Annotated in this window: 51 protein-coding genes; 19 read left to right on the forward strand and 32 right to left on the reverse strand. The window is 66.2% G+C overall.

Going from position 1 to position 56,714, the window contains the following annotated elements:
* The first annotated feature begins 198 nt into the window (after positions 1 to 198).
* Positions 199 to 531, forward strand: a complete 333-nt coding sequence (locus ASF61_RS01140) for a hypothetical protein (protein ID WP_156369418.1) — start codon at positions 199 to 201, stop codon at positions 529 to 531.
* Between the two features lie 52 nt (positions 532 to 583).
* Here the strand turns inward: ASF61_RS01140 and ASF61_RS01145 are convergent, their stop codons facing one another.
* Positions 584 to 2,134, reverse strand: a complete 1,551-nt coding sequence (locus ASF61_RS01145; protein ID WP_056150307.1) for a sensor histidine kinase — start codon at positions 2,132 to 2,134, stop codon at positions 584 to 586.
* 198 nt (positions 2,135 to 2,332) lie between these two features.
* Between ASF61_RS01145 and ASF61_RS01150 the strand changes: the two genes are divergently transcribed.
* On the forward strand, positions 2,333 to 2,677 hold the full coding sequence (locus tag ASF61_RS01150; protein WP_056150309.1) for a hypothetical protein: 345 nt from the start codon (positions 2,333 to 2,335) through the stop codon (positions 2,675 to 2,677).
* Positions 2,670 to 3,557 (forward strand): HDOD domain-containing protein, encoded by an 888-nt coding sequence (locus ASF61_RS01155; protein ID WP_056150312.1) that lies wholly within the window; start codon positions 2,670 to 2,672, stop codon positions 3,555 to 3,557. Before ASF61_RS01150 ends, ASF61_RS01155 begins: the two co-directional genes overlap by 8 nt.
* A 75-nt stretch (positions 3,558 to 3,632) precedes the next feature.
* Here ASF61_RS01155 and ASF61_RS01160 read toward each other — a convergent pair whose 3' ends face one another.
* Entirely contained in the window at positions 3,633 to 3,971 is a 339-nt protein-coding gene (locus ASF61_RS01160) for a hypothetical protein (RefSeq protein WP_056150314.1), read from the reverse strand.
* 327 nt (positions 3,972 to 4,298) lie between these two features.
* On the opposite strand from ASF61_RS01160, the gene ASF61_RS01165 reads away from it, so the two are divergent.
* From ASF61_RS01165 to ASF61_RS01210, 10 genes are all read left to right on the forward strand, one after another.
* Entirely contained in the window at positions 4,299 to 5,399 is a 1,101-nt protein-coding gene (locus tag ASF61_RS01165; RefSeq protein ID WP_056150316.1) for a PhoH family protein, read from the forward strand.
* Positions 5,383 to 5,889 (forward strand): rRNA maturation RNase YbeY, encoded by a 507-nt coding sequence (gene ybeY, locus ASF61_RS01170; protein ID WP_056150319.1) that lies wholly within the window; start codon positions 5,383 to 5,385, stop codon positions 5,887 to 5,889. The genes ASF61_RS01165 and ybeY overlap by 17 nt, the downstream gene beginning before the upstream one ends.
* A gap of 94 nt (positions 5,890 to 5,983) precedes the next feature.
* Entirely contained in the window at positions 5,984 to 6,868 is an 885-nt protein-coding gene (locus ASF61_RS01175; protein WP_056150322.1) for an HlyC/CorC family transporter, read from the forward strand.
* On the forward strand, positions 6,868 to 8,463 hold the full coding sequence (gene lnt / locus ASF61_RS01180) for an apolipoprotein N-acyltransferase (protein WP_056150325.1): 1,596 nt from the start codon (positions 6,868 to 6,870) through the stop codon (positions 8,461 to 8,463). The genes ASF61_RS01175 and lnt overlap by 1 nt, the downstream gene beginning before the upstream one ends.
* Positions 8,464 to 8,559: 96 nt before the next feature.
* Positions 8,560 to 9,510, forward strand: a complete 951-nt coding sequence (glyQ, locus tag ASF61_RS01185) for a glycine--tRNA ligase subunit alpha (protein ID WP_056150327.1) — start codon at positions 8,560 to 8,562, stop codon at positions 9,508 to 9,510.
* Positions 9,511 to 9,526: 16 nt separating this feature from the next.
* On the forward strand, positions 9,527 to 11,641 hold the full coding sequence (gene glyS / locus ASF61_RS01190; RefSeq protein ID WP_056151181.1) for a glycine--tRNA ligase subunit beta: 2,115 nt from the start codon (positions 9,527 to 9,529) through the stop codon (positions 11,639 to 11,641).
* Positions 11,642 to 12,238, forward strand: coding sequence for a D-glycero-beta-D-manno-heptose 1,7-bisphosphate 7-phosphatase (gmhB, locus tag ASF61_RS01195; protein ID WP_082491144.1), 597 nt, complete (start codon positions 11,642 to 11,644; stop codon positions 12,236 to 12,238).
* 69 nt (positions 12,239 to 12,307) lie between these two features.
* On the forward strand, positions 12,308 to 13,009 hold the full coding sequence (locus ASF61_RS01200; RefSeq protein WP_373994519.1) for a lysophospholipid acyltransferase family protein: 702 nt from the start codon (positions 12,308 to 12,310) through the stop codon (positions 13,007 to 13,009).
* Positions 12,946 to 14,106 (forward strand): M48 family metallopeptidase, encoded by a 1,161-nt coding sequence (locus tag ASF61_RS01205; protein ID WP_307155847.1) that lies wholly within the window; start codon positions 12,946 to 12,948, stop codon positions 14,104 to 14,106. The genes ASF61_RS01200 and ASF61_RS01205 overlap by 64 nt, the downstream gene beginning before the upstream one ends.
* 96 nt (positions 14,107 to 14,202) lie before the next feature.
* Positions 14,203 to 14,382, forward strand: a complete 180-nt coding sequence (locus tag ASF61_RS01210; protein WP_056150330.1) for a hypothetical protein — start codon at positions 14,203 to 14,205, stop codon at positions 14,380 to 14,382.
* 11 nt (positions 14,383 to 14,393) lie between these two features.
* Here ASF61_RS01210 and waaA read toward each other — a convergent pair whose 3' ends face one another.
* The 8 genes from waaA to rfbB form a co-directional block, all read right to left on the reverse strand.
* Positions 14,394 to 15,680, reverse strand: a complete 1,287-nt coding sequence (waaA, locus tag ASF61_RS01215) for a lipid IV(A) 3-deoxy-D-manno-octulosonic acid transferase (protein ID WP_056150332.1) — start codon at positions 15,678 to 15,680, stop codon at positions 14,394 to 14,396.
* A gap of 1 nt (position 15,681) precedes the next feature.
* Complete coding sequence (gene waaC, locus ASF61_RS01220) at positions 15,682 to 16,716, reverse strand: lipopolysaccharide heptosyltransferase I (protein WP_056150334.1); 1,035 nt, start codon at positions 16,714 to 16,716, stop codon at positions 15,682 to 15,684.
* A 4-nt stretch (positions 16,717 to 16,720) separates the two neighbouring features.
* Entirely contained in the window at positions 16,721 to 18,103 is a 1,383-nt protein-coding gene (locus tag ASF61_RS01225) for a phosphomannomutase/phosphoglucomutase (protein ID WP_056150335.1), read from the reverse strand.
* 136 nt (positions 18,104 to 18,239) lie between these two features.
* Positions 18,240 to 19,328, reverse strand: a complete 1,089-nt coding sequence (locus ASF61_RS01230; RefSeq protein ID WP_056150337.1) for a glycosyltransferase — start codon at positions 19,326 to 19,328, stop codon at positions 18,240 to 18,242.
* A gap of 249 nt (positions 19,329 to 19,577) precedes the next feature.
* A complete protein-coding gene (gene rfbD, locus ASF61_RS01235) occupies positions 19,578 to 20,435 on the reverse strand; it encodes a dTDP-4-dehydrorhamnose reductase (protein WP_056150339.1) in 858 nt (285 codons plus the stop codon).
* Entirely contained in the window at positions 20,432 to 20,977 is a 546-nt protein-coding gene (gene rfbC / locus ASF61_RS01240; protein ID WP_056150341.1) for a dTDP-4-dehydrorhamnose 3,5-epimerase, read from the reverse strand. Before rfbC ends, rfbD begins: the two co-directional genes overlap by 4 nt.
* Positions 20,974 to 21,882 carry a glucose-1-phosphate thymidylyltransferase RfbA gene (rfbA, locus tag ASF61_RS01245; protein WP_056150343.1) on the reverse strand — a complete coding sequence of 303 codons (909 nt, stop codon included), beginning with the start codon at positions 21,880 to 21,882 and terminating at the stop codon, positions 20,974 to 20,976. Before rfbA ends, rfbC begins: the two co-directional genes overlap by 4 nt.
* Entirely contained in the window at positions 21,879 to 22,952 is a 1,074-nt protein-coding gene (rfbB, locus tag ASF61_RS01250; RefSeq protein ID WP_056150344.1) for a dTDP-glucose 4,6-dehydratase, read from the reverse strand. Before rfbB ends, rfbA begins: the two co-directional genes overlap by 4 nt.
* 140 nt (positions 22,953 to 23,092) lie before the next feature.
* On the opposite strand from rfbB, the gene ASF61_RS01255 reads away from it, so the two are divergent.
* Complete coding sequence (locus ASF61_RS01255; protein WP_056150347.1) at positions 23,093 to 23,971, forward strand: symmetrical bis(5'-nucleosyl)-tetraphosphatase; 879 nt, start codon at positions 23,093 to 23,095, stop codon at positions 23,969 to 23,971.
* A 12-nt stretch (positions 23,972 to 23,983) separates the two neighbouring features.
* On the opposite strand, the gene ASF61_RS01260 is transcribed toward ASF61_RS01255, so the two are convergent.
* From ASF61_RS01260 to ASF61_RS01285, 6 genes are read right to left on the reverse strand one after another with little or no spacing between them, the layout of a single operon-like run.
* Positions 23,984 to 24,751 (reverse strand): 1-acyl-sn-glycerol-3-phosphate acyltransferase, encoded by a 768-nt coding sequence (locus ASF61_RS01260; protein ID WP_056150349.1) that lies wholly within the window; start codon positions 24,749 to 24,751, stop codon positions 23,984 to 23,986.
* Positions 24,751 to 26,082, reverse strand: coding sequence for a dihydroorotase (locus ASF61_RS01265; RefSeq protein ID WP_056150351.1), 1,332 nt, complete (start codon positions 26,080 to 26,082; stop codon positions 24,751 to 24,753). Before ASF61_RS01265 ends, ASF61_RS01260 begins: the two co-directional genes overlap by 1 nt.
* The gene (locus tag ASF61_RS01270; RefSeq protein ID WP_056150353.1) at positions 26,079 to 27,044 is read right to left on the reverse strand and encodes an aspartate carbamoyltransferase catalytic subunit; all 966 of its coding nucleotides are present in this window, start codon (positions 27,042 to 27,044) and stop codon (positions 26,079 to 26,081) included. The genes ASF61_RS01265 and ASF61_RS01270 overlap by 4 nt, the downstream gene beginning before the upstream one ends.
* Positions 27,045 to 27,049: 5 nt before the next feature.
* Positions 27,050 to 27,565, reverse strand: a complete 516-nt coding sequence (pyrR, locus tag ASF61_RS01275) for a bifunctional pyr operon transcriptional regulator/uracil phosphoribosyltransferase PyrR (protein ID WP_056150355.1) — start codon at positions 27,563 to 27,565, stop codon at positions 27,050 to 27,052.
* A 2-nt stretch (positions 27,566 to 27,567) separates the two neighbouring features.
* On the reverse strand, positions 27,568 to 27,954 hold the full coding sequence (gene ruvX, locus ASF61_RS01280) for a Holliday junction resolvase RuvX (RefSeq protein ID WP_056150357.1): 387 nt from the start codon (positions 27,952 to 27,954) through the stop codon (positions 27,568 to 27,570).
* 35 nt (positions 27,955 to 27,989) lie between these two features.
* Positions 27,990 to 28,658, reverse strand: coding sequence for a YqgE/AlgH family protein (locus ASF61_RS01285; RefSeq protein ID WP_056150359.1), 669 nt, complete (start codon positions 28,656 to 28,658; stop codon positions 27,990 to 27,992).
* A gap of 136 nt (positions 28,659 to 28,794) precedes the next feature.
* On the opposite strand from ASF61_RS01285, the gene ASF61_RS01290 reads away from it, so the two are divergent.
* On the forward strand, positions 28,795 to 30,240 hold the full coding sequence (locus ASF61_RS01290) for a deoxyribodipyrimidine photo-lyase (protein WP_056150361.1): 1,446 nt from the start codon (positions 28,795 to 28,797) through the stop codon (positions 30,238 to 30,240).
* On the opposite strand, the gene ASF61_RS01295 is transcribed toward ASF61_RS01290, so the two are convergent.
* From ASF61_RS01295 to ASF61_RS01320, 6 genes are all read right to left on the reverse strand, one after another.
* A complete protein-coding gene (locus ASF61_RS01295; RefSeq protein WP_082491145.1) occupies positions 30,221 to 36,148 on the reverse strand; it encodes an Hpt domain-containing protein in 5,928 nt (1,975 codons plus the stop codon). The genes ASF61_RS01290 and ASF61_RS01295 overlap by 20 nt on opposite strands.
* A 31-nt stretch (positions 36,149 to 36,179) precedes the next feature.
* On the reverse strand, positions 36,180 to 38,423 hold the full coding sequence (locus ASF61_RS01300) for a methyl-accepting chemotaxis protein (RefSeq protein ID WP_056150364.1): 2,244 nt from the start codon (positions 38,421 to 38,423) through the stop codon (positions 36,180 to 36,182).
* A gap of 14 nt (positions 38,424 to 38,437) precedes the next feature.
* Positions 38,438 to 39,118, reverse strand: coding sequence for a chemotaxis protein CheW (locus tag ASF61_RS01305; protein WP_056150366.1), 681 nt, complete (start codon positions 39,116 to 39,118; stop codon positions 38,438 to 38,440).
* A gap of 3 nt (positions 39,119 to 39,121) precedes the next feature.
* The gene (locus ASF61_RS01310) at positions 39,122 to 39,487 is read right to left on the reverse strand and encodes a response regulator transcription factor (RefSeq protein WP_056150368.1); all 366 of its coding nucleotides are present in this window, start codon (positions 39,485 to 39,487) and stop codon (positions 39,122 to 39,124) included.
* A gap of 33 nt (positions 39,488 to 39,520) precedes the next feature.
* Positions 39,521 to 39,904 (reverse strand): response regulator, encoded by a 384-nt coding sequence (locus ASF61_RS01315; RefSeq protein WP_156369419.1) that lies wholly within the window; start codon positions 39,902 to 39,904, stop codon positions 39,521 to 39,523.
* A 66-nt stretch (positions 39,905 to 39,970) separates the two neighbouring features.
* A complete protein-coding gene (locus ASF61_RS01320; protein WP_020701174.1) occupies positions 39,971 to 40,123 on the reverse strand; it encodes a rubredoxin in 153 nt (50 codons plus the stop codon).
* Between the two features lie 96 nt (positions 40,124 to 40,219).
* Here ASF61_RS01320 and ASF61_RS01325 point away from each other — a divergent pair, with 96 nt between their 5' ends.
* Positions 40,220 to 41,089, forward strand: coding sequence for a bifunctional hydroxymethylpyrimidine kinase/phosphomethylpyrimidine kinase (locus ASF61_RS01325; RefSeq protein ID WP_056150372.1), 870 nt, complete (start codon positions 40,220 to 40,222; stop codon positions 41,087 to 41,089).
* A 45-nt stretch (positions 41,090 to 41,134) separates the two neighbouring features.
* On the forward strand, positions 41,135 to 42,427 hold the full coding sequence (gene hemL, locus ASF61_RS01330; protein ID WP_056150374.1) for a glutamate-1-semialdehyde 2,1-aminomutase: 1,293 nt from the start codon (positions 41,135 to 41,137) through the stop codon (positions 42,425 to 42,427).
* A gap of 35 nt (positions 42,428 to 42,462) precedes the next feature.
* On the opposite strand, the gene ASF61_RS01335 is transcribed toward hemL, so the two are convergent.
* Positions 42,463 to 43,764, reverse strand: a complete 1,302-nt coding sequence (locus ASF61_RS01335; protein WP_056150376.1) for a nitrate/sulfonate/bicarbonate ABC transporter ATP-binding protein — start codon at positions 43,762 to 43,764, stop codon at positions 42,463 to 42,465.
* 8 nt (positions 43,765 to 43,772) lie between these two features.
* The gene (locus tag ASF61_RS01340) at positions 43,773 to 45,503 is read right to left on the reverse strand and encodes an ABC transporter permease subunit (protein ID WP_056150378.1); all 1,731 of its coding nucleotides are present in this window, start codon (positions 45,501 to 45,503) and stop codon (positions 43,773 to 43,775) included.
* Between the two features lie 285 nt (positions 45,504 to 45,788).
* Between ASF61_RS01340 and ASF61_RS01345 the strand changes: the two genes are divergently transcribed.
* The gene (locus tag ASF61_RS01345) at positions 45,789 to 46,544 is read left to right on the forward strand and encodes a GAF domain-containing protein (protein WP_056150380.1); all 756 of its coding nucleotides are present in this window, start codon (positions 45,789 to 45,791) and stop codon (positions 46,542 to 46,544) included.
* Positions 46,545 to 46,747: 203 nt separating this feature from the next.
* Complete coding sequence (locus tag ASF61_RS01350; RefSeq protein WP_056150381.1) at positions 46,748 to 48,370, forward strand: methyl-accepting chemotaxis protein; 1,623 nt, start codon at positions 46,748 to 46,750, stop codon at positions 48,368 to 48,370.
* A gap of 4 nt (positions 48,371 to 48,374) precedes the next feature.
* Here the strand turns inward: ASF61_RS01350 and corA are convergent, their stop codons facing one another.
* The 8 genes from corA to mpl all read right to left on the reverse strand — a co-directional run bounded on the left by corA (position 48,375) and on the right by mpl (position 56,702).
* A complete protein-coding gene (gene corA / locus ASF61_RS01355) occupies positions 48,375 to 49,340 on the reverse strand; it encodes a magnesium/cobalt transporter CorA (protein ID WP_056150383.1) in 966 nt (321 codons plus the stop codon).
* A gap of 100 nt (positions 49,341 to 49,440) precedes the next feature.
* On the reverse strand, positions 49,441 to 50,178 hold the full coding sequence (mtgA, locus tag ASF61_RS01360) for a monofunctional biosynthetic peptidoglycan transglycosylase (protein WP_056150384.1): 738 nt from the start codon (positions 50,176 to 50,178) through the stop codon (positions 49,441 to 49,443).
* A complete protein-coding gene (gene aroE, locus ASF61_RS01365; RefSeq protein ID WP_056150386.1) occupies positions 50,175 to 51,014 on the reverse strand; it encodes a shikimate dehydrogenase in 840 nt (279 codons plus the stop codon). The genes mtgA and aroE overlap by 4 nt, the downstream gene beginning before the upstream one ends.
* 2 nt (positions 51,015 to 51,016) lie before the next feature.
* A complete protein-coding gene (locus ASF61_RS01370; RefSeq protein WP_056150388.1) occupies positions 51,017 to 51,904 on the reverse strand; it encodes an energy transducer TonB in 888 nt (295 codons plus the stop codon).
* A 127-nt stretch (positions 51,905 to 52,031) separates the two neighbouring features.
* Positions 52,032 to 54,167: a ribonuclease catalytic domain-containing protein gene (locus tag ASF61_RS01375; RefSeq protein WP_082491146.1), complete on the reverse strand. Its 2,136-nt coding sequence runs from the start codon at positions 54,165 to 54,167 to the stop codon at positions 52,032 to 52,034.
* Complete coding sequence (locus ASF61_RS01380; RefSeq protein WP_082491147.1) at positions 54,164 to 54,766, reverse strand: chorismate lyase; 603 nt, start codon at positions 54,764 to 54,766, stop codon at positions 54,164 to 54,166. The genes ASF61_RS01375 and ASF61_RS01380 overlap by 4 nt, the downstream gene beginning before the upstream one ends.
* Entirely contained in the window at positions 54,763 to 55,341 is a 579-nt protein-coding gene (locus ASF61_RS01385; RefSeq protein ID WP_056150390.1) for a YqiA/YcfP family alpha/beta fold hydrolase, read from the reverse strand. Before ASF61_RS01385 ends, ASF61_RS01380 begins: the two co-directional genes overlap by 4 nt.
* Positions 55,338 to 56,702, reverse strand: coding sequence for a UDP-N-acetylmuramate:L-alanyl-gamma-D-glutamyl-meso-diaminopimelate ligase (gene mpl / locus ASF61_RS01390; protein ID WP_082491148.1), 1,365 nt, complete (start codon positions 56,700 to 56,702; stop codon positions 55,338 to 55,340). Before mpl ends, ASF61_RS01385 begins: the two co-directional genes overlap by 4 nt.
* Positions 56,703 to 56,714 lie beyond the last annotated feature (12 nt).

The following is a 56,714-nucleotide window of genomic DNA, read 5'->3' on the forward strand; positions in this document are numbered from 1 at the left end:
TACTCTGCAGCTTATGTCACACTGTTGGTGCGCTGCAATAATAAATTTCTATTAAATAAACTAACATAGCAATATGTTATGAATTGTGGTTAAATAGCGGTTCGGTCAGTTACCAACCCGATCTGGCGCAAGAATTATAGAAATAGTTCATTAGAAGCTGGTTAAACCTTGCGCCCAGTACAGTTTCAGGAGTGTCATGTGAAAATTTTATCGTTGTTTGCCACCGCCATCGTTGCGCTGGGTCTGGCGGGCGCTGCCTCTGCCGAGGTCGCCGCTACGCCTGACGCGCTTGCAACATCGTCGTTCAGCCCTTGCGCGCCCGACACCGCCGACTGCGGCAGCCTCGCCCACAGCGACGCCGCCCCCACCGCCGCCCAGAGTGCGCCGTACCAACCAGCAGCCAAGGTCGCCAGGGTCGAGGAAGCACCGCTGCCCGTGCCCGAGCTCGAAACATCGCTGATGTTCATGCTGGGCCTGCTGGTGCTGGGTCTGACCTCGCGCCGCCGGTCGTCGGAGCGCTTCGACCGCTAGTCCGTCGCGACGCCCCGTTTTGCCCCATATCCCGCCCTGGTGCGGGATTTTTTTATGCTGCTGCGACCGGCGTGATGCAGGGCATGCGCAGCGTGAAACAGGCGCCCTGCCCCGGCACGCTGGCCACCGTCACGGCGCCGCCGAACTGCTTGGCCATCAGGTTGAACACGATGTTGAGTCCCAGGCCCGTACCGCCCTGGCCGCGCCGGGTGGTCACGAACGGGTCGAACACCTTGTCGATCATGTCGGGGGCGATGCCCTTGCCGTCGTCGCTGACCTGCATTTCCAGCCAGTCGCCCTGGCGCGCCACGCCGATCGTGATGCGTCCCTCCTGTTCCGGCTCGAACGCATGGTCCACGCAATTGAGCGTCAGGTTGGTCAGCACCTGGGCCAGCGCGCCGGGATAGCTGTCGAGCACCAGGTCGGGCGGACAGGCGATGCTGACCGTGATCCGGGTTTTCTTGAGCCTGGGCTGCAGGCTCGACACCACCTCGTTGATATAGTCGCGCAGCTCGAAGCGGCGCCGCGCCTCGCTCACCTGGTCCACCGCGATCTGCTTGAAACTGTGGATCAGGTGGGCCGCGCGGTAGGCGTTGTTCATGATCAGCCGCGTGCTTTCCGCCGCCGTGTCGAGGTAGGCGGTGATGTCCGACTTCTTGACGTGGCCCTGGGCCACCGCCGCCTGGACCTTCTCGGTCGCTTCCACCAGCACCGAGGCGCTGGTGAGCGCGATGCCGACCGGGGTATTGATTTCGTGGGCGACACCGGCCACCAGCCCGCCCAGCGACGCCAGCCGTTCGGCCTGGAGCAGCGATTCCTGCGCCAGCTGCAGCTCGTCGAGCGCGCGGGCCTTGGCCAGTGCCGCCTGGCGCGCCTGCTCCTCGGCGTCGCGGATGCGCTCGATGTTCGACTTGACCTTGCGCTGGATGGCGTTGAAGCCGCGGATCACATCGCCCAGCTCGTCGCGGCGGTTGTCGGCCAGTTCCTCGACCTCGTCGCTGTTGCGGGTGGCCAGATCCACCAGGCCGTCGCGCAGCCGCTTAAGCGGGTCGAACACGATGCGCAGCGACAGCGCCAGCGCTGCCACCAGGATCAGATCGAGCAGCAGGACCTCGATCACCTTGCGCCGCACTTCGGCCGCCAGCGTGGCCTCGATCTGGGCGCGGCTGAAATTGACCACCACCCGGCCCACGATCACCGGCTTGAGGTCGGCGCCGGCAGCGCCGCCATCGCTGTAGGACAGGTCGGCCACCACCGGCGTACCGCCCACGGCAGCGTCGGTGGTGATCGGCGCCAGCGTACCGTCCGCGCGCCGCAAGCGGCCCGAGAACAGGCCGACCGAGGTGTCGTACACGCGGATCGAGACCAGTTCGGGCGGCATCATCTCGGCAGTGACGATGTTATCGACCTTGGCCTTGTCCAGGTCCCACAAGGCCGACGGCAGACTGGTTTGCAGGCGCGCCAGCACGCCCTGGCGCAGCCGCTGGCTGGCCGCCTCGAGTTCCTGCGACAGGCTGTGCTGGGCATAAGTGCCCGAGATCCCGAGCACCAGGGTGACGATCACCACGAACAGCAGCGTCAGGCGGCCTTGGATCCCGAACATTGCACGCTCCCCCTTTACGCTGGATTGGATGGTCAGTATTGAATGTAAGGTAAGCAATGAAACTTGGCAAGAAACGATTGGCCGCCGCTTTCCCGGGCCGTTCGATGACGGTGGCAGACTTCGGACGTTCTCAATGGTAATATCGATCGCAGTGACGGATATGGCAAAAACGCATCGCGGCAACCTCGGGAGACGGCAATGACAGGCACTTATCATCAACTGGCGCTGGCCGACGTCAGGGCGGGCATGGTCCTGTCGGACGTGTTGCTCGACCCGCAGGGCCAGGTACTGCTGCCGCAGGGCACGGTGCTGACCGTCGCCATGCTGGCGCTGATGCCGCGCCACGGCATCGACATGCTGCCGGTGCTGGCCGGCGATACCTCGCCCGAGCAAGACGCGGCCAACCATGCCCACCATGCGGCGCGCCTGGTCCACCTGTTCCGCAAGACCGATCCCGACGCCGGCGACGACTGGGCCACCAGCCTGCTGCACCGCTTCGTGCACGACTTCCGCGTCGGCCGCCAGGAGTCCGACCATGCATAACACCGTCTACGACCCCCATGCCGGTGAAGCCGATGCCGGCCACATCATCAGCTACGCCGACGTGGTGCGCAACCTCGACGACCTGCCGTCGCTGCCTGCCGTGGTGATGGAACTGCTCAACAGCATCGACCAGGAAGACGTGGACATCGCGGTGCTGGCAAAAAAGGTGTCGCACGACCAGGCGCTAACCGCCAAGACGCTGCGGCTGGCCAATTCGTCGCTGTACGGCCTGCAGGTCAAGGTGACCACGATCCAGCAGGCGATTACCTACCTGGGCTTCCAGACCACGCGCAACCTGATCACCGCCGCTGCGCTCACCGGCTATTTCGCTGCGGGCCACTGCCCCGGTTTCGACGACAAGGCGTTCTGGCGCCATTCGATTGCCACGGCTGCCTGCGCCAGGGTGCTGGCGCGCCATATGCATTTCAACCAGGATTACGCGTTCACGGCCGGGCTGCTGCACGATATCGGCCGGCTGGTGCTGGTTTCCTGTTTTCCGAACCAGTATTCGCTGACGCTGGCCTGGCGCGCGCAGCACGACTGCTATCTGCTGGAAGCGGAGCGCCAGGTGCTCGGCGTCGATCACGTGCAGGCCGGCGTGGCGCTGGCCGGGCACTGGAACTTTTCCGACACCATGCGCCACGCGATTGCCTACCACCACGATCCGGAAGTACCCGGTGCGGGCTTTTTGGCCACCATCATCCACGTGGCGGACGCGGTCGTGCACGCACTGGACCTGGCGCAGGTGCAGGACGACCTGGTGCCGAAGGTGTCGAACGTGGCGTGGACAGCGCTGGGACTCGATGAGGAAATTTATTTGCAGATATTCCGCGAGACGGAATTGCAGTATGACGAGATTGCGATGGTATTACTGAACTAGCGCGCGGTCAGCGGCGATGGCACCCTGCCGTGCCGGTCGGAAGACCGGCGCGACAGGTGCGGAGCGCGGGGCGCATTAGTGATGTGCTACGTTTCCGGCCGTGGCCTTGTCGTTGGTGGTGCGATCTTCCGGCTTGGGTCGTCCCTGGGCGTCCGACAGGCGGTACTTGGTGCGGCGATCGCCCATCAGGTCACGCAGGTCACGGATGCTCATGCCCGTCACTTCGTGCATGCGGATCAACAGCGAGGCGCCGACCGGCAGGCGATGGTGGCGGATCTTGCTGATCACGGGCGGCGCCACTTCCAGCAGGCGCGAGAGCGCGGCGTCGTTTTTCAGTTGCATCTTGCCCAGCAGAATGTCGAGCAGGTGGTTGGGGTTGTAGCTTTCCTGCGATGCGAGTGCGTGGTGTGCCATGATGTTTCCTCGTTGGTTGGGTGAACAGATCTTGCTGGTCCGAACTTAAGGAAAACTTAGAGTTTTCAATAATTAACAAATGGACGTTCGGACACTTGTTTAATTGCATTTAAAGCAATGTTATTCTATGCGCAAAAGTGGGGCTGTCCGATTGGGCGGCAGAATCAAAGTTGTGCGACATCAATCGCCATGTAGAAAACATGGCAACCATGACATTCCAACACAGCGGGCAGCAGCGTGGCGCACGCAAGGCGGGCCGGCCCGGGATTTACGCTAAACTAGCGCCTGTGCGCACTGCCGCCCCACCCTTCGCGAGTTACCACGCCATTGAAAACCAAGACCCCCGTCCAGCCGCAGTATTTTGTCCCCGAGCCGCTCGATAACACGCGCCTGGCGCACCTGTGCGGCCCGCTCGACGAAAACCTGCGCCAGATCTCGGCCGCCCTGGACGTCACCATCTTCCGCCGCGGCGAGAAATTCATCGTCAGCGGTTATAACGCCGAGCGCGCGGTGCAGATCCTCGAAAAGTTCTATGCGGTCGCCAACAAGGTCGTGCCGATCGAGGAGGTGCAGCTGGCCCTGGTCGAGCAGCGCGCCGGCCTCAATGCCGCAGCAGCGGCGGCGGCAAGCGAAACCGGCGACGCGGCGGCGCCCGCCAGGGAGGCGGCGCGTGCCGTGGCGGCCGCACCGTTTGTCGAACCGGACATCAACAGCCCGGTCCTGAAAACCCGGCGCGCCGACCTGCGCGGCCGCACGCCGCACCAGATCCGCTACCTGCGCAATATCCTCGAGCACGACATCAGCTTCGGCGTCGGCCCGGCCGGCACCGGCAAAACCTATCTGGCCGTGGCCTGCGCGGTCGATGCGCTCGAACGCGACGCCGTCAAGCGCATCATCCTGACCCGGCCGGCCGTGGAAGCGGGGGAACGGCTCGGTTTTCTGCCGGGCGACCTGACCCAGAAGGTCGATCCCTATCTGCGCCCGCTGTACGACGCGCTGTACGACCTGCTCGGCTTCGACCGTACCCAGAAGATGTTCGAAAAACAGGTGATCGAGATCGCCCCGCTGGCCTATATGCGCGGGCGCACGCTCAACCACGCGTTCGTGATCCTCGACGAGGCGCAGAACACGACCGTCGAGCAGATGAAGATGTTCCTGACCCGCATCGGCTTCGGCAGCAAGGCCGTGGTCACCGGCGACGTCACCCAGGTCGACCTGCACAAGAGCCAGAAGAGCGGCCTGGTCGATGCGGTCCAGGTGCTGAAAGACGTGCGCGGCGTGGCCTTCAGCCATTTCACCAGCGAAGATGTGGTGCGCCACCCGCTGGTGGCGCGCATCGTCGATGCCTACGAGACCGCCCACAACCACGAGGCGGAAATCGCCCCCCTGCTGAAAACCACTGCCCTGAAAAATGTCCGAAAAAAATAGTCCGCCAGCCCACGCGCTGGCCTTGTCGGTGCAATACCCCGACCCGCGCCTGAAAACCCTGGTCACCCGCGCCAAGCTCAAGCGCTGGATCGGCGCTGCCCTGTTCGCGCCGGCCGAGCTGACCATCCGCTTCGTCGCTGCCGACGAAGGCCGCAGCCTGAACCGCGACTACCGCGGCAAGGACTACGCCACCAATGTGCTGACCTTCGCCTACAACGAAGGTGACGAGGCCGGCAATGGCGTGCCCGACGATGAACCGACCCGGGCCGACATCATCCTCTGCACCGACGTGCTCGAGCAGGAAGCGGCCGCGCAGCACAAGACCGTGGAAGAACATGTGGCGCACCTGGTCGTGCACGGGGTGCTGCACGCCCAGGGCTACGACCACGAGGACGACGACGAGGCGGCCGAGATGGAAGCGCTGGAAACCGAGCTGCTGGCCACGCTGGGCTTTGCCGATCCGTATGCGCAGGAGAAGGCGCACGCGTAACGTCCGCGAAACAGCTGGTTTTTTTGACAAAAACTTCTGCCTGCGGCCATTTGGTGTATCCTGTACCCCTTCATAACAATGGCTCACGCCTCCTATGCAAGAGCACTCTAGTGGCGTCAAGACTGACGCCAAACCCCACCGGTCGCTGTTCGAACGCCTGACCGCCTTTATTTCCCCCGAGCCCGAGAACCGCGCGGAACTGCTCGAGGTTCTCCATGACGCCCACGAACGCAAGCTGATCGACGCCGATGCGCTGTCGATGATCGAGGGCGTGTTCCAGGTCTCCGACCTGTCCGCGCGCGACATCATGGTGCCGCGCTCGCAAATGGACGTGATCGACATTTCGCGCCCGATCGAGGAATGGATGCCGATCGTGCTCGCCACCGCCCACTCGCGCTTTCCCGCCACCGAGGGCGAGCGCGACAAGGTAATCGGCATCCTGCTGGCCAAAGACCTGCTGCGCTACTATGCCGAGGAATCGTTCGACGTGCGCGCCATGCTGCGCCCGGCCGTGTTCATTCCCGAATCGAAACGCCTGAACGTGCTGCTGCGCGACTTTCGCGCCACCCACAACCACATGGCCATCGTGGTCGACGAATACAGCGGCGTATCCGGCCTGATCACGATCGAGGACGTGCTCGAACAGATCGTCGGCGACATCGAGGACGAGTACGACTTCGACGAGGAAGAAGACAACATCCTGTCGATCAAGGAAGGCCCGCGCGGTCCGCGCTGGCGCGTCAAGGCGCTGACCGAAATCGAGCAATTCAACGAAGAGCTCGACACCGACCTGACCGATGACGATGTCGACACCATCGGCGGCCTGGTCGCCAAGCACCTCTCGCGCATGCCGCACAAGGGCGACGTCTTCAACTACCAGGGCTTGCGCTTCGAAGTGCTGCGCGCCGACGCCCGCCAGATCCACGTGCTGCTGGTGGAAAAGCTGCCGGCCACGCCGATCCCGGACCCGGTCCCGTAATGCGCTTTCGCCGCGCCGACCCCAACGCCCCTCCAAAGCCCCAGCGCAGTACCCGCGGCCGCATGCTGATCACGGCAATCGCCGGCGCGCTGTGCGTGCTGGGCTTTGCGCCGTTCGGCTGGTGGCCGTTGGAAATCCTCGGTCTCGCCACCCTGTTCTACCAGGTCCTGCGCAGCAGCAGCGTCAAGGCGGCCGGCCTGATCGGATGGGCGTTCGGCTTCGGCTGGACCGGCGCCGGCGTCCACTGGCTGTACGTGTCGATGCACGACCATGGCGGCATGCCGGCGCCGCTGGCCGTGCTGGCGGTCGCCCTGCTGGCGTGGGCCATGGGCTTTTACGTGGCGCTGGCCATGGGCACGGCGGCCTGGCTGCGCAAGACCTGGGCGCTGCCGCTGCCAGCGGCCAACCTGCTGCTGTTGCCGGCCCTGTGGGCGCTGTCCGAATGGCTGCGCGGCTGGCTGTTTACCGGTTTTCCGTGGCTGTCGTCCGGCTACGCCCACAACCACAGTCCGCTGGCCGGCTTTGCGCCGATCGTCGGCGTGTACGGCCTGGGCTGGCTGGCGGCGCTGATCGCCGGCGCCCTGCTGCTGGTATTCCACCGCACGCGCCTGCGCGCGCTGGCGCTGGTGGTGGCGATCTCGGTGGCCGGCGTGGGCCTGCGCTTCATCGCATGGACCCACCCGGAAGGCGGGCCGATCTCGGTGCGCCTGATCCAGGGCAATGTGCCGCAGGAAGAAAAATTCGACGGCGCCCGCGTGGCTGCCGTGATGCGCCAGTACCAGGATGCCATCACTGCCGCGCCGGCCGACCTGATCGCCACGCCGGAGACGGCGATCGTCATGCTGCCGCAGCAGCTGCCGCCCGACTACCTGCCGGGCCTGGCGCAGTACATGCAGCAGACTGGCAGCAACCTGATGCTCGGCATCCCCACGGCCGACAGCCGCACCGCCTACTACAACAGCGTGCTCGGCATCGCATCGCATCCGGGCGCCGCGCAGGTCGCCGGCAGCTACTACCGTTACGACAAGCACCACCTGGTGCCGTACGGCGAATTCATCCCGTGGGGCTTCCGCTGGTTCGTCAACCTGATGGCGATCCCGCTCGGCGACCAGACCAGCGGGCCGGACCTCCAGCCCGCGTTTGCCATCAAGGACCAGCGCGTGCTGCCCAATATCTGCTACGAGGACCTGTTCGGCGAAGAGATCGCCGCGCAGCTGCACACGCCCGCGCAGGGCCAGCAGCCGGCCACCATGCTGCTCAATATTTCCAACCTGGCGTGGTTCGGCGACACCATCGCGATTCCCCAGCATTTGCAGATCTCGCAGATGCGCACGCTGGAAACGGGACGCCCGATGCTGCGCGCCACCAACACCGGCGCCACCGCCATCATCGATGGCCGCGGCACGCTGCGCGAACAGCTGCCGGTCAACACCACCGGCACGCTGGCGGCCCAGGTCCAGGGCATGGCCGGCACCACGCCGTACATCGCGCTGGGCAACAAGCTGTTCCTGGCGCTGGCGCTGTTCTCGGTCGGCGGCGCCTGGCTGTGGGCAAAACGGGCGCGGACGGCGAAAAACGCCGCCGCCCCCACATAGTTTGGCTCCAGCCCCCGTAAAACCCGCTAAAATTGCTCCTTTAGTGAAACTGCAACCCGCGCGCCTGCCCGGCCGGCGCGCCCCGGACTCCACACGATGCTGACATTCCAACAAATTATCCTGACCTTGCAAACCTACTGGGACCAGCAAGGTTGCGCCCTGCTGCAACCGTACGACATGGAAGTCGGCGCCGGCACCTTCCACACCGGCACCTTCCTGCGCGCGATCGGCCCCGAGCCGTGGCGCGCGGCCTACGTGCAGCCGTCGCGCCGCCCCAAGGATGGCCGCTACGGCGAAAACCCCAACCGCGGCCAGCACTACTACCAGTACCAGGTCGTGATGAAGCCGGCGCCGGACAACATCCTCGACCTGTATCTCGGTTCGCTCGAGGCGCTGGGCCTGGATTTGAAACAGAACGATGTGCGCTTCGTCGAAGACGACTGGGAGTCGCCGACGCTCGGCGCCTGGGGCCTGGGCTGGGAAGTCTGGCTGAACGGCATGGAAGTGACGCAGTTCACCTATTTCCAGCAGGTGGGCGGTCTCGACTGCAAGCCGGTGCTCGGCGAAATCACCTACGGCGTCGAACGCCTGGCGATGTACCTGCAGGGCGTGGAAAACATGTACGACCTGGTGTGGACCACCTGGGAAGAAAACGGCCCGGCCGGCGAGCCGGTGACCAAGACCCTCAAGTACGGCGACGTGTTCCACCAGAACGAGGTGGAGCAATCGGCCTATAACTTCGAACACTCGAACACCGAGCTGCTGTTTGCCCAGTTCAACAACCACGAGTCGGAAGCCAAGCGCCTGATCGAAGCGCAGCTGACCCTGCCCGCCTACGAGCAGATCATGAAGGCGTCGCACAGCTTCAACCTGCTCGACGCGCGCGGCGCCATTTCCGTGACCGAACGCGCCGCCTACATCGGCCGCGTGCGCGCCCTGTCGCGCCTGGTCGCGCAAGCGTATTACGAATCGCGCGAGCGCCTCGGCTTCCCGCTGGCGCCCGGTGCCGCCGCTGCCGACGTTCCTGCTGCTGCCGCTGCCAAATAATCAGACATTGAATAACATGACTCACACCCTGCTCATCGAACTGCTGACCGAAGAACTGCCACCCAAGGCGCTTGCCAAACTGGGCAAGGCGTTTGCCGACGGCATCGTCAACGGCCTGACCACGCGCGACTTCCTGCAAGCGGACAGCGTCGCCACTGCGTACGCCACGCCGCGCCGGCTGGCCGTGTCCATCACCGGCGTGCGCGCCACCTCGCCCGACAAGTCGATCCGTGAAAAAGTGCTGCCGGTGTCGGTGGCGCTGGACGCGGCCGGCAACCCGACCGCCCCGCTGGCCAAGAAACTGGCCGCGCTGGGCTTCCCGCACCTGACCGTGGCTGAACTCGAACGCGCCCAGGATGGCAAGGCCGAGAGCTTTTTCTACACCTACACGGCAGCCGGCAGCGCGCTGCAGGCAGGCTTGCAGGCGGCGCTCGAAGAGACGGTCGCCAGGCTGCCGATCCCGAAGGTGATGAGCTACCAGCGCCCGGACGGTGCCACCGTGCAGTTCGTGCGCCCGGCGCACCGCCTGGTGGCCCTGCACGGTGCGACCGTGGTGCCGTTGACGCTGCTGGGCCTGACCGCATCGAACGTCACCGAAGGCCACCGCTTCCTGACGGCGCCGGGCCAGCGCGACGTCACCATTGCCGACGCCGACAGCTACGCGGCCACGCTGGAAGCAGCGGGCCGGGTGTTGCCGGGCGTGGACCAGCGCAAGGAAAAAATCCGTGCCGAACTGCTGGCAGCGGCCGGCGCCGACCAGGTGCTGATGCCGGAAGCGCTGCTCGATGAAGTGACCGCGCTGGTCGAGTGGCCGGTCGTGTACGCCTGCCACTTCGAGGAAGCCTTCCTGGCGGTGCCGCAGGAATGCCTGATCCTGACCATGCAGACCAACCAGAAATACTTTGCGCTGACGGACGCCGACGGCAAGCTGCGCTCGCGCTTCCTGATCGTCTCCAACATCGCCACCGACACCCCGGCCGCCATCATCGGCGGCAACGAGCGCGTGGTGCGTCCGCGCCTGTCCGACGCCAAGTTCTTCTTCGAGCAGGACAAGAAAAAGACGCTCGAGTCGCGCCTGCCGCTGCTCAAGAACGTCGTGTACCACAACAAGCTGGGCACCCAGGCCGAGCGCAGCGAGCGCGTCTCCGGCCTGGCCGGCTTCATCGCCACCCAGATCGGCGGCGACACCGCGCTGGCCACGCGTGCGGCCAAGCTGTCCAAGGCCGACCTGCTGACCGACATGGTCGGCGAGTTCCCCGAGCTGCAAGGCATCATGGGCACCTATTACGCCCGCAACGACGGCGAACCGGAAGACGTGGCGCTGGCCGCTTCCGAACACTACCAGCCGCGCTTTGCCGGCGACGCGCTGCCATCGACCGTCACCGGCACCGCCGTGGCGCTGGCCGACAAGCTCGAGACGCTGGTCGGCATCTGGTCGATCGGCCTGCAGCCGACCGGCGACAAGGATCCGTTCGCGCTGCGCCGCCACGCGCTCGGCGTGCTGCGCATGCTGATCGAGAAACGCCTGATCCTGTCGATCAGCGGCCTGCTCGACGCTGCCGCCCAGCAGTTCACCGGCGTGGCCGGCTTCAGCGATCCGTCGCGCGAGGTGACCGCCTTCATGATGGACCGCCTGCGCGGCATCCTGCGCGAGCGCGGCTTCTCGCCCAACGAGATCGAAGCGGTGGTGGCACAGCAGCCGGACCGCCTCGACGACATCGTCCAGCGCCTGGACGCGGTCAAGGCGTTTGCCGCGCTGCCGGAAGCGGCCTCGCTGGCCGCCGCCAACAAGCGCATCACCAACATCCTCAAGAAAAACGAGGCAGCGCTGGCCGCTGCCGGCGCCAGCGCCACCGTGGTCGATCCGGCCCTGCTGCAGGACCAGGCCGAGAAGGACCTGGCCGCCGCAGTCATCCGCGTGCAGCCCGACATCGACGCCGCCTTCATCCGCGGCGACTTCGAGGACGCGCTGAAAACGCTGGCGCAGCTGCGCAACGAGGTCGATGCCTTCTTCAATGACGTGATGGTGATGGCCGACGATATCGCGCTGCGCAACAACCGCCTGGCCCTGCTGTCGTCGCTGCACGGCATGATGAACCGCGTGGCCGACATTTCCAAGCTGGCGGCGTAAATGGGTGCGCCCGCCATCAAGCTGATCATCCTCGACCGCGACGGCGTGATCAACCACGACTCGCCCGACTTCATCAAGTCGCCGGCCGAGTGGATACCGGTACCGGGGTCGCTCGAGGCGATCGCGCGGCTGAACCAGGCCGGCTACCGGGTGGTGGTGGCGTCGAACCAGTCCGGCATCGCCCGCGAGCTGTTCGACATGACGACCCTGAACGCCATCCACCACAAGATGCACAGCCTGGCCCAGCAAGTGGGCGCCGACATCGACGCGGTGTTCTTCTGCCCGCATGCGGCCGCCGACAACTGCGACTGCCGTAAGCCGAAACCGGGCATGTTTACCGAGATCGCCCAGCGTTACAAGGTCAGTCTCAAGGGGGTGCCGGTGGTCGGCGATTCGCTGCGCGACCTGCAAGCGGGGTACGTCAGCGGCTGCGTGCCCTACCTGGTGTTGACCGGCAAGGGCGAGAAAACCCAGGCCACCGGCGGGCTGCCGCCCGGCACCCAGGTGTTTGCCGACCTGGCGGGCGTCGTGGCCCATCTGCTCAAGACGGCCGCTGCCGCCGCTGCCTCGCCGGCGCCTGCGCCGGCCACCCATTAAATCAAGTCTCCGGAGTCTGCGTTGGGTCATCCCGTTCTGTTTTTGCGTTCGCTGTTGTTTACCATCGTGATGGTCGTGTCCACCATTTTCTGGTCGATGATCTGCCTGCTGGCCGCGCCACTGCCGTACAACAAGCGTTTCTGGGTCACGTCGCGCTGGAACGTGTTCATGATCTGGTGCCTGAAAGTGATCTGCGGCATCCGCTACGAAGTGCGCGGCGCCGAGAATTTTCCCGATGCGCCGGCCGTGGTGCTGTCCAAGCACCAGTCGGCCTGGGAAACCATCTTTTTGCTGCCTAACCTGCCGCGTCCGCTGGTATTCGTGTTCAAGAAGGAAATCCTGTACATCCCGTTCTTCGGCTGGGCGATGGCGCTGCTGCGCATGATTCCGATCGACCGCAAGCAGGGCAAGAACGCGTTCAAGCACGTGGTGCGCATCGGCAAGCGACGGCTGGCCGACGGCCAGTGGATCATCATGTTCCCGGAAGGCACCCGCGTTCCCGTGGGCCAGACCGGCAAGTACAAGAGCGGCGGCACCCGGCTGGCGATGTCCACCGGCGCCGTGGTGGTGCCGATCGCCCACAATTCGGGCGAGTGCTGGCCGAAAAATTCTTTCATTAAAAAGCCGGGGCTTGTTACAGTATCGATCGGCAAGCCTATTTCTCCCGAAGGACAAACGCCGGACGGCATGATGCAACAGGTGGAAAATTGGATAGAATCAGAAATGCGCGTCATTTCGCCCCACGCCTACAGCGCTGGCTCGACGACCTGACCGCGCAGGCGCAGGCAGCGCCGGCGGCGGCACGACCTGCCGCTGGCGCCATCGAACAGCCCGACCTGTTCGGGCGCGACACCGCGCCGCGCCCCGTGTACACGGCGCCGGTCTGGTCGGTCCCCCCGGCGGCCGCCAAGCCGCCGCCGGTTTCGCCCTATGTCGATCACGCGGTCGATCATCCACCCGGGTACGCCACGACGCAGCCGCGCCCTCCCGCCATCGAGCCATCCGCCAGGGCTCTGACTAGTCCGTCGGTCCACCCGGCGGTCATGCCCCGCCCCGCTGCACCGGTCCCGCCCATCGCCGCGCCCGAGATTGCCGTGCCGGTCAGGTCGCAGGTGCCGGTTCCCGTGCCGGAACACAGCACCAAGCGCCAGCTGCAGGTTGGCGAATTCATCCTCGAATACGAACTGCGCCGCTCGACCCGGCGCTCGATCGGCTTCATGATCGACGACGACGGCCTGCGCGTGACGGCGCCGCGGCGCGTGACCATCGCCGAAGTCGATCACGCGATCCGCACCAAGCAGGGCTGGATCCTGTCCAAGCTCAAGGAACGCCGCGAACGCCGTGCCGCGCGGCTGCAAAAGCCGCCGGTGGAATGGATAGACGGCGCCAGCCTGCCCTACCTGGGCGCCGACATCACGCTGCGCCTGCTCGTCGGCGGACGCTACCGCACCAGTTTCGACGCCGCCACCCGCGAACTGACCGTGGTGCTGCTGCCGGGCGCCACCGAACAAGCGCTCAAGGAACGCGTCAAGGCCTGGTACCAGCACGAAGCCAAACACCTGTTCGTGCAACGGCTGGACCTGTACGCCAGCCGCCTGGGCGTGCACTACAGCGCGTTCGGCCTGTCGTCGGCCGGCACGCGCTGGGGCTCGTGCACGGCCGACCGCAAGATCCGCCTGAACTGGAAACTGATCCACTTCTCGCTACCGCTGATCGACTACGTGGTCGCCCACGAGCTGGCCCATACGCTGGAAATGAACCACAGCGCGGCGTTCTGGAACACGGTCGGCCTGATCTACCCCGAATACGACGACGCCCGCAACCTGCTGCGCAAGCGCGCCCAGGAACTGCCGATCCTGTTCCCCTGAACGTCAGCTTCGGGTAAGACTTGCCTGGTCGAAACGAGTGGGGGTTGGCGGGTGGGCGTGTAAGAATGGGCTTTTCCTTTCTTGCGCGAGGTTGTCATGGCAAACGCTGCTCCCCTCAATCCCGGCGACGATGCGCCGGCTGGTACGCCCGGTACGGGCGAAGATATCTGCCCGGTCTGTCACGGCAAGGGACAGGTCGAGCAGGCCGGCGCTGCCGTCTCCTGCAGCAACTGTGGCGGTACCGGCGTCATTGTCGAGGGCATCGGCGGCGGCTGATGCCGCCGGCACTATCGCTTCAGCAATGACGACAGTAGCGCCAGCGTGCGGGCCGTCGCCCCACGGTGCTGGTTGGCAAACGCCAGGGCGTGCGCGCCGATGGCGTTGCGGGCTTGCTGATCGTGCAGCAGGCGCGCCGCTTCGGCCATCAGCGCCGGCGCATCGGCCACGCGCAGGGCGCCGCCGGCAGCCACCGCATCCTCGGTGACCAGCTCGAAATTGAAAGTATGCGGACCGATCAACACCGGCTTGCCCAGCGCGGCCGGTTCGATCAGGTTCTGCCCGCCAAGCGGCAGCAGGCTGCCGCCGACAAAAGCGACGTCGCAGACATCGTAGTACGCAAACATCTCCCCCATCGAGTCGCCGAGCACCACGTCGATATGCGACGCCAGCGGCGCAGCGGTATCGAGCGTGCTGCGGCGCTGCACATTCAACCCCTGCCAGCCGATCAGTTTTTCCACGTCGTCGAAGCGCTGCGGGTGACGCGGCACGATCAGCAGCAGGGTCTTGGCCGGCAGGGCGGCGCGGGCGCGGCGGAACGCTTCCAGGATCGGCGCTTCCTCGCCGTCGCGCGTGCTGGCGCACAGCAGCACCGGCCTGGCGCCGATGGCCGCGCGCAAGCTGGCGCCGACGGCCAGCGCCGCAGGCGGCACCACCACGTCGAACTTGATGCTGCCGGTCACTTCCACGCGCGGCACGCCCAGCGTGCGCGCGCGCGCCGCATCGGCCGCAGTCTGCGCAGCCACTAGCGTGATGCCTTGCGCCGCCTCGCGGATCAGCGTACCCAGGCGCTGCGCCTTGGCCAGCGACCGTTCCGACAGGCGGGCATTGGCCAGCAGCACCGGCACGCCGCGCTGGCCGCACACGGCAATCAGGTTGGGCCACACCTCGGTTTCCATCAGGATGCAGATCGACGGCGTGAAATGCCGGATGAAACTGGCCACCATCAGGCCGGTGTCGTAAGGCAGGTACGCTTGCAACAGCCGCGTACCATGTTTGGCGAACAGGGTGCGGCCGGTCTCGCGGCCGGTCGGTGTCATGTGGGTCAGGACCACGCGGCCGTGCGGATACGCGGCCAGCAGCGCGTCGACCAGCGGCTCGGCGGCGCGGGTCTCGCCCACCGACACGGCGTGCACCCACAGCACCGGCGCTCCGGCATCGGGGACGGCGGCGCCATACACACCGAGGCGCTCGCCCCAGTGGCGGCGGTAACCGGGCTCACGGCGTCCGCGCAACCACAGGCGCGCCAGTACCAGCGGCAGCGCCAGCCACCACAGCAGGGAATAGAGCCAGCGCATCTCAGCGTCCCGCCAGCAGGCTGCGGGCAGCCGCCAGCACCTGGTCCACCGGCGGCGGCGTACCGGTGTCGCCGAGGTTGATAATGCGCGGTGACCAGTTGCCCTCGGTCTTCCAGCGCGGCGAATCGGCGTAGATTTCCACGGTCGGCCGCACGAACGCTGCAGCAATGTGGGTCAGGCCGGTATCGACGCCGACCACCAGGTCGGCCCGGCGCGCCAGCAGCACCGCGTCCGCCATCGACAGCCTGGGCAACAGGCGGGCGTTGGGCAGGCTGGCGGCCAGCTGTTCGGCTTCCGCTTTTTCCTTGGGCGAACCCCACGGCAGCAGCACAGGCATCGGATCGGGTTCGGCAGCGAGCGCGCGGCCGAGCGCGATCCAGTTCTCGGGCGACCATTTCTTGGCGTCGCGCGCGGTGCCGTGGAAAAACACCGTGTATGCAGGCGGCATCCAGTCGGGACGCGGGGTATCGGCCGGCAGCGGCGCCAGGCCGAAGTCGGCCGGATGGTTGGCAATATCGTCGGACGGATAACCGAGCGCAGCGGCAGCCACGAGGCGGCCGCGCGCCACCGCGTGGGTGCGCGGATCGGTCGGCACGCTGACGGTATGGAAGATGCGAGAGATGCCCTCGTAGCCCGAGCCCTCGCTGCCATTGGCCATGCCGACCTTGCGACCGCCCTTGACCACGCGCGCGGCGCCCATGATGACGCCGGTCTTGAGCAGGCCCTGGGTGTCGAACACCACATCGTATGCCTGCGCGCGCAGGGTGCGGAAAAAAGCCTTGATCTCGGCCCGTGTCTCGGGCTTGCCCAGGCTTTTGCGCCAGCGCCGCAAGGCGAACGGGATGATGGTGCGTACCCGCGGATTGAGTTGCACGAGGCTGACGAAGCCCTCCTCCACCACCCAGTCGATGTTGGCGTCCGGGAAGTGGCGGGCGATGTCGGCCACCATGGGCAGGTTGTGCAGCACATCGCCGAGCGACGACACGCGCACCAGCAAAATATTCAGCGGCCTGCCGCCGCGCGCTTGCGTCGTCATCGATTTAAAACGGCAGTACGGCGTCCGGTTTGGCGGCCAGGATCACGTCGCGGAACTGGCCCTGGATGCGCGCCAGTGCAGCCGGCGTTTCAGCTTCAAAACGCATCACGATCACCGGCGTGGTGTTGGACGAGCGCGCCAGGCCGAAGCCGTCCTCGTACTCCACGCGCAAGCCGTCGATGGTGATGATCTGCTTGTTGCCGGGGAACTGCGCGTGGGCACGCAAGTGGTCCATGACGACAAAGTTTTCGCCTTCGGCCAGGTGCAGGTGCAGCTCGGGCGTGCTGTCCGATTGCGGCAGCGCGTTGAGCAGCGCGGACGGATCGCGCGCTTGGGTCAGGATTTCCAGCATGCGCGCGCCCGCGTACAGGCCGTCGTCGAAGCCGTACCAGCGGTCCTTGAAGAAGATGTGACCGCTCATTTCACCGCCCAGCGGGGCGCCGGTTTCCTTGAACTTGGCCTTGACCAGCGAGTGGCCGGTCTTGTACATCAGCGGTACGCCGCCGGACTTCTCGATGTACGGCGCCAGGTGGCGCGTGCACTTGACATCGTAGAGGATCTGCGCGCCCGGGTTACGCGACAGCACCTCGGCCGCGAACAGCATCATCTGGCGGTCCGGATAAATGATCTGGCCATCCTTGGTGACCAGGCCCAGGCGGTCGCCGTCGCCGTCGAACGCCAGGCCGATCTCGGCGTCGGTTTGCTGCAGGGCCCGGATCAGGTCCTGCAGGTTTTCCGGGTGGGCCGGATCGGGGTGGTGGTTGGGGAAGGTGCCGTCCACTTCGCAGAACAGTTCGATCACTTCGCAACCCATGCCGCGGTACAGATCGCCTGCGAAGGCGCCGGCCACGCCGTTGCCGCAATCGACGGCGATCTTGATCGGGCGCGCCAGCTTGACGTCGCCGATGATGCGTTCGAGATACTGGGCGCGGATGTCGTGGGTGCTGTAGCTGCCCGGGACGGCCGCCTGGCTGCCATCATGGTCGACGATGCGCTGGTACAGCGAGGTGATCGCGTCGCCGTGGATCGCTTCGCCGGCCAGCACCATCTTGAAGCCGTTGTAGTCGGGCGGATTGTGGCTGCCGGTCACCATGATGCCCGAGGCCGCACCGAGGACGTTGGTGCCGAAATACACCATCGGCGTGGCCACCACGCCGAGATCGATCACGTTGACGCCCGCCGCCTGCAGCCCTTGCGCCAGCGCTGCCGCCAGCGCCGGACCCGACAGACGACCGTCGCGGCCGATCACCACGGTCCGCTCGCCCTTGAGCAGCGCGGCCTGGCCGAAAGCCTGGCCGATCTGGCGCGCAACGCCCTCGTCGAGGGTTTTATCGATAATGCCGCGGATGTCGTAAGCCTTGAAAATCGTCTTGGATAAGGAAACCATAATGGATAACAGTGATGCCTGCCTGGCGGCGCATGCCGTCGGGCGGAGGCGAGATTGGTGGGAGGCGGGATGGGATTGCCTTGCTACCGACATAGTAAGTGCGATGGCAGCGGCAGGCAAGTCCCGATGCGTCATCTTATTTTTTACGCATGATCAACCAGCGTGGCGCCTTGAAGCGGACGAGGCGCACATAAATCCACAGATAAGCGGCGATAAATACCAGGCAGCAGCCGATTAAAATCCCCGTGTGATGCCAGAACAGCGTTGCAGGAATCACCGCCGACAACGACAACAGCCATAGATAAGGCGATGTCATCGCATTGCGGCGCAGCAGCGCACGCGCTTCCTGGGGCCCCACTGCCCATTGCACCACGCGGCGGAAGATCAGACTGTGCAAATGTATGCCATCGGGAATGATCGGCGATTTTCCGCGCACCACCAACCTGCGATACACGGAAAACAGCGTTTCGAACGCCGGATAAATCAGCAGCAAGGCCGCATACCACGTCGAGACTGCCGGATTGCGCATTGCCAGCAACAAGGCCAGTTCCCCGAGCATGAAACCGATGAAATAGGCGCCGCCGTCGCCGAGGAAAATCAGGCCGACCGGATAATTCCAGACCAGGAAGCCGGCGGTGGCGCCCGCCACCATGACGGCAGCGACCAGGACGAACGTGTCATCGACCTGCAGCGCGACATAGGCGAGCGACAGCAACATGCAGATGCACACGACACCGGCCAAGCCATTGAAGCCGTCGATGATGTTGACCGCGTTGGCGATACCGGAGACCGCCAGCACCGTCAACGGCAGGGTCAGCCACCAATGGCTCAGGGCCAGCGCGCTGAATGGCCAGTCGATACGGTCGATGCGCGCGTCGAGCAGGAAAAAGCCCAGTGCCGCCGCCCCCATGGTCAGCAACAGGCGCCGCTGCGGACTGACCCGGTTGGTGTAATCCTCGAGCAGGCCGCCGGTGAATGCTACAGCCGAGCACAGCAGCAAGGGCGCCAGCCACGCACCCAGGGCCGGATTGCGCCAGACGGCGACGGCGGAACTGAGCGCCACCGCCAGAAAGATCGACAGCCCGCCGATCCGCGCCACCCGGTGCGCATGCACCTTCTGCGCGCCGGCGCCATTGTCGAGTGCCGGTCCGTGCAGACGCGACTCCTTAATCACCAGCAAGGTCAGGAAGGCGGAAGCGATAAAGCTCAGCAAGAATGAGATCATAGACAGTCCAATGACCGAAGGCGCCTGCGATGTCGGACCAGGCAGGTTGCCACCTCGTCAACTCGATTGTACCGGATAGCGGGACACAACCGGCTACTTGCTGAATTCTATGCGCGCTGCAAAAAAAAACGCGGCGGCCGCCCGAGAGGGAGCCGCCGCAGCGATGCGCGGCGCCTGGCGCCGCAATGCGTGGGAACGATAATGGTTGCCGGTCGTAAGGGCCGGCAACTCATGGCGCTTGTTGCGAGCTCAGCCCATGCAGAGATGCAGGGCCTGCTTCCAGTCCGGCAGGCGGCAGAAGCGCGTCATCAGGCGTTCAGACGACATCACCGAATACTGCGGACGCCGGGCCGGCGTCGGATACTCGGCGCTGCCAATCGGCAGCACGCGGCACGACAGGCCTGCCGCCTCGACGATGGCCTGGGTGAATTCGAACCAGGTGGTCTGACCCTGGGCGCTCAGGTGATATACACCGCTGTGCGCGCGCCACCAGTCCGATCCGCCCTGCTGGGCTTGCGCCAGCGCCAGGGCCGTGGTGTCGGCAATCGTGCGACTCCAGGTGGGCGCGCCATGCTGGTCGGCCACCACTTTCAGTTCCTCGCGTTCCTTGGCCAGGCGCATCATGGTCAGCAAGAAATTCTTGCCGCGCATGCCATATACCCAGCTGGTGCGGAAGATCAGGTGGTCGATGCCGGCGGCAGCAATCGCCTGTTCGCCGGCCAGCTTGCTGGCGCCATAGATGTTCAGCGGGCCGGTGGCGTCGTCCTCGCCGCGCGGCGCCGGGTCGCTGCCGTCGAAGACGTAGTCGGTCGAGTAATGCACCATGGCAGCGCCGAGCAGCCTGGCTTCCTGCGCCATCAGGCCCGGCGCTTCGGCATTGACGCGGTATGCCAGTTCCGGTTCGCTTTCGGCTTTGTCCACGGCTGTGTAAGCGGCCGGGTTGACGATCAGTTGCGGACGCACGCTGCGGATCACGTCCCGTACCTGGTCAAGGTCGGACAGGTCCATGACCTGACGATCGACGGCCACCACGTCGCCCAGCCCCTGCAGGCTGCGGGCCAACTCGTAACCGACCTGGCCGGTACTACCGGTCAGCAGGATCTTCATGCGAAGACCTCGGCGTCCGCCAGCAGCACGGCCGCCTGGTCCTTGCCCGACAACTGCGGCGCGCCATCGAGCGGCCAGTCGATACCGATGGCCGGATCGTTCCACAGCACGGCGCGCTCGAACTCCGGCGCCCAGTAATCGGTCGTCTTGTACAGGAATGACGCGACCTCGGACGTGACCACGAAGCCGTGCGCAAAACCGGCCGGCACCCACAACTGGCGCTTGTTCTCGGCCGACAGCTCGATACCGAACCACTGGCCGAAAGTGGGCGAACTCTTGCGCAGATCGACCGCGACATCGAACACCGCGCCTTCCGTCACGCGCACCAGCTTGCCCTGGGCTTGCTGGATCTGGTAATGGAGGCCGCGCAGCACGCCCTTGGCCGAGCGCGAATGATTGTCCTGCACGAAGACAGGATCGACACCCGCCAGTTCCTTGAACCGGCGCGCATTATAACTTTCAAAGAAATAACCGCGATCGTCGCCGAAGACGCGCGGCTCGAGTACCAGCACGCCTTCAAGTGGAGTAGTAATCACATTCATCGGGTAACAACCTTATCTTCCAAAATTTGCAGCAAATACTGGCCATAATTGTTTTTCTTGAGTGGCTCGGCCAATTTGCGCACCTGGTCGGCCGTGATGTAACCCTTGCGGTAAGCGATTTCTTCCGGGCAGGCGACTTTCAGTCCCTGGCGCTTTTCAATGGTGGCAATAAACTGGCCTGCTTCGAGCAAGGAATCGTGGGTGCCGGTATCGAGCCAGGCCATCCCGCGCCCCATCACTTCGACCTTGAGCTTATTCTGCTCGAGGTACACGCGATTGACATCGGTAATTTCCAGTTCGCCGCGCGGCGAAGGCTTGATGCTGGCGGCGATATCGCACACCTTGTTGTCGTAGAAATACAGACCGGTCACCGCATAGTTCGACTTGGGCTGGAGCGGCTTTTCCTCGATCGAAATGGCGGTGCGGCCACCGTCGAATTCGACCACGCCATAGCGCTCGGGATCGTGGACGTGGTAGGCAAACACGGTGGCGCCCTGCGGCTCCTCGCTGGCGCTGCGCAGCAAGGCGTCGAGTTCATTGCCGTAATAGATGTTGTCGCCGAGGATCAGCGCCGATGGCGCATCGCCGATGAATTCCTTGCCGATGATGAAGGCCTGCGCCAGGCCGTCCGGCGAAGGTTGCACAGCATAGCTGAGCTTGATGCCCCACTGGCTGCCGTCGCCAAGCAAGTCCTGGAAGCGCGGCGTGTCCTGCGGCGTGGAAATGAGCAGGATTTCGGTGATGCCAGCCAACATCAGCACAGTCAGCGGATGGTAAATCATCGGCTTGTCGTAGATCGGCAGCAGCTGCTTCGACACGGCCATGGTGACCGGGTACAAGCGGGTACCGGAACCGCCGGCCAGGATGATGCCCTTGCGGTGCACGGGATTGGTGGCGGCGCTCATGGCTGGCCTTCGCGGTTGAAGTAGTTGGTTTCGACCCAGTTGGCATAGCTGCCCGACTGCACGTCGGTGACCCAGGCCTGGTTGTCGAGGTACCACTGCACGGTCTTGGCGATACCGGTCAGGAACGTCTCGGCCGGCTTCCAGCCCAGCTCACGCTCGAGCTTGCGAGCGTCGATGGCATAGCGGCGATCGTGGCCCGGGCGGTCCTTGACGTAGGTGATCTGGGCGCGGTAGCTGCTGCCGTCGGCCTTCGGTTTTTGCTGGTCGAGCATGTCGCACAGCGTGTGCACCACGTCGAGATTGGCCATCTCGTTCCAGCCGCCAACGTTGTAGGTCTCGCCCAGGCGGCCTGCCTCGAGCACACGGCGGATGGCGGCGCAGTGGTCGCTCACATACAGCCAGTCGCGCACCTGCTGGCCGTCACCGTAAATCGGCAGCGGCTTGCCGGCCTGAGCATTGGCGATGATCAGCGGGATCAGTTTTTCGGGGAAGTGGTACGGACCATAGTTGTTCGAGCAATTGGTGGTCAGCACCGGCAAGCCGTAAGTATGGAAGTACGAGCGCACCAGATGGTCGGAGGCCGCCTTGGACGCCGAATACGGGCTGTTCGGTGCAAAGGCGGTGGTTTCGGTGAACGGCGCATCGTCCGGGCCCAGGGTGCCGTACACCTCGTCGGTGGAGACATGCAGGAAGCGGAATGCCGATTTTTCCGCGTCCGGCAGCGCCGACCAGTAGGCGCGCGCCGCTTCGAGCAGGCTGAAGGTGCCGTTGATGTTGGTATTGATGAATTCGCCAGGACCGAGGATCGAGCGATCGACATGGCTTTCAGCCGCGAAGTGCACCACCGCGCGTGGCCGATGTTCCTGGAACAGCGCCAATACCTGGGCCTGGTCGCAGATATCGCCACGCACGAAAATGTGACGCGCATCCTGCTTCAGCGTGGCGAGATTGTTGAGGTTGCCCGCATAGGTGAGCTTGTCGAAGTTGACAACTGGCTCATCCGACTGCGCCAGCCAGTCGAGGACAAAGTTCGAACCGATGAAACCGGCACCACCTGTAACAAAAATCATTTAGTATCCTGCAGCAGCATTAGTGAATATTAGGCGACATTTTAGGGGAAACCTCGGTGCTGATGGGCAAAAATCGGTATCGGACCGGGATTTACCCACTGTTTTGAAATTCTTGAGCAACGTTCCAATAATTGTTTAATATGAAAACCTATGTCATCGGGGATCTGCAGGGCTGCCACGCGCAGGCGCTGTCCATGCTCGATCGCATCCACGCCCACGCTGCCGCCGACGGCGAGCCGGCGCCCCGCATCCTGTTTGCAGGCGACCTGATCAACCGGGGCCCCGATTCGCTGGCCACGCTGCGCCACGTGCGCGCGCTGGCCGTCGCCAGCGACGGCCGCATCGACAGCGTGTTGGGCAACCACGACCTGCATTTGCTGGCCGTGGCCTACGGCATCCGCGCCGAACACCGGTCCGATACGCTGGCGGACATCCTCGCCGCGCCCGACCGTGACGAACTGATCGACTGGGTGCGGCGCCGTCCGCTGGCGCTACGGATTGCTGCCGCCGGCCGGGACCATGTGCTGGTCCATGCCGGCTTGTTGCCGCAATGGCATGCCGACCAGGCGCTGGTGCTGGCCGCAGAAGTGCACGCCATGTTGCGCGGCCCGGACGACAGCTTTGCAGCTTTCCTGGCGCAGATGTACGGCAACGAACCGGCGCAATGGTCGGACCGGCTGGCCGGCGCCGACCGCCTGCGGTGCATCATCAATGCCATGACACGGCTGCGTTTTTGCGATGCGGCCGGCGTGATGGACTTCAAGATGAAGGAAAGCGGCACAGCCGATCCGGCCTCGGGGCTGATGCCGTGGTTCGACGTCCCCGACCGCCGCAGCGCGGACAGCACCGTGGTGTTCGGCCACTGGTCGGCGCTGGGCCTCACCGTCCGTCCCAACTTGATCGGTCTCGACAGCGGCTGCGTATGGGGCGGGCAGTTGTCGGCCGTCTGCCTGGAAGACCGCAGTGTATTACAGGTGCAGTGCCCGCAATTCCAGGAGCCGGCCAGGAAGCAAGCCTAACCCCGCCTGCCGCTACGCGGGCTCGCTCACCGTTACGCCAAGCGCGGCGGCAACGGCCTGCTGCGCCGCTTGCGCCAGGTCGCGCCGGTGCGTGCCGGCAGTATCGATGGCCGGCATGATCGCCACCCGTGCCGTCACCGGCGGTCCCGACAGGATCGCCACGATACTTTCGGCAAACGTCATCTCGCCGATGAAATCGACCGCGCGGTGCAAGGCGCCGCCGGCATCGACATAGCGCAGCGCGAACGGCTGCACCGGCACGCTGGCGTCAATGGCCGCTTCAAACAGGTTGGCGTGAAACGGCAGCAGCGCACCTTGTGCAGCGGTGGTGCCCTCGGGGAAGAACGCCACCCGTTCGCCGCGCTGCAGGGTCTGGACCAGTCCCTCGAAAATCAGGCGCAGGTCGCGCCGCTGGCCGCGCGCGATGAACACGGTGCCGGCTTTTTGCGCCAGCCAGCCGGCCAGCGGCCACGACCGGATTTCGGCCTTGGCCACGAAATGGCTCGGATACAGGCTGTGGATCACGAAGATATCGAGCCACGAGACGTGGTTGGCCACCACCATCGCCTGCGACAACACGGGCGCCGGCGCCGGGCCCAGCGCACCGCCATCCTCGACCACCGTCACCTTGCACAGCGCCAGCAACTGGTGCGACCAGCGCCGGATGTGATCATTGCGGCGCTCCGGCCCCAGCCAGGGGAACACGACCGCGCAAATCGCCATGCCCTGCAGCACGTGCAGCAGCACGCGCGCCAAGCGCACCATGGTAGACAGCGTCATCAGGACCGCTGGAAGGCGACGTGGCCGGCGACGATGGTGGTGCGGACCTGCCCTGCCAGGTTATAGCCGAGGAAAGGCGTGTGCTTGCCCTGGCTGGCCAGGGCGGCCGCCTCCACCGTCCAGTGGGCTGCGGGATCGAACACCACCACGTCGGCCACGGCGCCCACCGACAGGGTGCCGGCCGCCAGACCGGCGACGCGCGCCGGCTCGGACGTGATGCGGGCAATCGCCCGCGCCAGCGGCCGCATGGCGCCCGTGTCGTGCTGGCTGGCGTAGTCGGTGGCCCACTTCAGGCTCAGCGACAGCAGCAGTTCGAGGCCGGTGGCGCCCGGCGAGGCTTCGCCGAACGGCAGCAGCTTTTCGTCGTCATCGACCGGCGTGTGGTCGGAACATAGCGCGTCGATGGTGCCGTCGAGCAGGCCCAGGCGGATCGCATCGCGGTCGCGCTGGCTGCGCAGCGGTGGCGTCAGGCGGGCATTCGAATCGAAGAAGCCGATGTCGGCATCGGTCAGGTGCACATGGTGGGCGCCGACATCGCAGGTGACCGGCAAGCCTTCGGCCTTGGCGGCGCGGATCAGCGCCAGGCCGGCGGCCGACGACACGCGGCACAGGTGAACGCGGGCGCCGGTAGCGCGCATCAGTTCGAAGATCGTGTGCAGCGCGATCGTCTCGGACATCACCGGCACACCTGACAGGCCCAGGCGCGACGCCAGCGGCCCGCTGGCAGCGATGCCGCCGCGGCCGATGTGCGCATCCTGCGGGCGCAGCCACACGGTAAAGCCGAACGTGGCCGCGTACTGGAGCGCGCGCAGCAGCACATTGGTGTCCTCGATCGGCGCCTCGGCCTGCGAAAAGCCGATGCAGCCCGATTCGGTCAGCTCGGCCATTTCGGTCAGCGCCTGGCCCTTCAGGCCCATGGTCAGCGCACCGAGCGGGTGCACGTGGGCCTGGTTCAGCAAGCGGGCGCGGTGTTTCAGCATTTCGACCAGGCCCGGTTCGTCGAGCACGGGGTCGGTGTCGGGCGGGCAGACCAGGCTGGTCACGCCGCCTTGCATGGCCGCCTGCATTTCCGAGTCCAGCGTGGCCTTGTATTCGTACCCGGGTTCGCGCAGGCGCGCGGCCAGGTCCACCAGGCCGGGCGCCACCACCAGGCCGGCAGCATCGATGATGTGGTCGGCGTTGAAGCCCGCTGCGAATTCAGCCGACACCGCGCCGATGGCAGCGATCTTGCCGTCGGCAATGTACAGATCGTGCTGGCCGTCGATGCCGTTGGCCGGGTCGATCAGCTGGCCGTTCTTGACAATAATCTTGGTGTTCATCACTGCGTTCATCCCTGCGTCCCTGCCACGATGCTCATCACCGCCATGCGAACGGCGATCCCGAAAGTTACTTGCGGCAAAATGACCGCTTGCGCGCCGTCCGCCACGGCCGAATCGATTTCCACGCCACGGTTCATCGGACCGGGGTGCATCACGATGGCGTCGGGCCTGGCCAGCGCCAGCCGCTCCGGCGTCAGGCCGTAACTCTTGAAGTATTCCTGCGCCGACGGCAGCAGCGCGCCGCTCATGCGCTCGTTTTGCAGGCGCAGCATGATGATCACATCGACGTCTTTCAGGCCTTCATCCATGTTGGTGAAGGTGCGCACGCCCATCTGCTCGAGACCGCCAGGCAGCAGCGTGTGCGGGCCGATCGCGCGCACTTCCGGCACGCCGAGCGTGGTCAGCGCGTGGATATCGGAGCGCGCCACCCGGCTGTGCAGGATGTCGCCGACGATGGCCACGCGCAGGTTGGTGAAATCCTTCTTGTAGTGACGGATCGTGTACATGTCCAGCAAGCCCTGCGTGGGGTGGGCGTGGCGGCCGTCGCCGGCATTGACCACGTGCACGTGCGACTGCCGGGTTTCCATCAGGTGCTTGGCGATCAGGTACGGCGCACCGGACTGCGCGTGGCGCACCACGAACATGTCGGCGTGCATGGCCGACAGGTTGTCGATGGTGTCGAGCAGGGACTCGCCCTTGCTGGCCGACGAGGCCTGGATGTTCAGGTTGATCACGTCGGCCGACAGGCGCTTGGCGGCGATCTCGAAGGTGGTGCGGGTGCGGGTGGAATTCTCGAAGAACAGGTTGAACACCGATTTGCCGCGCATCAGCGGCACTTTCTTCACATCGCGGTCGGAAATGCCGACGAACGACGAGGCGGTATCGAGGATGTGATGGAGGATGGACTTGGGCAGCCCCTCGATCGACAGCAGATGCTGGAGTTCGCCGTGTTTGTTCAGTTGCGGGTTGAGCATGGTGGTTAGGCGTGTTCTATGGTTAGCGTGAATTGTCCGTCGTCGGCGCGCTTGAGCACGAGCGCCTGCCCTTTCTGCACGGTGACATGGGCGGCCACGAAGTCGGCTGCCACCGGCAGCTGGCGCTCGCCGCGATCGACCAGGGCGGCCAGCATGATGCGCGCCGGGCGGCCGTAGTCGAACAGCTCGTTGATCGCGGCACGCGTGGTGCGGCCCGTGTACAGCACGTCGTCGACCAGCAGGATGTTCGCTGCCGCCACATCGAAGCCGATGCTGGTCGGCTTGACCTCGGCCGGCAAGCCTTTTTTGGCGTAATCGTCGCGGTAGAACGAGACGTCGAGCACGCCGCAGCGGTCGGACAGGCCGAGGTCGGCCGCCAGGCGTTCGGCGATCCAGGCGCCGCCCGAGTGGATGCCGACGATGGCGACATCAGCGACACCGGCCAGGCCGGCCTTGACGTCCGCCAGCAGCGCGGCGTACAGCGCTTCGGCATCGAGTTGGTTGGGGTTTATTGTAGGCATGGTCAATGGGCGTCGAAATATTGTTGCAGGATGACGGCGGCGGCGCGGTCGTCGATGACCTCGCCCCGCCGGGACGCGATCACGGCCGACGAGTACCGCTCATCGACCAGCGTCACCGGCAGGTTGAAGCGGCCGTGCAGCTGGTTGGCGAACTTGCGCGCGCGCGCCGTCATGTCGTGGGGAGTGCCGTCCGGGTGCATGGGCAGCCCGACCACCAGCAGCGCAGGCTGCCATTCGTCGAGCAGGGCCCCGATGGCGGCGAACCGGGTGGCGTTGTCGATTGCGGCGATGACCTGGAGCGGCGTGGCCTGGCGCATCAGGGTATTTCCCATGGCCACACCGATGCGTTTGACGCCGAAATCGAAGGCAAAGATGGTGTCTGCTGTCACACCGACCTCACAGCGATGTCACCGTACACCACGCTTCACGCATGGCCGGCCTCGGACGCGAGCATCAGCGGGTCGATGCCGAGCAGGCGGATTGCCGCCGTGTAGCGTTGTTCGATCGGCACATCGAACAGGATGTCGGGATCGGCGCCGACCGTGAGCCAGCCATTGCGGCCGATCTCGCTCTCGAGCTGGCCCGGGCTCCAGCCCGCGTAACCGATCGATACCAGCATGCGCGGCGGCCCCTCGCCCGACGCTACCGCCTCGAGCACGTCGATCGACGTGGTAAAAGCCACGTCGCTGGTGACGGTCAGCGACGACGAATAGCGCTGGCCTGGCGTATGCAGCACGAAACCGCGGTCGTCCTGCACGGGGCCGCCGAACATCACGGGCTGATCGACCGCACTGTCCTGTTCGCTGTCGAGCTTGAGGTCGATGCGCTCGAACAGCACCTGCATGGTCATGTCGGTAGGCTTGTTGATGACCACACCCAGCACGCCGTTTTCGTTGTGTTCGCACACATAGACGACGGTGCCGCCGAACACCGGGTCTTGCATGGAAGGCATGGCGATCAGGAAGTGATTGGCCAGGTTCAGTTGCGGGGCCGGGGTCTCTGCCCCGGTGACAGTACCATCGACGGGGGCCAGCGGGTCTTCCTGTAACAAGCCGGTAACAGGAAGCATATTGCCGATTTTGCTCTTCTTCATACGCATTGCTCTCTGTGTGCGGGGCCGCGCGCTGCGGTCGGTGCTAGTATTCGCATCTAGCAAAACACCGCGTAGTTTACACTGAAATCACGACGCACCCACGATTGCGTTGCCCCACGAGACAGACATCGACTTGATGAAACACAAATCCACCCTGGTATGGCTGCGCCGCGATCTGCGGGTTTTCGACCACGTCGCCCTGCACCAGGCGCTGCAGGACAGCGACAAAGTCCACTGCGTTTTCATCTACGACACCACGATCCTGGACCCGCTGCCGCGCCAGGACCGGCGCGCCGACTTCATCCACGCCAGCCTTGCCGAGGTGGACGCCGAATTGCGCCAGCTGGGCGGCTGCCTGCTGGCGCGCCACGGCGACCCGCTTACCGAGATCCCGGCGCTGGCCGCCGAGTTGAAGGTCGATGCCGTGTATTGCAACCACGACTATGAGCCGCAGGCAATCGCACGCGACGCCGCCGTCGCCCGCGCGCTCGAAGCCGACGACCGCGCGCTGGTGGGCTTCAAGGACCAGGTGGTATTCGAGAAAAGCGAGGTGCTGTCGCAGACCGGGGGCGTCTTTTCCGTGTTCACGCCGTACAAAAACGCCTGGCTCAAGAAGCTCGACGCCGATCCGAGCGTGATCGCGCCGTTCCACATTGAGCCGCACGCAGCGCGCCTGGCGCCGCCGCCCAAGGGAGCCAAGCTGCCGACGCTCAAGCAGCTCGGTTTCGAGCCGAGCAACCTGGCCGAACTGAAGATCCCCACCGGCATGTCGGGCGCGGCGCAGCTGTTCGACGATTTTCTGGCGCGCATTGCCGACTACAAGACCGCACGCGACTTCCCGGCCGTGAAAGGCCCGTCGTACCTGTCGCTGCATTTCCGTTTCGGCACCCTGTCGGTGCGCCACCTGGTACGCACGGTGGTGGACCTGATGGCGCGCGGCAGCGGCGGCGACGGCGCAGCGGTATGGCTGTCCGAACTGATCTGGCGCGAATTCTACGCCATGATTTTGTTCCACCACCCGCACGTGGCGGGCGCCGCCTTCAAGCCGGCCTACGATGCCATCGAGTGGGAGACGGGCAAACAGGCCGACGAACTGTTTGCTGCCTGGTGCGAGGCGCGTACCGGCTACCCGCTGGTGGACGCTGCCATGCTGCAGCTGAACCAGACCGGTTATATGCACAACCGCCTGCGCATGGTGACTGCCTGCTTCCTGATCAAGGACCTGGGGATCGACTGGCGCCGCGGTGAGGCCTACTTCGCGCTGCACCTGAACGACTTCGACCTGGCCTCCAACAACGGCGGCTGGCAATGGGCGGCGTCGTCGGGCTGCGATGCCCAGCCCTACTTCCGCATCTTCAACCCGGTCAAGCAGTCGGAAAAATTCGACGGCGCCGGCAAATTCATCCGCCGTTACCTGCCGCAGCTGAGCCACCTGAGCGACAAGGAAATCCACGCGCCGTGGCTGCATGCGCGCGATGAAAAGCTCGATTATCCGGCCCCGGTCGTGATGCACGACGAAGCGCGCAAGCGCACGCTCGAGCGCTACGAGGTGGTCAAGCAGGTCAAGCCTGCCGACGCGTAAGCAGGTCCTGCATGGCGGCCAGCAGCGCCGGCTCCTGGAACGGCTTGCCGAAGAACGCATCCACGCCCAGCGTCAGCGCATGGTTGCGGTGCTTGTCGGCGCTGCGCGAGGTAATCATGATGACCGGCGTGGCCGCCGTCTGCGGATTGGCCCGCAGCTGGCGCATCAGGTCGAAGCCGTCCATGCGCGGCATTTCGATATCGACCAGCAGCAGGTCGGGGCTGACCGCGCGCAGCTGCTCGAGCGCATCGACGCCGTCATTGGCCAGCAGTACACGGTAGCCTTCGCGCTCGAGCAGGCGCGCGGTCACGCGGCGCACCGTCATCGAGTCGTCGACCACCATCACCGTGGCGCGGCAGCAGGCCGGATCTGCGCCCGCGGGGTCGTGAACCGCCTGCGCGTACTGTGCACGCGCTTCCGGGTGCTGCGCCAGGTGCTGCACCAGCGCCACCGGATTCAGGATCAACACGATGTCGCCGGAACCCAGCACGGTGGCGCCGGCGATACCGGCCATGCGTGCGAGCTGCGGACCGATATTCTTGACCACCACCTCGCGGTTGCCCAGCACCGCGTCGACCTGCAGCGCCAGCCGCTCGGCACCGTTCTTGAGCAGCATGACCGGCGCCGATTCGCCGGCCTGGGCCTCGGACGCAGCGCCAGCGCCAAGCAGCGCCGGCAGGTAATGCAGGGCGGCCTGGCGCCCGTGCAGCGTCAGGTGGCCGCTGGCGCGCGCGGCGGCCAGCGCCTCCGCGCGCATCGGCTGCACGTCGTCGACCAGGATGGCCGGCAAGGCGTAGCTGCGGCCGCCGGCAACCACCAGCACCACCTGCGTTACCGCCAGCGTCAGCGGCAGGCGGATCACGAAGCGCGTGCCCTGGCCCGGCGTCGATTCCAGGTCGACCCGGCCGCCCAGGGACTGCGCCTCGGCCTGGACGATGTCCAGGCCCACGCCGCGCCCGGACAAGGCGGTCAGCGCCTCGGCAGTGGTAAAGCCGGGTTCGAAAATCAGGTCGGCGATCTGGGCGTCGGTCACTTGCTCGTCCGCTGCCAGCAAGCCGGTGGCCAGCCCCCGGGCGCGGATGCGTTCCAGATCGAGGCCGGCGCCGTCGTCGGAAAATTCGATGACCATCTCGTTGCCCTGCTGCGCCACCTCCATCAATAGTTCGCCGGTCTCGCTCTTGCCGGCAGCAGCCCGCGCAGCGCGCGCTTCCACGCCGTGGGCGATCGCGTTGCGCAGCAGGTGCTCCAACGGTGCCGCCATGCGTTCGAGCACGCCGCGGTCGATTTCCACGCTGCCGCCGCGCAGGTCGAGGTTGACCCGCTTGTCCACCTCCTTGGCGCTCTGGCGCGCCACGCGGAACAGGCGCTCGGCGATGCTGGCGAACGGCACCATGCGCACCAGCATCAGGTCGCGCTGGAGGTCGCGCGTCACGCGTCCCTGCAATCCCAGGTCGTCGCCGGCGCGCTGCACGCCGTGCGACAGCTGCTCGTGCAGGCTGGCGGCGTCGTTCACGCTCTCGGCCATCATGCGCGTGAGTTCCTGCAGGCGGGTGAAGCGGTCGAATTCGAGCGGATCGAAATCGCGCTCGCCGAGGTCGGCCCGGCGCGACATGCTCGACGCGATCTGCGATTCGGCCTGCATATCGATTTCACGCAGCTGGCGCCGCAGGCGCGCCAGGTTGTCGGCCGCGTCGCCGAGCATGGCGCGCATGGCGCCCACTTGGTCTTCCAGCCGCGCGCGCGCGATCGCCACTTCGCCGGCCTGGTTGACCAGCCGGTCGAGGATGTCGGCACGCACCCGCACCAGCGGAGACTTCGCCGGCTGGTCGTCGGCCCACGACGGCGCCGCCGGCGCGGCATCGGGGGCGCCGCCCTGCTGCAACTGCTCGAACAGCAGCAGGGCGTGGTCGTAATGGGCCAGCAGTTCGTCGAACGCCGCAGGCGTGGCAGCACCGCCGTGCACCATGTTGCCGATGTGGGTTTCGATGTCGTGCACATGCTGGCCCAGACGCATGGCCCCCGCCATGCGCGCGCTGCCTTTGATTGTATGCAGCAGCCGCAGCAAGCCCTGCGCGTGGCTGGCGTCAGTCGGCGCGGCCTGCCAGGCGCGCAATGCTTCGCCCACCTGCGGCAGCAGGTCGGCGCCCTCTTCCAGGAACACAGCCAGCAGCTCGGCATCGAGTTCGTCGTGGAAGACCGCCGGCGCAGCATTGCACTGCGGCGCAGCCGCCAGCGGCAGTTCGGTGATGCCGGCACCGGCCGTGGCGTGGAACGACGACGCTTCCGTTTCCGCGGCGGCGTCCGCCTGGGGGCGATCCTGGAATGCCGTATGCGGTTCAGCCTGTGAGTTCGACTGCGGTTCAGCCTGTGATTCCGTCTCTGGTTCCGCCTGTGATTCCGTCTTTGGTTGCGGCTGTGATTCCGTCTCTGGTTCCGCTTGTGATTCCGTCTCTGGTTGCGGCTGTGCTTCCGTCTCTGGTTTCGCCTGTGATTCCGCCGGCATCTCCGCGTGCGCTTCTGCCTCGTCGTGCGTCCGAGCTTCCATTTGCGTTTCCGCCTCGGGTGGCCCCTGCGTCGACGCGGCGGCGTGCAGGTCGGGGTGCGTGGCCGACTGCGCTGCCGGCGCTGCCGGCGGCAGCTGCTGGCCGCCAGCGTCCGCTCCCGGGTTGGCTGCGGACGTGAACTCCGGTTGCGCAGTCAACGCAGCGCCCGCAGTGGCCGCCGCAACCGGCGCGGCAAGCTGCAACGCCGGATCGGCAAACGCCTCGTCGAAGGCGGCGTTGAACAGGTCGTCGATGTCGTCGTCCACGCGTGGCGCAGCCGTGGCCGCCGCGACTGTCCCTGGCGCCGGCACCGGCGCCGCGCCGGCCGGCACGCTGCCGCTCAGTGCTGCGTACACCTGGCGGAACATGGCGTCGAGCGGGGCTTCGTCCGGCGCGGGAACGCCGGACGCCTGCGCATCGAGGTTCGCTGCATCGGCAGCCGCTGCATCGGCAGCCGCTGCTTCGGCAGCCGCTGCTTCGGTGATCCCTGCATCGGTGGCCGCTGCGTCGGCAGCCGCTGCTTCGGGCGGTGCGGTGCCGGAAGCAGAAGCGCCGATGGCTGAAGCACCGGCGCCGGGCGTCTCCGACGGCGGCACACCGGCAGTCAGCAGGTCGTACGCCTGACGGAACATGGCGTCGAGCGGGGACTCGTCCGGTGCGCGGACGCCGGACGCACGGGTATCGTGGTCTGCTGCGTCGGCATCCGCAGCATCGGTAGCCGCTGCTTCGGCAACAGCTGCTTCGGGCGCCGCTGTGTAGGACGCCGAAGCGTCGGCGGCTGAAGCGCCGGCGCGGGGCGTCTCCGACGGCGCTACCTCGGCAGTCAGCAGGTCGTACACCTGACGGAACATGGCGTCGAGCGGCGATTCCGTCGCTGGCGGTGCCGTATCCGAAGGCATTTCTTTGCCGAGCGACGCTTCGCCGCCCAGCACAGGTTCCTCGGTGACCGGTTGTGCATCGCCGGTCGGCGCTCCTCGCTGCGCCTGGCCGTCGGCCACCAACTGGTCGAGATGCGCCTCCAGCGCTGGGTTGGCGGCCGGCGCGGCGGCCTGGGCTTGCGTGCGCAGCGCCGCCAACGCGGCGATCAGTTCCGGCTGGGCGGCCGGCGCGGCGCCGCTGCCTGCCGTGGCGACCATCTGTTGCAAGCGCTGGGCGGTGAAATCGAACAGGTCGTGCTGCGCCTGGTCCAGGAACAGGAAGGCGGCTGGCGCCTGCAGCGCGGCCAGCGTGTCTTCCAGCGCCAGCGCCAGTTCGCGCAGGGCGGCAGCGCCGACCGTGCCCGCAATGCCGGCCAGCGTGTGGGCCGCGCGCAGCGACTGCGGCGCCGCCGGGCGCTGTGCGACCTGCCGCCAGGCGCCGAAATCGTGCACCAGCTGGTCCACCAGCGCGCTTGCCTCGTCGAAAAAAATGGCCAGCAGCGGCGCCGGCGCGGACAAGCCGCCGGCAGTGGCAGCGTGCGTAACGCCGTCGAGCACGCGCGCCGCATCGTCGGCCAGGGCTTGCACGCGGTCGCGCAGCGGCGCCAGCGCGCCCTGGTCTGCCAGCAGATCGGTCCAGCCGCGCACCGCGCGCGCGCAGCGTTCGAGCAAGGCGTGCAGCGCATCGTTTGCCGGGCGTTGTTCAGCGAGCCAGGTGTTCAGCACCCGCTCGACCGCCTGCGCGCCGTCGGCGAAGTCGTCGAGCGCCACGGCGCGCGCGCTGCCCTTCAGGGTATTGAACGAGCGGCGCAGCATGATCAGGCGCTGTTCATCGGCGTGGCCGCCGTGCGGTGCACGGGTGTCTGCCGGCCGGTCAGCCACCTCGCCGGCCAGCGCGGCATCGACGCCGTCGAGCGTCTCGCGCGCTTCCGCGATGAACAAGGCCAGCAGGTGCGGCGCATCGGCCGCCGTTTCTGCTGCCGCCGCCAGCTCGGGCGGGGGGGCCGGCGCGGGCGCCGGCACCGCCTGGTCGAGTACGGGAATCGCTTCCGCACCCGGCATTTTGGCAAACGGCACGGCGCGGAAACTGCCCTGCTGCGCATCGTAGGCGTAGCGCTCGTGCGCGCCGGCTGCATTGTGCGCCAGCAGTTCGGCAAAGAAGCCCAGCGCACTGACGTTGTGCACCACGTCGTCGAGCGTCCTGGCCTGCAGCGCCAAGTCGCCGCTCTGGTCGGTCCGCGTTGCCAGCGTGTCCAGTTGCGCGCGCACCTGCAGGGACGCCTGCGCAGCCGCCGGCTGCTCGAGGTCGGCCAGCGTGGCATGCAGCGCATCGAGCACCGGCAGCATCGCCGTCAGGCCTGCCCGCTGCTGCGGATCGGCATGGAAGCGGTCCAGCGCATGCTCGACCGCGCGCAACGCCTCCTTGATCTCGGCGGTGGTCTGCGCTGGCGGCGCGTCTTGCCAGGACCGCGCCTGGGCCGGCGCCAGCGCGTCGCGCTGACCGTAGCGGCGGCGCTCGTAATCGGGCGGCACCAGCCCGGCCAGCGCGAACGCCGCGTGCAGCGCGCGCGCGGTGGCCGAACTGCTGTCCGCCCCGGCCACCGCGACAAAGAACAGCGCGTCGCGCAACATGGCGTCCGGTTGCGCCGGGTTGCCCTGGCTCAGGCGCCGTAATTGCAGGTTGATCAGGCCGAACAGCTGCTTGACCGGCACGCTGGCGGCGATGTCGCCGCCCGCCACCAGCTCGGCGAACGCCTGCAATGCCAGCCAGAAGGTCCGCGGCTTATCTTGCCGCTGGCCGGCCGCCACCGCTGCCACGGCCTCGGTCAGGGCGGCCGCATGGGCGCGCTGCTGCGCGGCGTCCGTGCTTTTCAGGTAAGGCAGCAGCGCGCGCTCGAAGCGCTGGCGGCAGGCGACATAGTCCGGCTCGGCGTCGGTCCCGCTCTGCGCTGCGACCGGCGCCGGTTCCACCGTGCGCGCCAGGTCCGGGAAAAACAGGTCGGCGGGATGGATGCGCTCGGCGCCCACGATGTCCTGCACCGCGCGGTAGTATGGATACAGTCTGGCCGGTTGCGACGGCGCGCCGCCGAGCAGCTCCTCCAGGTACTCGACCAGCGCCAGGTACAGCTGGGTCACCGCGTCCACGTGGTCGGCGCTGCACTTGACGGCGCCGGACTTGAAACGATCGAGTGCGGTTTCCGCCAGCGCCGTGACCTGGACCACGCCCTCCACGTCCACCATCTGCAAGGCGCCGTGCGCCTGGTGCAGATGGGTTTTGGCCAGCTGCAGCCGGGTCGCCTGGTCTTCGGCAGCCAGGCCGCCCGCTTCCTGCAGCGCGGTGCGCGAGCGGGCCAGGGCTTCGCGGATTTCCTCCATGACCCAGGACAGCGGACCGGTATCGATCGGGGCCCGGGCTGCTGCTGGCGTGGATGTGTCTATGCTCGTCATTGCTGGTACCAGCCTTTCAATGTTGTGCCGCTCAGGAGGCGATGCGGAACCGCGCCACCGAGTTTTTCAGTTCCTGCGCCAGGGCCGCCAGTTTGTGGATCGACTGCGCCGTGTGCTGCGTGCCTTCCTGGGTCTGTTCGGTCACGGCCAGGATCTGGCCGATGTCATGCGCCACGCCGCCGACCGACGCGGCCTGTTCGCCGGTCGCCTGGGCAATGCCGGAAATCAGTTCCGCCAGCCGGTTCGACACGTGCGAGATATCGGTCAGGGCGGCGCCGGCAGCGTCGGACAGCCGGGTGCCTTCGACCACCCCGCGCGTGGACTTTTCCATGGCGGCCACCGCATCGTGGGTATCGTTCTGGATGGTGCGCACCAGCGCACCGATCTGCCTGGCCGCCGCTGCCGAGCGCTCGGCCAGCCGCTGTACTTCCTCGGCCACCACCGTGAACCCGCGCCCGGCCTCGCCGGCGGACGCCGCCTGGATCGCGGCGTTGAGCGCCAGCACATTGGTTTGCTCGGTGATGTCGGAGATCAGTTCGGTGATCTCGCCGATTTCCTGCGACGACTCGCCCAGGCGCTTGATGCGCTTGGACGTGTCCTGGATCTGGTCGCGGATTTCGTGCATGCCGAAGATGGCGTTGGCCACGGCGGTGGACCCCAGATCGGCGGCCGCCACCGACTGCCGCGCGACGTCGGCCGAGACGCTGGCAGAGCGCGACACTTCGGTGATCTGGTCGGCCATGCGCACCACGGTGCTGCTCACGCCCTGGATTTCGCGCGACTGCTGCTGCGAGGCGCGCAGCAAGTCGCTGGCCACGCTGTGCGCGTGGAGCGCGGCGCGCGTGACCTGTTCGGCGGTGGCTGTCACCCGCCCTACCAGCACGCGCAGTTCCTCCACCGTGTAATTGACGGTGTCGGCGATGGCGCCGGTGACGTTTTCCGACACCGTGGCGCGCACGGTCAAATCGCCGTCGGCCACCTTTTGCAGCTCGTTCATCAGGCGCAGGATGGCGACCTGATTGCGCGCGTTGGTTTCCCTGGCCGCCTCCTCCTTGCGCTGCGATTCGATGCGCATGGCTTCGGCCTCGCGGCGGCGGCGGTCGGCGCCGCGCGTGCGGTTGTTGGAATCGACCAGCAGCACGCGGCCGATTGCCGCCGCCATCAGCAGCGTGAAGACGCCGCAGCCGACCATCAGCCAGAAGGTGAAGCCGAGCGAATCCTGCTGCGCGCGGTAGGCCTGCTGCAGCGTGTACAGGCGCTGGCGCAGCGCCTCGTTTTCGTTGAAGATCAGGCGCGCGGCATTCTTGGCGGCGCTGAATTTATCGAGCTTGTCGAGGATCGCCGCCACCAGGCGCTGGTAGTCCTCGAACTGCGCCTTGAGCGCGCCGATTTTTTCGCGCAGCTCCGGTTCGCGCACGGCGCTCAAACCCTGCGCGGCGCTGCCTTCCAGCAGTGCGTCGAGCGTGGTGCGAAACACGGTGGTATCGCGCCCCAGCTGGAACGCCGCTTCGGAGCCGGCGCTGCCGGCGGTCAGAAAGTCGCTGGCGCTGCGGCTCATGCGCTGGGTGAGCATGGCGAGCTTGCCCAGCGCGGCGATCTCGCGCGCCGAGCCGCCGCCCGCCAGGCGCAGCGCGCCGATCTCCTCCACGCGCGCCAGCAGGTCGGGCGACATGGCGTTCAGCTTCTGCAGGGTCTGGTCCACGCCGCTGAGGTCCGCCTTCAGGGTCAGGATGCTGGCAGCGGCCAGGTCGGTGGGCCCCCACTGCCGGCGCACCGATTCCACCAGCGCGGCCAGGTCGGCGCCGGGCGCCTGCAACTGGCGGCCCTGCACCCGGCCGCCGCGCGTCATGAGCCGGATGTCGCTGGTCAGTTCGCGCCGGCTTTCCTCGAGCTGCCTGAACGCTTCGTCGCTGCCCTGCACCGCGTTCGGTGCCGCCTTGCCGATCCGCTGCGAGTGCATCAGCGCATCGCTGGCCACCTGGGTCTGGGCGGAGCGGTTGGCGCTGTGGATGGTGTTCAAGGCAACGCAGGCGGCGGAGACGCTGAGGCTGATGCCGAGCGCGGTGGACAGGATGCTCAGCTGGCGCTGGGTGGGCAGGCGGCCGATCAGCGGCAGCCGCCGCAGCCAGGGCCGCGTGTCCTGCTGGGCGTCATCGGCAGCGGCAGCAGCGGCAGCGTTGGCGGTTTCCAGGCGATCGAGCGCATGGCGCAGGCGCGCCGGTCCGCCCCGGCTGGCGCGGGTAGCGGCGATGTGGTCGAAGGCCTGCTGGTCCAATCCCGTTCCCTCCCCTAAAACCCGACCTGGGCAAAGCGCGGCTCGCGCACCAGCTGCGCCAGGTCCAGCAGCGTCCAGCGCCGGTCGTCGGCATCGTCGAAGCAGCGCCTGGCCCAGGACGGCGCCGCAGGCTCGGCGCCCGCCGGTTCCAACACCGGTGCCGACACTGCGCGCATCGCCGACGAAGTGCGCAGGCCCAGCACGCGGTCGGCCAGCAACGCGCAATTAAACCCCAGTCTAGGCGAAAAGGTGATCAGCCGGCGCTCGGCCAACGCAGCACGCCGGGCCGGTTCGGCAGTAGCGGCCCCGTCACCGGCAGCCGCAGCGGCGCCGAGGTCAGTATCAGCGCCAGCATCGGCGTCGGCAGGCCCGGGCTGGCCCAGGTAGCGCGCCAGGTCGATCACGCCGGTCAGGTCGCCCCGGATATTGGCCAGCCCCAGGTACCACGGGCGCGCCAGCGGCACCGGCGCCACCGGCTGCGGCATGACGATTTCGCCGATCTGGGTCAGGTCGAGCAGGTAGTGGCGCGCGCCGATCGTCACGCCGAGTTCGCGCACCCCGGTGGCCGTGCCGCTGCGGGCCGCCTGCACGCGCTCGATCAGTTGCGCCTGGAACTGGCGCAGGCGCTCGCGGCGCTCAGCGCCCGGTGCGCCAGGGGTGGCGGGATCGGCGTGTGCGGGCGGGTTGCGGTCCATCGCTCAGCCGAGGGCGGCGATCTTGTCCAGCAGTTCGTCCGCCCTGACCGGCTTGACCAGGTAGTCGCGCGCGCCCTGGCGCATGCCCCAGATGCGGTCCGTCTCCTGGTCCTTGCTCGAGCAGATAATCACCGGCACCTCCTTGAGCACCGGGTCGCGCGCAATCGCGCGCGTGACCTGGAAGCCGTTCGCGCCCGGCATCACCACGTCCATCAGGATCAGGTCGGGCTTGTCGTCGCGCAGCTTGCGCAGCGCTTCCTCGCCGCTGTCGGCGGTGTCCACCGTGTAGCCTTGCCGGACCAGGATGTCGGTCAGGTAGTAGCGCTCGGTGGGCGAGTCGTCGACGATCAGTATGCGTTGTATGGCCATGCTTCCCCCTGCGGGTAACGTAATCTGGTGAGCTTAATCCGGCGCGCCGGTGGTGTGCGCGCGGACTGCGGCCAGCATGCCGTCCCGCGTGAACGGTTTGGCCAGGCAGGCGGCGGAACCGGCCTGAACGCCGCGCGCGCGGTCGAACAGCCCATCCCTGGACGACAGCATCAGCACCGGTGTGGCGCGGAATGCCGCGCTGCGCTTGATCAGCGCACAGGTCTGGTAACCGTCCATGCGCGGCATGACGATGTCGCAGAATACCAGCGCCGGGCGATGGTCGGCGATCTTGGCCAGGGCGTCGAAACCGCTGTCGGCCAGTACCACGCGGTAACCGGCGCCGGACAGGAACATCTCGGCCGAACGCCGGATGGTGCTGCTGTCGTCGATGACCATGATCGTCAAGGCGTCACTCATGACGCCACCATAGCACATGCGCCCCGCTGCAACGGCGTGCCGGGACGTGCGGAGCGCGGGCTCCGGTCAGATCGCGACCATTTCGAAATCGTCCTTGCGGGCGCCGCATTCGGGGCAGCTCCAGTTCATCGGCACGTCGGCCCAGCGGGTGCCGGGGGCGATGCCTTCGTCGGGCAGGCCGGCCTGTTCGTCGTAGATCCAGCCGCAGATCAGGCACATCCAGGTCTGGAAGTCCTGCGTTGTTTCATTGCTACTCACGTTCTGCCACCCTTCAATCAAGTAAAATGCCGAATCAGGTATCTTAATCTACCCGCCGTGCAAATCCAAACTTCTCCGCTCATATTAAGCTTCGGCGCAGCCGACCCCGCAGGCGCCACCGGCGTCCAGGCCGACCTGGCCGCGTTCTCGGCGCTGTCGTGCACCGGCGTGGCAGCCACCACCGCGTTGCTGATCGGCGACACGGCGCGCATCGAGGACACCCAGGAAATCGACGCCGACTGGGTGGCCGACCAGGCCCGCGTGGTCCTCGAGGATATGACCATGGCGGCCTTCAAGGTCGGCGCGCTGACCAATGTCGAACAGGTGGCGGCGATCGCCGAGATCCTGTCCGACTACCCCGATGCGCCGCTGATCCTCGACCCGTTCAGTTCGCGCCTGCCCGACCTGCCCGACGACGAAGCCGAAGAACTGCTGACCGCCGTACGCCAGCTGCTGGTGCCGCAGGCCACGCTGCTGATGCTGTCGGTGGTGGAGCTGGGCCGGCTGGCCGAAACCTGGCGCGACGGCGGTGACGGCATCGACAACATGCTGCAATCGGACGTCGAGCACCTGATCGCGCTCGGCTGCGAATACGTGCTGGTCACCGGCACCCAGTCCGGCGCCATGCAGGCCAAGGTGGGCAACCGCACCGTGCCGAACGCGCTGGCCAACACCTTGTACCATGCAGACGGTATGATCAGCCACGACGCCTGGCAGCACCTGCCCGGTCCCTTTATCGGCGCCGGCGGCACGCTGTCGGCCGCGATCACCGCCTTCATGGCGCGCGGCGTGGACGTCCCGGAAGCGGTCAAGGCGGCGCAGGAGTACACCGTGGGCGCCCTGGCCCATGCGCAGCGCTACGGCATGGGCAAGTTCGTGCCGAACCGCTTCTTCCACCTGCTGACGACGGCCGCCGACATGCAATAGCGCGCAGCGTCGCGCCGTTTCATCCATCCACTACGAGATACCGCTATGACCACGATTTCCAACAACGACACGCTGTTCGCCCGCGCCCAGAACACCACGCCCGGCGGCGTCAATTCGCCGGTGCGCGCCTTCCGCTCGGTGGGCGGCACGCCGCGTTTCATCAGCCGCGCCGAAGGCCCGTATTTCTGGGACGCCGACGACAAGCGCTATATCGACTACATCGGCTCGTGGGGCCCGGCCATCGTCGGCCACGCCCACCCGGAGGTGGTACAGGCAGTGCAGGCGGCCGCCGCACGCGGCCTGTCGTTCGGCGCGCCGACGCTGGGCGAGGTGGAAATGGCCGAGGAAATCTGCCGCCTGGTGCCGTCGCTGGAACAGGTGCGGCTGGTGTCGTCGGGCACCGAAGCCACCATGAGCGCGCTGCGCCTGGCGCGCGGCGCCACCGGCCGCGACAAGATCGTCAAGTTCGAGGGCTGCTACCACGGCCACGCCGATTCGCTGCTGGTCAAGGCCGGCAGCGGCCTGCTCACCTTCGGCAACCCCACCTCGGCCGGCGTGCCGGAGGACTTCGTCAAGCACACGCTGGTGCTCGACTATAACGACGTCGCGCAACTCGAAGAAGCATTCGCCAACTTCGGCGACGAGATCGCCTGCGTGATCGTCGAGCCGGTCGCCGGCAACATGAATCTGATCAAGGCCGATCCGGCCTTCCTGCAGGCCGCGCGCGACCTGTGCACCGCTAACGGCGCCCTGCTGATTTTCGACGAAGTGATGTGCGGCTTCCGCGTCGCGCTGGGCGGCGCCCAGGCGCTGTACGGCATCACGCCCGACCTGACCGCGCTGGGCAAGGTGATCGGCGGCGGCCTGCCGGTGGCGGCCTTCGGCGGCAGCGCGCAGCTGATGTCGCACATGGCGCCGCTGGGCGCCGTGTACCAGGCCGGCACGCTGTCGGGCAACCCGGTGGCGGTGGCGGCAGGCATGACCACCCTCAGGCTGATCCAGGAGCCGGGCTTTTACGAGCGCCTGGGCGCCACCGCGCAGCGCCTGGCGCAGGGCCTGACGGCAGCCGCCAGGGACGCCGGCGTGCAGTTCTGCGCCGATGCGGTCGGCGGCATGTTCGGCCTGTATTTCAGCGCCACGCCGCCGCACAACTACGCCGAGATGATGGCGGGCGACCGCGAGCGCTTCAACGCTTTCTTCCACGCGATGCTGGACGAAGGCGTGTATTTCGCCCCGGCCGCATTCGAAGCGGGCTTCGTCTCGGCCCAGCACACCGATGCCGTGATCGACGAGACGATTGCCGCTGCCGGCCGCGTGTTCAAGAAACTCGCGGCCTGACGCCGCCGCGTCGGCCCACGCGCTTAAAGGTTCCCTCAGACGGCGCGTTCGGTCGACTGGATCACCCCGGTATTGAAGTCGTACTCGAACAGGTCGCCGTAGCGGCCCCACTCGATTGCCACCCGCAGCGCCCGTTCGGCTTCCTCTTCGCTCAGCGTAAAGCGCAGCAGCTTGAGGAACAGGTCTTCGGGCAGGTCGCCCGAGCGGTCCTGGGTCAGGCCGTGGCAGATGTAGGCGATCAGCGGCACGTGTTCGAGCAGCTGCTTGCCGAACACGGCCTGGCGTGCGCCGCTGTCCTCGGTGGCCACGTAGCGCGCACCGAGTTCCGTCAGCAGGATGTCGCCGTCGAGCAGGTGGGCAAAACCGAGCAGCAGCAAGGCGTTGGTCACCTCGAGCAGCTCGGCGTCGGTCAGATCGGTTTCCTCGGCCAGCTGCGGCAAGTCGGCACGGCCGACGAACGGCTCTTCGGCCAGCAGTTCCAGTATCCCTTCCATGTGCGCGATGTCGGCCTGCGGCAGACGGTCGCCCAGCTGCAGCTTGACCTCCTTTTCGCTGATCGGTCCGCGCCGTCCGGCGCCGGCCGTCATCAGTTCGTAGACCTTGTCGATCAGGTGGCGCACTTCGGCGCCTTCGGCCTTGCGCGGCTGCGGCAGTGCAATCGGCAGCTCGGCGCGCACGCGGCCCGGGTCGCTGGCGAAGATCAGCACGCGGTCGGCCATCATCACCGCTTCCTCGATATTGTGCGACACCACCAGGATGGCCTTGGTCGGAATGCGGCCGGACTGCCACAGTTCGAGGATTTCCTCGCGCAGGCGCTCGCCGGTCAGCACGTCGAGCGCGGAAAAAGCCTCGTCCATCAGCAGCACTTCCGGTTCCATCACCAGCGCGCGGGCGATGCCCACGCGCTGGCGCATGCCGCCCGACAGCTCGCGCGGCAGCGCGCCTTCGAAGCCGGACAGGCCGATCAGGTCGATCACGGCCGCCGCCCGGCGTTCGCGTTCGGCCGCCGGCATGCCCTGCGCTTCCAGCCCCAGCTCCACGTTCTTTTGCACGGTCAGCCACGGGAACAGCGCAAACGACTGGAACACCATGCGGATGCCGCGCGCGGTGCCGTACAGCGGCATGCCGCGGTACAGCACCTGGCCGGCATCGGCCTGGATCAGCCCCGCCATCAGGCGCAGCATGGTCGATTTGCCGGAACCGGACTGCCCCAGCAGGGCGACGATTTCGCCTTCGTGCAGGGTGAAGTCGACGCCTTCGAGCACGGCGCGCGCGGAGCCGTCGGCCGCGCGGAAATGCTTGGCGACGCCTTTGAGTTCGACGATGGGAGTGGTCATGATTGCTCCTAGAAATGCAGCCGGCTCTCGGCCATGGTGTACAGGCGGCGCCAGACGAAGTGATTAAAGCCCATCACGAAGATGCACATCACGCCGATGCCGAGCGCGATGCGGGGAAAGTCGCCGGCGGCCGTCATCTCGGCGATATAGCTGCCCAGGCCATGGGCCTTGACGGTGGTCGCGCCCCAGCTCACGTATTCGGCCACGATGCTGGCGTTCCACGAGCCGCCCGAGGCGGTGATCGCGCCGGTCACGAAGCTGGGAAAGATCGCCGGCAGCAGGTAGCGCCGCCATTTGAGCCAGCCGGTCAGGCCGAAGTTCTGCGCAGCCTGGCGCAACTCGGTCGGAATGGTGGAAGCGCCGGCGATTACGTTGAACAGCAAATACCACTGGGTGCCGAGGATCATCAGCGGCGAGAGCCAGATATCGGGATTGAGCTGGTAGCGCATGATGACGATGACCGCCACCGGGAACACCAGGTTGGCCGGAAAGGCGGCCAGGAACTGCGCCACCGCCTGGGTGCGCGACGCCCAGCGCGGATGCATGCCGATCCACACGCCTACCGGCACCCAGATCAGCGCTGCCAGCAGCAGCAGGCCGATCACGCGCAACATCGTGTACACGCCCAGCACCAGCACGTGGCCCACTTCCGACCAGCCCACCTCGGTGCTGATGAAGTGGCCGAGGCTCCACAGGGCGTAGAACACCACGGCCACGATCACCGCGTCCCACACGCGCTGCGGCACCAGCGACGGGTGGTCGCGGCGGGCGCGGATCGAGGTGCCGTCGTGGCCGAGGCGGAACAGCGCGATCGAACGCGACAGCAGACGCCCGCACCACGCGACGAATTGCTGGGTGCGGTCAGTGCGGCGCAGCCAGGTCAGCAGCCAGGAATGCTGGGCCGTGTCGCCGCCGGTTTCCTCGAAACGGAACTTGTCGGCCCAGGCCAGCAGGGGACGGAAGAACAGCTGGTCGTACATCAGCACGGCGATCAGCATGGCAAAGATGGCCCAGCCGATGGCGCCCAGGTCGCTCTGCTCGATGGCCAGCGCAATGTACGACCCGATGCCGGGCAGCTTGATGTTCTGGTGCGAGACCGAAATCGCCTCGGACGCCACCACGAAGAACCAGCCGCCCGACATCGACATCATCATGTTCCACAACAGGCCCGGCATGGCGAACGGCAGCTCCAGGCGCCAGAAGCGCTGCCAGCCCGAGAGCTGGAACACCCGCGCCGCTTCGGCCAGCTCGGCCGGCACGGTGCGGAAACCCTGGTAGGCCGAGAAGGCCATATTCCATGCCTGCGACGTGAAGATGGCGAAGATCGCCGCGCACTCGACGCCCAGCAGGTTGCCCGGAAACAGCGCGATAAAGGCGGTGACGGTGATCGACAAAAAGCCCAGGATAGGAATCGACTGCAGGATGTCGAGCAGCGGCACCAGCACTTTTTCAGCCAGGCGGTACTTGGTGGTCAGCGCGGCGAACACGCAGGCGAACACCATCGACGCACCGAGCGCGATGAACATGCGCAAGGTGGTGCGCAGCAGGTAGTAAGGCAGGTTGGTCGGGTCGAGCGAGAGCGGCAGCGCCTGGCCCAGCTCGTAGGGGCGCGCCATCTGCTGGCCGCCGTAGGCCAGCAGCACGAACAGCGCCAGCACGATGGGCAGCAGCGCCCAGTCCCAGCGGTTACCGCCGGCTTCCACCACCTGCCGGGGGAAAAATTGCCGTTTTTTATACATGGTTGTGGCTCCCGGACACTGAGATTGGCCGCCATTCTAAGGGAATCCGGCATGCCACCATATTACAGTTGTGAAAGTCCGGAAAGGAATTTTGCGCTACATGAAATAAATGACGGAAATGATGATCCTTGTCAAAAACTAGTCGCTCTCCCAGGATTTATCGATATTTTATTGCTGAATGAACATAAAAACGTCATTTTCGTCAAATTCTTTTGTTTCCATGTAGAAATTACAGTACACTGTTTTCCATTGGCTGCACGCCGGCCCGCCCTTCCGAGAGACCAGATGCCTAACAGTAAAGATTCTGTCCTGACCACCCGCGCGACCGCCGAGTTGCTGGGCGTGGCCGTGAGCACGGCGCAGCTGTGGATCGAGAATGGTGCGATTCCGTCGTGGAAAACGCCGGGCGGACACCGCCGCGTGCGCCTTTCGGCGGTCAAACGCCTGATGGAGCAGCGCGGCCTGGCAGCGCCGGCAGCCATGCCGGTCGCGGCGCCGCGCCCTGTGCCAGCGACGGCCAGCCATGCAGAATTCCTGCCTGCCGCCACGGCTGCCTACCCGGTCTCGCATGACGAAGCCCGGCGCCTGCTGGCGCTGGACGCTACCGGGCTGGTCGATACGCCTGCCGAATCGGTGTTCGACCGCCTGACCTGGCTGGCCAGCCAGATGACCGACTCGCCGATGGCACTGATCAGTCTGGCGACTGCGGAGCGGCTGTGGTTCAAGTCGCGCGTCGGGGTGGACGCCGTGGAGACGCCGCGCGACTGGGCGTTTTGCAGCCACGCGATCTTGCAGGATGGCCTGTTCATGGTGGAGGATGCGGCGCGCGATCCGCGCTTCCAGGACAGCCCGCATGTGACCGGTGCGCCACATATCCGCTTTTATGCCGCCTTCCCGCTGTACGACAACGACCAGCTGCCGCTCGGCACTTTGTGCGTGCTGGACCGCGAACCGCGCCGCCTGCGCGATCGCGAAATCCGTGCCCTGCGCGAACTGGCCGATATCGCCTCGGAAGAAATCCAGCGCCGAACGCGCCCCTGACACCCGATCCCATGGCATGCCGGCCTCACCTCCGCCAGCATGCCGCAATGCTTAGCACCACGTAGTTCCCGGCGCCGCCCAGAGTTCGCGACTGCCACACCGTTACTCACCGGAGTAGCACCACCCTAGTCGCCGCTTAGCGGTATCGTTTCCCACGCTGCACGCTGCCTGTGGAAACGTCGAACGTTTCCAGGAAGATCATCATGAACGCATTTAAAAAACTTAACATCGGTACCCAGTTGTCGCTGGGGTTCGGCATGGTCACGGCGCTGATGGTGCTGCTGGCCGCGGTCGCCATCTTTGGCGTGAGCGCGATCAGCGCCGCCTTCAAGCAGCAGGAACGCATCAATACCGATCACCTGGCGCCGCTGGTGGAGGCGCGCGAAGCGCTGGCGCAAACCGGCCTGTCCGCCCGCAACGCCTACATCGACAAGGCCCAGGCCAGCAAGGAACTGGCCATCCTCGACGAGCAGCGGGCCATCTACCTGAAAGCGCTCGAACAGCTGACTCCTTACTATGCCGGCAACCCCCAGTTCGACAAGGTGCGCACCGGCCTGCTGGCGATGGCCAAGGAACTGGACAAGCCGCGCAAGTTCCGCGAGGCCGACGAGATGGAAGCCTACGGACAGTTCCTGGTCAACGAGTGCAGCCCGCTGCGGCGCCAGATCGTGGCCGACATGGCGGTGCTGGTCAAGGCAGCCCAGAAAGAAGCCGGCGTGGCCAGCGAGCTGTCGGAACAGCGCGCAGAAAGCGCCCGCTTCTGGGTCGTGGTACTGGCCGCGACGGCGTTTGTGCTGAGCATCGCCATTACCTGGCTGATCAAGCATGTGCTGCTGCGCCAGCTGGGCGGCGAACCTGCGTACGCCACCGAAATCGCCGGCAAGATCGCCCATGGCGACCTGGCCGTGGAGGTCGATGTCAAGCCTGGCGACCAGGACAGCCTGCTGTATGAAATCAAGAGCATGCGCGACAGTCTGGCCGCCATCGTGGGCAAGGTCCGCGAAGGCACGGTCGAGATCAACACGGCCTCCGGTGAGATTGCGGCGGGCAATGAAGACATGTCGAACCGTACTGCGCACCAGGCCTCCTCGCTGGAAAAAGTGGCCACCGCCATGGAAGAGCTGACCTCGACCGTGCGCCAGAACGCCAGCAATGCCCAGCAAGCCAACACCCTGGCGCAGACCGCCTCGTCGGTGTCCGAACACGGTGGCGCGGTGATGCAGCAGGTGACCGAGACCATGGAATCGATCAACGAATCGTCGAAGAAGATCGTCGACATCATCTCGGTGATCGACGGCATCGCGTTCCAGACCAACATCCTGGCGCTGAACGCGGCCGTGGAAGCGGCCCGCGCCGGCGAACAGGGCCGCGGGTTTGCCGTGGTGGCCAGCGAAGTGCGCAACCTGGCCCAGCGCTCGGCCTCGGCCGCCAAGGAAATCAAGGCGCTGATCGACGATTCGGTAAGCAAGGTGGGCAGCGGCACCGAACTGGTCTCGAAAGCCGGCACCACGATGCAGGAGGTGGTCAGCAGCGTCAAGCGCGTGACCGAGATCATGAGCGAGATCAGCGTGGCCAGCGCCGAGCAGAGCATCGGCATCGAACAGGTCAATGGCGCCATCGGCGAGATGGATGGCATGACCCAGCAGAACTCGGCACTGGTCGAAGAAGCGGCCGCCGCTGCCCATGCGCTCGACCAGCAGGCGTCGGCACTGACGGAAGTGGTCGGCGTGTTCAAGCTCGGGCACGAGAGCGCCGTCGCACGGCAGGCGCCGCAGCGCACCGCGCCAGCGCAGCGGACCGGCAGCCTGCGCCTGGCCCGCAACTAAGGTCTTATTTGAGCCAGCCGCGCCGGCGGAAGTACCAGAACGGCGCGATGGCGCTGGTGACCATCAGCAGCAGCGCGAACGGATAGCCGGCGCGCCACTCGAGTTCGGGCAGCCACTTGAAGTTCATGCCGTAAATCGAGGCGATCAGCGTCGGCGGCAGGAAGGCCACGCTGGCCACCGAGAAGATCTTGATGATCTTGTTCTGGTTGATGTTGATGAAGCCGACCGTGGCGTCCATCAGGAAGTTGATCTTGTCGAACAGGAAGGACGTGTGGCCATCGAGCGATTCGATGTCGCGCAGAATCTGGCGCGCATCCTCGAACTGGTCGGCGTTGAGCAGGCGCCCGCGCATCAGGAAACTGACCGCGCGCCGGGTGTCCATCATGTTGCGGCGGATGCGGCCGTTCAAGTCCTCCTCGCGCGCGATCGAGTTCAGCGCGGCTGCCGCATCGTCGTCGGTGAAGTGCTTCTGCAGCACGCGGCCGCTCACCTCTTCCAGGCTCAGATAAATGCCTTCGAGCGCATCGGCCGAATATTCGGCGTCGGTCGCGTACAGGTCCAGCAGCACGTCCATGTAATCGCCGATCGAGCCGGGCCGCGAGCGCGCGCGCATGCGCACCAGGCGGAACACGGGCAAGTCGTCGGTATGCACCGAGAACAGCATCTTGCGCGCCAAGATGAAGGCCACCGTGACCACGCGTGACGGGCCGTCGTCTTCTTCTAGCAGGAAGTCGGTACGCAGGTGCAGGTCACCGTTTTCCGCCTCGTAGTAACGGGCCGACGCTTCGATGTCCTTGACCTCGTCCTCGCCCGGCAGCGTCACGCCGTAGATGGTGCGCACCCATGCCCGCTCGTCGTCGGTGGGGTCGGTCAGGTCCACCCACACCGGCTCGGCGTTGACGAGATCTTCGCGCGTGTCGATCGGTACCTGGTTGAGCCGGCCATTCTGGAGTACGAAAACATTGATCATGGGTGAGGAGCCTTCTGGAAACAGCGCAAGTGTACCCGGAAAGATGCCGGCTAAGCCAGCCTGCCCTCCTGATCGGGCAGATTTTCAATCCAGACGGCTGCTATGGCACCTCGACGGCATTCATGCGGGCCAGGATGGTGGCTGTGCGGCGGTTCAGGTAGCTGGTGTCGCGGTGCTTGTCGTAGTAGCGCGGATTGGGCAGCATCACGGCCAGCCGGGCCGCCTGGCCGGCGCTGAGGCTGGCCGCGCTGGTGCGGTAGTAATGGCGCGACGCCGCTTCCGCGCCGAAGGTGCCGGTGCCGAATTCCACCACGTTCAGGTAGATTTCATAGATGCGCTGCTTGTCCATCAGCATTTCGAGCATGTACGTGATCACCAGTTCCTGGCCCTTGCGCACATAGCTGCGCGAGCCGGACAGGAACAGGTTCTTGGCCAGCTGCTGGGTGATCGTCGAGCCGCCCGCCACCACCTTGCGCTTCTTGCTGTTTTTCTCGTAGGCCTTTTGCATCGCTTCCCAGTCCACGCCCTCGTGCTCGGCGAAATTGGCGTCTTCGGAGGCGATGATGGCGCGCTTGAGATTGTTCGAGATGCGGTTGTACGGCACCCAGGTCTGGCGGATTTCCGCTTTCGGATCCTTCTCGCGCAGGGCCGACTGCTGCGCGCGCATGAAGCTGGTCATGCCCGGATTGTGGTCCACCCACCACCAGATCTGCAGGAAGAAATACAGCTGCACGCACAGCACCAGCAGCAGCGGCACGATGACTACCCACTTGACCCAGCCGAAGCGGCTGCCGCTGCGCACGGCCGGCTTCCTGGGCGACTGCTTGGCCGCCCTCATCGCTGCTCGCGCAAGGACTGCAGCACCGGCGCGGTGTCGGGGTGAATGCCGCGCCACAGGGCAAACGCTTCGGCCGCCTGCTCCACCAGCATGCCCAGGCCGTCGCGCACGGTGGCGCCGTGGCGGGCCGCGAACTGCAGGAACACGGTCGGCTCCTTGCCATACATCATGTCCAGCGCCAGCGCGCCCGGTGCGAACACGGTCGCCGGTACCGGCGGCAATTCGGCGCCGAGGCTGGCCGCGGTGGCGTTGATCACCAGGTCGAATTCACCCGCAAGATCGGCGTAACCGCAGGCCGACACCACGCCGGCGCCGCCGAGGGCGGCAAACTGCCCGGCCAGCGCCTGCGCGGTGGCGACCGTGCGATTGGCGATCACCAGTTGCGCGGGACGGTGTTCGAGCAGCGGCAGCACCGCGCCGCGCGCGGCGCCGCCGGCGCCCAGCAGCAGCACGCGCCGGCCGGCAACCGGCACGCCGGCATTGTTGACGATATCGGCCACCAGGCCGGCGCCGTCGGTGTTGTCGCCGATGATGCCGTCGTCGGTGAAGTGCAAGGTATTGACGGCGCCGGCAGCCTGGGCGCGGACGGTCAGCGCCTGCGCCACTTTCACGGCCTCGAGCTTGAATGGCACGGTGACGTTGGCGCCGCGTCCGCCTTCGGCGATGAAGGCGTGAACGGCAGCGGCAAAGCCGTCGAGCGGCGCCAGCCGTTTTTCGTACGCCACGGCGTGGCCGGTCTGGGCCGCAAAGGCGGCGTGGATCTCGGGGGACTTGCTATGGGCAATCGGGTTGCCGAACACGCAGTAGCGGTCGGCCGGTGCCGGAATGGCTGTCATTATTATTGTGCTCCGCCGAGCATGTCGGCTTCCAGTTTATCGTCGCGGGTGAAGCGGAAGGTGGTGATGATGACCCACAGGTCGTCGCGGTCGGTCGAGCGCATATTGGCCGGGAACTTGCCGAACGGCGCGGCGCGGCGGACGATGTCGATCGCCGCCCGGTCCAGCGCCGGGTTCTTCGAACTGGTGGTCACTTCGATACCGCCTTCCTTGTCGTAGATGGTGCCGTCCTGGAACACCGGGATCGACAGCACCAGCTGGCCGTACAGCTTGCGGCCGTTTTTTTGCGGGAAGTTCAGCGTGCCCACGTCCTCGATGCGCTTTTGCAGGGTCTTGTAATACATGGCGTAACCGACGCCGCGCGTGCTGGGACTGAGGAAGGTCTTGCGCGGCCGCTTGTTCTGGTCTTCGATGGTCTCGCTGATCTCGGCGGCGCGGCGCGCGATCGCCTTGCTCGACTCGAGCAGGTCGGCGCCGCTGGCCAGCGGATCGGGCTTGGCGTCTTCGGTCACCTTGGGCACGTTGAACGGTTGCTTGCGCTTGACCTGGTTGAGCAGGTTGCGCTGCTGCTCTTCCAGCGCGGCGATGCGGCGCTGGGTGGCAACGATGCTGTCGCCGGTCTCCATCTTGCGCATATCGGGCAGCGGCGACTTGGACCGTCCCTTGTCCACCGTGCCGCCACCGTCCAGGTTGGCCTGGGCCAGCGCCTCGGCCTTGAGCGGCGCATTCTTGTGCTTGGCATTGACGAGGATGACTTCCAGCCCGGGATCGGTCGGCTTGACCGGGTTCGGCGGCGGCGCCACGAAGCGCACGGCCAGCAACACGCCATGCGCCAGCAGCGAGACGCCGATGGCGGTGTACAGGAAGCGATTTTGCTGGAATGACTTCACGCGGTGCCGAAGAGATGGATTGGATTGGGCAATTTTACGTTAAAACAATCCGCTGGCGCTAACGCCGTCATTCCCGCGAAGGCGGGAATGACGGACCAGAAGACAATGGTGCTATTGGTGCGGCAGGCTACCGATCGTCGGTGTCGGTGTCGGTGTCGGCATCCGTGTCGGCGGCATCAGCATCGGTGTCGACATCAGCACCCGTGTCAGTATCGGTGTCGGTCTCAGCATCGGTGTCAGCATCAGCGTCCACCTCCGCCCCTGCTTCCGCCTCGACCTCCGCCGCCACTTCCGGCGCATCGACCGCCTCTTCCGGCAGGTCCAGTTCCTCGTCGAAGTCTGCCTCGGTCCCAGCAGGCACTGCTGCCGGGATTTCAAGCAGGCGCGCTTCGATCGTCAGTTCCAGCTCGTCCCAGCGCAGGATATCGAGCCGGACCTGGGCGCCGCGCGCTACCGACGGCATGCCGGGCAGGCGGATGATCAGCGGCAGGTCCGCCAGGCGCAGCACTTCGTCCTTGAGCACCACGGCATCGACCTGGCGCGCGTTTTCCTGGCCCAGCCAGCGCAGGCACCAGTAGCGTTCCATGTTAGCCTGGTGGTCGCCATACGCCGCATACGCGGCATCGAATTGCGAGACGATGGCAAACAGCGCCGCATCCTTGTGCTTGAACTTGGCGACCAGCGGCGCGGTCACGCCCTTCTCGGCGCAGGCCAGGATCTGCCACTGGTTGACCAGGTCGGTATAGCGGCGCAGCGGCGAGGTGCTCCACGCATACTGGTCCACGCCCAGGCCCTGGTGCGGCGCCGCGTGCGTGAGCATGCGCACCTGCATCTTGGCAGCCCAGCCGCCCACGCCCTGGCCCTGGCTGCGATAGATGCCGGGCACGCCGCAGTCGTGCATCAGCTTGCCCCAGGTGCTGTTGGCAAAGATCATCAGCTCGGCCACGATCTTGTCGAGTGGCGCGCCGCGCTTGCGGCGGCTGACCGTGACCACGTCGTCTTCCACGTAAAAATTGAAATCGACGCGGTTGTTCTGCTCCGGTTTCAGGCCGAACGCTTCGCGCTTGACCATGCGCGCCGCTTCCAGCACCTGCGCCCATTGCCAGATCAGGCCCAGCGCTTCCTTGTGCGGATAGTCGCCGGCGCCGCTGGCCAGCGTTTCCTCGTTGACCAGGTCGTCGAGGTCGTTGTGGCGCAGGTTATTGGCGATCGGCACCATCTCGGCGCGGGTGTCGGTGGCCAGCACCGACCAGTCGGCCGGATCGAGGGTCGCGTACAGCGACAGCGCCGGGCAGGTCTTGCCCTCGGCCAGCGTGAAGGCGTCGACCACGCTGTCGGGCAGCATGGTGATCTTGTCGCCTGGCATATACACGGTGGACATGCGCGCGCGCGCCAGCTTGTCCACGGCGTCGTCGGGCTTGATGGCCAGGCCCGGCGCGGCGATGTGGATGCCGATCCGGACCTTGCCATCGTCCAGGCGGGTGACCGAGAATGCATCGTCGATCTCGGTGGTGGTGACATCGTCGATCGAGAACGCCTGCACGTCGGCCACCGGCAAACCGGTCGGCGGCAGCGGCACCGGAACGTCGGGGAAACCGGCGCCGCGCGGGAAGTTCTCGAACAGGAACCTGGCCATGTGGAAGTCCTTGGGCGAGGCGATGCCGCCCACGTCCAGCATCAGGCGCTGCGGGTTGGTCTGCAGTTCGCTGCAGGCCGCATCGAGCGCCTTGTATTCGATGCCGTTCTTGTCCGGCTTGAACAGCAGCTGCAGCACGATCGGCTGCATCGCTGCCGGCAGCTTGCCGGCTTTCAGTTCCTCCACGTACTGGGCCTGGATCACGGCCTGCTGTTTCTTTTTCTCGATGCCGGCCTGGGCGGCGCGCAGCGACTGCTCGGGCGCCGCCTTGTAGCGGCCACGGCCCTTCTTGTAGAAATAGATCGGCGCCGAATGCAGGGAGAGGATCAGGCCGGCCGCTTCGGCCGGCAGCGGCGCATGGCCGAAGTACTCGGCGCCCAGCTCGGCAAAACCGAATTCCTCTTCCCCGGCCACTTCCCACAGGAAGTCGAGATCGATGTCGGCGGACACGGCCTTGGCCTGGTCCAGCAAGTCGGTCGGCGACGGCTTTTCGTATTGCAGCAGCACGTCCTTGATCTTGACCTTGGTGCGCTTGCCGCTGGCCATCTCCACCTGGTAGGCCTCGCCTGCCTGCGACATGATGGCACCGACCTTGAAATCGCCCGACTCTTCGAAAAATAAATTCATTGCTCGTTCTTTATAGTGACTTGTTTCAGTTCCAGCACGGAAGGCAAAAACACTTCCGTCACCAGCAGGGTACCGCGCCGGCGCCGATAGAGACAGCGTCGTGCATATAATATGTCGGTCAGCGCCGCCTCTGCCCCCAGGGCCGACCGCGCCCTCAGCGCCAGCGGATGTCCTTCCCGCAATCTTGCAAATTCCAGCACGCTGCGCCGCACCAGCGGATCGCCGAACAGCGTGGTGCCCAGCGAGCGCTCGCCCAGCGCACCGAACAGCGGCCAGTCGCTGGCCGTGGCCGTCAACGGCACCACCGTGTGCGCAAACACTGCCGCCGTATGATCACACCGCAGCAGCACTTCCCTTTCCCATACCCTGCCCTGCCTGGGCAGATCGAGGGCTGCTACCTCGTCCGCCAGGCAGGTGGCCGGACGCTGGTGCAGGCACTGGACGCGAAACGCGTGGCTGTGCGCTTTCAACCTGGCCGTGAGCGAACCGGCCGTGGTCAGCCAGTCGCGCAGCGGCGCCGGCGCCTCCGGGAAAAACAGTTGCGGCCGCCACAGCGCCAGGCGCAGCGACGCACCACGCGCGCAGCGCTGCGCGCTCACGCTGCCGCCTGGACGCCGCAAAACGCCAGCACCGTGTCCGCATAGTCGGCAAACTCGGCGATGCCATGGTCGCTGCCATCGATCACGTGCTGGCGCGCGCCCGCATAATGCTTGACCATGTCGCGGTAGTCCAGCACTTCGTCGCCGGTGGCAGCGATCAGGAAATACCGTTCGGGACGGGTGATGCGGTCCACCGCCAGCGCCCGCAATTCATCGATGTATGCGCGCTTGAACTCGAACGGCTCGTCGGAGTGGTAGTGCGTGCTCACGCCCACGTGACGGTCGAGGTCCTGCAGCGGCACGATGGCCGGATTGAGCAGCACTGCGCGGCAGCCGAGACGCTCGGCCAGCCAGGTGGCATAGTAACCACCGAGCGACGAGCCGACGATGGCCAGCTGCTCGGCCGGCACGCCGGCCACCAGCGACAGCGCCAGGTCGATCGCCAGCTTGGGCGAGGCCGGCAGCTGCGGGCTGAGCAGCTGGTCGGACAAGCCGAGCTCGGCCACGCGGGCGGCCATGATGCGCGCCTTCATCGACTGCGGCGACGACCGGAAACCGTGCAGGTACAGGATCATGCGAGCGCTTTCAGCAGTTTTGCGTGAACGCCGCCGAAGCCGCCGTTGCTCATCACGATCACGTGGTCGCCCGGCCGCGCAGCCTGCGCCACGGCCGCCACCAAGGCGTCGAGGTCGTCGAAGGCGCTGGCCTTGTCGCCGAGCGGGGACAGCGCCTCGCCCAGGCTCCAGCCCAGCGCAGCGGCGCTGCCGAAGCCGAACACCAGGTCGGCCTCGGCCAGGCTGCCCGGCAGCGCCTCCTTCATGGCGCCCAGCTTCATCGTGTTCGAGCGCGGCTCCAGCACGGCCAGGATGCGCTGGCCGTTGCCGAGCTTCTGGCGCAGGCCGCCGACGGTGGTGGCAATCGCGGTCGGGTGGTGGGCAAAATCGTCGTAGACCGTCACGTCGCGCACCACGCCGCGCACTTCCATGCGGCGCTTGACGTTCTCGAACGTGGCCAGCGATTGCGCAGCCTGCGCCACCGGCACGCCCACATGGCGGGCGGCGGCAATCGCGGCCAGCGCGTTCGCGCGGTTGTGGCGGCCGGTCAGCTGCCAGGCCACGTGGCCGGCTTGCTCACCGTTGAAGATCACGTCGAAGCTGCCGTCGCCGTGTTCGACCAGCGACCAGTCGGCGCCCTCGGCGCGGCCGAAGTGTTCGCGCTCGCTCCAGCAGCCGCGCTGCAGCACGCGCGCCAGCGACTCTTCGTTGGCGTTGTAGATCACGCGGCCGATGCCGGGCACGGTGCGCACCAGGTGGTGGAACTGGGTCTCGATGGCAGCCAGGTCGGGGAAGATGTCGGCGTGATCGTATTCGAGGTTGTTGAGGATGGCGGTCTTGGCGTGGTAGTGGACGAACTTGCTGCGCTTGTCGAAGAAGGCGGTGTCGTACTCGTCTGCCTCGATCACGAAGAACACCGATTCCTTGTCGCCCTGGATGCGGGCCGAGACGCCGAAGTTGCGCGGCACGCCGCCGATCAGGAAGCCTGGCGCGTAGCCGGCGTCTTCGAGGATCCAGGTCAGCATGGCGCTGGTGGTGGTCTTGCCGTGCGTGCCGGCCACGGCCAGCACCCAGCGGTCTCTTAATATATGTTCGCCCATCCACTGCGGCCCCGACACATAGGGCAGGCCGCGGTTGAGGATTTCTTCCATCAGGGGATTGCCGCGCGAGACCACGTTGCCGACCACGTACAGGTCGGGTGCCAGCGCAGTCTGTTCGGGCCCGAAACCCTGGATCAACTCGATGCCTTGCGCTTCCAGCTGCGTGCTCATCGGAGGATAGACGTTGGCGTCGCAGCCGGTGACGCGGTGGCCCGCCTCTTTTGCCAGGACCGCCAGGCCGCCCATGAAGGTGCCGCAGATGCCGAGTATATGTATGTGCATAGAAATAAAACC

The organism is Duganella sp. Leaf126, assembly GCF_001423125.1.
Classification (GTDB): domain Bacteria; phylum Pseudomonadota; class Gammaproteobacteria; order Burkholderiales; family Burkholderiaceae_D; genus Rugamonas.

Excerpts from the sequence above, each read along its gene's own strand:
- ASF61_RS01145 (WP_056150307.1), bottom strand. The coding sequence starts at position 2,134 with ATGTTCGGGATCCAAGGCCGCCTGACGCTGCTGTTCGTGGTGATCGTC.
- ASF61_RS01150 (WP_056150309.1), top strand. The coding sequence starts at position 2,333 with ATGACAGGCACTTATCATCAACTGGCGCTGGCCGACGTCAGGGCGGGC.
- ASF61_RS01155 (WP_056150312.1), top strand. The coding sequence starts at position 2,670 with ATGCATAACACCGTCTACGACCCCCATGCCGGTGAAGCCGATGCCGGC.
- ASF61_RS01160 (WP_056150314.1), bottom strand. The coding sequence starts at position 3,971 with ATGGCACACCACGCACTCGCATCGCAGGAAAGCTACAACCCCAACCAC.
- ybeY (WP_056150319.1), top strand. The coding sequence starts at position 5,383 with ATGTCCGAAAAAAATAGTCCGCCAGCCCACGCGCTGGCCTTGTCGGTG.
- ASF61_RS01175 (WP_056150322.1), top strand. The coding sequence starts at position 5,984 with ATGCAAGAGCACTCTAGTGGCGTCAAGACTGACGCCAAACCCCACCGG.
- lnt (WP_056150325.1), top strand. The coding sequence starts at position 6,868 with ATGCGCTTTCGCCGCGCCGACCCCAACGCCCCTCCAAAGCCCCAGCGC.
- glyQ (WP_056150327.1), top strand. The coding sequence starts at position 8,560 with ATGCTGACATTCCAACAAATTATCCTGACCTTGCAAACCTACTGGGAC.
- glyS (WP_056151181.1), top strand. The coding sequence starts at position 9,527 with ATGACTCACACCCTGCTCATCGAACTGCTGACCGAAGAACTGCCACCC.
- gmhB (WP_082491144.1), top strand. The coding sequence starts at position 11,642 with ATGGGTGCGCCCGCCATCAAGCTGATCATCCTCGACCGCGACGGCGTG.
- ASF61_RS01200 (WP_373994519.1), top strand. The coding sequence starts at position 12,308 with ATGGTCGTGTCCACCATTTTCTGGTCGATGATCTGCCTGCTGGCCGCG.
- ASF61_RS01210 (WP_056150330.1), top strand. The coding sequence starts at position 14,203 with ATGGCAAACGCTGCTCCCCTCAATCCCGGCGACGATGCGCCGGCTGGT.
- waaA (WP_056150332.1), bottom strand. The coding sequence starts at position 15,680 with ATGCGCTGGCTCTATTCCCTGCTGTGGTGGCTGGCGCTGCCGCTGGTA.
- waaC (WP_056150334.1), bottom strand. The coding sequence starts at position 16,716 with ATGACGACGCAAGCGCGCGGCGGCAGGCCGCTGAATATTTTGCTGGTG.
- ASF61_RS01225 (WP_056150335.1), bottom strand. The coding sequence starts at position 18,103 with ATGGTTTCCTTATCCAAGACGATTTTCAAGGCTTACGACATCCGCGGC.
- ASF61_RS01230 (WP_056150337.1), bottom strand. The coding sequence starts at position 19,328 with ATGATCTCATTCTTGCTGAGCTTTATCGCTTCCGCCTTCCTGACCTTG.
- rfbD (WP_056150339.1), bottom strand. The coding sequence starts at position 20,435 with ATGAAGATCCTGCTGACCGGTAGTACCGGCCAGGTCGGTTACGAGTTG.
- rfbC (WP_056150341.1), bottom strand. The coding sequence starts at position 20,977 with ATGAATGTGATTACTACTCCACTTGAAGGCGTGCTGGTACTCGAGCCG.
- rfbA (WP_056150343.1), bottom strand. The coding sequence starts at position 21,882 with ATGAGCGCCGCCACCAATCCCGTGCACCGCAAGGGCATCATCCTGGCC.
- rfbB (WP_056150344.1), bottom strand. The coding sequence starts at position 22,952 with ATGATTTTTGTTACAGGTGGTGCCGGTTTCATCGGTTCGAACTTTGTC.
- ASF61_RS01255 (WP_056150347.1), top strand. The coding sequence starts at position 23,093 with ATGAAAACCTATGTCATCGGGGATCTGCAGGGCTGCCACGCGCAGGCG.
- ASF61_RS01260 (WP_056150349.1), bottom strand. The coding sequence starts at position 24,751 with ATGACGCTGTCTACCATGGTGCGCTTGGCGCGCGTGCTGCTGCACGTG.
- ASF61_RS01265 (WP_056150351.1), bottom strand. The coding sequence starts at position 26,082 with ATGAACGCAGTGATGAACACCAAGATTATTGTCAAGAACGGCCAGCTG.
- ASF61_RS01270 (WP_056150353.1), bottom strand. The coding sequence starts at position 27,044 with ATGCTCAACCCGCAACTGAACAAACACGGCGAACTCCAGCATCTGCTG.
- pyrR (WP_056150355.1), bottom strand. The coding sequence starts at position 27,565 with ATGCCTACAATAAACCCCAACCAACTCGATGCCGAAGCGCTGTACGCC.
- ASF61_RS01285 (WP_056150359.1), bottom strand. The coding sequence starts at position 28,658 with ATGAAGAAGAGCAAAATCGGCAATATGCTTCCTGTTACCGGCTTGTTA.
- ASF61_RS01290 (WP_056150361.1), top strand. The coding sequence starts at position 28,795 with ATGAAACACAAATCCACCCTGGTATGGCTGCGCCGCGATCTGCGGGTT.
- ASF61_RS01295 (WP_082491145.1), bottom strand. The coding sequence starts at position 36,148 with ATGACGAGCATAGACACATCCACGCCAGCAGCAGCCCGGGCCCCGATC.
- ASF61_RS01305 (WP_056150366.1), bottom strand. The coding sequence starts at position 39,118 with ATGGACCGCAACCCGCCCGCACACGCCGATCCCGCCACCCCTGGCGCA.
- ASF61_RS01310 (WP_056150368.1), bottom strand. The coding sequence starts at position 39,487 with ATGGCCATACAACGCATACTGATCGTCGACGACTCGCCCACCGAGCGC.
- ASF61_RS01315 (WP_156369419.1), bottom strand. The coding sequence starts at position 39,904 with ATGAGTGACGCCTTGACGATCATGGTCATCGACGACAGCAGCACCATC.
- ASF61_RS01320 (WP_020701174.1), bottom strand. The coding sequence starts at position 40,123 with ATGTGCCTGATCTGCGGCTGGATCTACGACGAACAGGCCGGCCTGCCC.
- hemL (WP_056150374.1), top strand. The coding sequence starts at position 41,135 with ATGACCACGATTTCCAACAACGACACGCTGTTCGCCCGCGCCCAGAAC.
- ASF61_RS01335 (WP_056150376.1), bottom strand. The coding sequence starts at position 43,764 with ATGACCACTCCCATCGTCGAACTCAAAGGCGTCGCCAAGCATTTCCGC.
- ASF61_RS01340 (WP_056150378.1), bottom strand. The coding sequence starts at position 45,503 with ATGTATAAAAAACGGCAATTTTTCCCCCGGCAGGTGGTGGAAGCCGGC.
- ASF61_RS01345 (WP_056150380.1), top strand. The coding sequence starts at position 45,789 with ATGCCTAACAGTAAAGATTCTGTCCTGACCACCCGCGCGACCGCCGAG.
- ASF61_RS01350 (WP_056150381.1), top strand. The coding sequence starts at position 46,748 with ATGAACGCATTTAAAAAACTTAACATCGGTACCCAGTTGTCGCTGGGG.
- corA (WP_056150383.1), bottom strand. The coding sequence starts at position 49,340 with ATGATCAATGTTTTCGTACTCCAGAATGGCCGGCTCAACCAGGTACCG.
- mtgA (WP_056150384.1), bottom strand. The coding sequence starts at position 50,178 with ATGAGGGCGGCCAAGCAGTCGCCCAGGAAGCCGGCCGTGCGCAGCGGC.
- aroE (WP_056150386.1), bottom strand. The coding sequence starts at position 51,014 with ATGACAGCCATTCCGGCACCGGCCGACCGCTACTGCGTGTTCGGCAAC.
- ASF61_RS01375 (WP_082491146.1), bottom strand. The coding sequence starts at position 54,167 with ATGAATTTATTTTTCGAAGAGTCGGGCGATTTCAAGGTCGGTGCCATC.
- ASF61_RS01385 (WP_056150390.1), bottom strand. The coding sequence starts at position 55,341 with ATGATCCTGTACCTGCACGGTTTCCGGTCGTCGCCGCAGTCGATGAAG.
- mpl (WP_082491148.1), bottom strand. The coding sequence starts at position 56,702 with ATGCACATACATATACTCGGCATCTGCGGCACCTTCATGGGCGGCCTG.